The sequence below is a fragment of the Candidatus Komeilibacteria bacterium CG_4_10_14_0_2_um_filter_37_10 genome (genome assembly GCA_002793075.1).
Classification (GTDB): domain Bacteria; phylum Patescibacteriota; class Patescibacteriia; order UBA1558; family UBA1558; genus UM-FILTER-37-10.
Map to the genome: position 1 here is coordinate 1 of PFPO01000073.1, position 57,421 is coordinate 57,421.

60 protein-coding genes, 1 tRNA gene and 1 pseudogene are annotated in these 57,421 nt (G+C 33.7%); 49 read left to right on the top strand and 13 right to left on the bottom strand.

The window, feature by feature from the left end; translation table 11 throughout:
- Positions 1-82 precede the first annotated feature (82 nt).
- From COX77_03745 to COX77_03785, 9 genes are all read left to right on the top strand, one after another.
- Positions 83-1,060: a hypothetical protein gene (locus tag COX77_03745; protein PIZ98615.1), complete on the top strand. Its 978-nt coding sequence runs from the start codon at positions 83-85 to the stop codon at positions 1,058-1,060.
- 102 nt (positions 1,061-1,162) lie between these two features.
- Positions 1,163-2,377 carry a cysteine desulfurase NifS gene (locus COX77_03750; GenBank protein PIZ98616.1) on the top strand — a complete coding sequence of 405 codons (1,215 nt, stop codon included), beginning with the start codon at positions 1,163-1,165 and terminating at the stop codon, positions 2,375-2,377.
- Positions 2,355-2,705: a hypothetical protein gene (locus COX77_03755; protein PIZ98617.1), complete on the top strand. Its 351-nt coding sequence runs from the start codon at positions 2,355-2,357 to the stop codon at positions 2,703-2,705. Before COX77_03750 ends, COX77_03755 begins: the two co-directional genes overlap by 23 nt.
- Positions 2,706-2,709: 4 nt before the next feature.
- Positions 2,710-3,762 (top strand): phospho-N-acetylmuramoyl-pentapeptide-transferase, encoded by a 1,053-nt coding sequence (mraY, locus tag COX77_03760; protein PIZ98618.1) that lies wholly within the window; start codon positions 2,710-2,712, stop codon positions 3,760-3,762.
- Positions 3,763-3,766: 4 nt separating this feature from the next.
- On the top strand, positions 3,767-5,116 hold the full coding sequence (gene murD, locus COX77_03765; GenBank protein ID PIZ98619.1) for a UDP-N-acetylmuramoyl-L-alanine--D-glutamate ligase: 1,350 nt from the start codon (positions 3,767-3,769) through the stop codon (positions 5,114-5,116).
- Positions 5,113-6,255 carry a stage V sporulation protein E gene (locus tag COX77_03770; GenBank protein ID PIZ98620.1) on the top strand — a complete coding sequence of 381 codons (1,143 nt, stop codon included), beginning with the start codon at positions 5,113-5,115 and terminating at the stop codon, positions 6,253-6,255. Before murD ends, COX77_03770 begins: the two co-directional genes overlap by 4 nt.
- Positions 6,252-7,316 carry a hypothetical protein gene (locus tag COX77_03775; GenBank protein ID PIZ98621.1) on the top strand — a complete coding sequence of 355 codons (1,065 nt, stop codon included), beginning with the start codon at positions 6,252-6,254 and terminating at the stop codon, positions 7,314-7,316. The genes COX77_03770 and COX77_03775 overlap by 4 nt, the downstream gene beginning before the upstream one ends.
- Positions 7,309-8,700 (top strand): UDP-N-acetylmuramate--L-alanine ligase, encoded by a 1,392-nt coding sequence (gene murC, locus COX77_03780; protein ID PIZ98622.1) that lies wholly within the window; start codon positions 7,309-7,311, stop codon positions 8,698-8,700. The genes COX77_03775 and murC overlap by 8 nt, the downstream gene beginning before the upstream one ends.
- Entirely contained in the window at positions 8,697-9,668 is a 972-nt protein-coding gene (locus COX77_03785; GenBank protein PIZ98623.1) for a UDP-N-acetylenolpyruvoylglucosamine reductase, read from the top strand. The genes murC and COX77_03785 overlap by 4 nt, the downstream gene beginning before the upstream one ends.
- Positions 9,669-9,685: 17 nt before the next feature.
- Here the strand turns inward: COX77_03785 and COX77_03790 are convergent, their stop codons facing one another.
- The gene (locus COX77_03790) at positions 9,686-9,952 is read right to left on the bottom strand and encodes a hypothetical protein (protein ID PIZ98624.1); all 267 of its coding nucleotides are present in this window, start codon (positions 9,950-9,952) and stop codon (positions 9,686-9,688) included.
- A 101-nt stretch (positions 9,953-10,053) separates the two neighbouring features.
- Between COX77_03790 and COX77_03795 the strand changes: the two genes are divergently transcribed.
- The 30 genes and pseudogenes from COX77_03795 to COX77_03940 all read left to right on the top strand — a co-directional run bounded on the left by COX77_03795 (position 10,054) and on the right by COX77_03940 (position 35,511).
- Entirely contained in the window at positions 10,054-12,798 is a 2,745-nt protein-coding gene (locus COX77_03795) for a preprotein translocase subunit SecA (GenBank protein PIZ98625.1), read from the top strand.
- Between the two features lie 15 nt (positions 12,799-12,813).
- On the top strand, positions 12,814-13,224 hold the full coding sequence (locus tag COX77_03800) for a hypothetical protein (protein ID PIZ98626.1): 411 nt from the start codon (positions 12,814-12,816) through the stop codon (positions 13,222-13,224).
- Entirely contained in the window at positions 13,185-13,703 is a 519-nt protein-coding gene (locus COX77_03805) for a hypothetical protein (GenBank protein ID PIZ98627.1), read from the top strand. The genes COX77_03800 and COX77_03805 overlap by 40 nt, the downstream gene beginning before the upstream one ends.
- A 44-nt stretch (positions 13,704-13,747) precedes the next feature.
- A complete protein-coding gene (locus COX77_03810; protein PIZ98628.1) occupies positions 13,748-14,074 on the top strand; it encodes a hypothetical protein in 327 nt (108 codons plus the stop codon).
- Positions 14,075-14,109: 35 nt separating this feature from the next.
- Positions 14,110-14,478 carry an inorganic pyrophosphatase gene (locus tag COX77_03815; GenBank protein ID PIZ98629.1) on the top strand — a complete coding sequence of 123 codons (369 nt, stop codon included), beginning with the start codon at positions 14,110-14,112 and terminating at the stop codon, positions 14,476-14,478.
- A complete protein-coding gene (locus tag COX77_03820; protein ID PIZ98672.1) occupies positions 14,478-14,960 on the top strand; it encodes a DNA mismatch repair protein MutT in 483 nt (160 codons plus the stop codon). The genes COX77_03815 and COX77_03820 overlap by 1 nt, the downstream gene beginning before the upstream one ends.
- A gap of 11 nt (positions 14,961-14,971) precedes the next feature.
- A complete protein-coding gene (locus tag COX77_03825; GenBank protein ID PIZ98630.1) occupies positions 14,972-15,424 on the top strand; it encodes a hypothetical protein in 453 nt (150 codons plus the stop codon).
- A gap of 1 nt (position 15,425) precedes the next feature.
- Positions 15,426-15,632, top strand: a pseudogene (locus COX77_03830) (DUF1653 domain-containing protein).
- A gap of 436 nt (positions 15,633-16,068) precedes the next feature.
- Positions 16,069-17,178 carry a hypothetical protein gene (locus COX77_03835; GenBank protein ID PIZ98631.1) on the top strand — a complete coding sequence of 370 codons (1,110 nt, stop codon included), beginning with the start codon at positions 16,069-16,071 and terminating at the stop codon, positions 17,176-17,178.
- Positions 17,179-17,184: 6 nt separating this feature from the next.
- Positions 17,185-18,264: a tRNA 2-thiouridine(34) synthase MnmA gene (locus COX77_03840; protein PIZ98632.1), complete on the top strand. Its 1,080-nt coding sequence runs from the start codon at positions 17,185-17,187 to the stop codon at positions 18,262-18,264.
- Between the two features lie 34 nt (positions 18,265-18,298).
- Positions 18,299-20,053 (top strand): alanine--tRNA ligase, encoded by a 1,755-nt coding sequence (locus COX77_03845; protein PIZ98673.1) that lies wholly within the window; start codon positions 18,299-18,301, stop codon positions 20,051-20,053.
- 231 nt (positions 20,054-20,284) lie between these two features.
- Positions 20,285-20,521, top strand: coding sequence for a translation initiation factor IF-1 (locus COX77_03850; GenBank protein PIZ98633.1), 237 nt, complete (start codon positions 20,285-20,287; stop codon positions 20,519-20,521).
- Between the two features lie 6 nt (positions 20,522-20,527).
- Entirely contained in the window at positions 20,528-20,641 is a 114-nt protein-coding gene (locus COX77_03855) for a 50S ribosomal protein L36 (GenBank protein PIZ98634.1), read from the top strand.
- A 30-nt stretch (positions 20,642-20,671) separates the two neighbouring features.
- Positions 20,672-21,061 (top strand): 30S ribosomal protein S13, encoded by a 390-nt coding sequence (locus tag COX77_03860; GenBank protein PIZ98635.1) that lies wholly within the window; start codon positions 20,672-20,674, stop codon positions 21,059-21,061.
- Positions 21,062-21,079: 18 nt separating this feature from the next.
- Positions 21,080-21,532: a 30S ribosomal protein S11 gene (locus tag COX77_03865; protein ID PIZ98636.1), complete on the top strand. Its 453-nt coding sequence runs from the start codon at positions 21,080-21,082 to the stop codon at positions 21,530-21,532.
- Between the two features lie 40 nt (positions 21,533-21,572).
- Positions 21,573-22,187 (top strand): 30S ribosomal protein S4, encoded by a 615-nt coding sequence (locus COX77_03870; GenBank protein PIZ98637.1) that lies wholly within the window; start codon positions 21,573-21,575, stop codon positions 22,185-22,187.
- 15 nt (positions 22,188-22,202) lie between these two features.
- Complete coding sequence (locus COX77_03875; GenBank protein ID PIZ98638.1) at positions 22,203-23,039, top strand: DNA-directed RNA polymerase subunit alpha; 837 nt, start codon at positions 22,203-22,205, stop codon at positions 23,037-23,039.
- Between the two features lie 6 nt (positions 23,040-23,045).
- Entirely contained in the window at positions 23,046-23,396 is a 351-nt protein-coding gene (locus COX77_03880) for a 50S ribosomal protein L17 (protein ID PIZ98639.1), read from the top strand.
- Between the two features lie 4 nt (positions 23,397-23,400).
- Positions 23,401-23,763 (top strand): 50S ribosomal protein L13, encoded by a 363-nt coding sequence (locus tag COX77_03885; protein ID PIZ98640.1) that lies wholly within the window; start codon positions 23,401-23,403, stop codon positions 23,761-23,763.
- Between the two features lie 5 nt (positions 23,764-23,768).
- On the top strand, positions 23,769-24,188 hold the full coding sequence (locus COX77_03890; GenBank protein ID PIZ98641.1) for a 30S ribosomal protein S9: 420 nt from the start codon (positions 23,769-23,771) through the stop codon (positions 24,186-24,188).
- 10 nt (positions 24,189-24,198) lie between these two features.
- Entirely contained in the window at positions 24,199-25,635 is a 1,437-nt protein-coding gene (locus tag COX77_03895) for a hypothetical protein (protein ID PIZ98642.1), read from the top strand.
- Complete coding sequence (locus COX77_03900) at positions 25,632-26,666, top strand: hypothetical protein (GenBank protein ID PIZ98643.1); 1,035 nt, start codon at positions 25,632-25,634, stop codon at positions 26,664-26,666. The genes COX77_03895 and COX77_03900 overlap by 4 nt, the downstream gene beginning before the upstream one ends.
- Positions 26,653-27,840, top strand: coding sequence for a hypothetical protein (locus COX77_03905; GenBank protein ID PIZ98644.1), 1,188 nt, complete (start codon positions 26,653-26,655; stop codon positions 27,838-27,840). Before COX77_03900 ends, COX77_03905 begins: the two co-directional genes overlap by 14 nt.
- A complete protein-coding gene (locus COX77_03910; GenBank protein ID PIZ98645.1) occupies positions 27,824-28,714 on the top strand; it encodes a hypothetical protein in 891 nt (296 codons plus the stop codon). Before COX77_03905 ends, COX77_03910 begins: the two co-directional genes overlap by 17 nt.
- On the top strand, positions 28,683-30,113 hold the full coding sequence (locus COX77_03915) for a hypothetical protein (protein ID PIZ98646.1): 1,431 nt from the start codon (positions 28,683-28,685) through the stop codon (positions 30,111-30,113). The genes COX77_03910 and COX77_03915 overlap by 32 nt, the downstream gene beginning before the upstream one ends.
- A complete protein-coding gene (locus tag COX77_03920) occupies positions 30,106-31,134 on the top strand; it encodes a hypothetical protein (protein ID PIZ98647.1) in 1,029 nt (342 codons plus the stop codon). The genes COX77_03915 and COX77_03920 overlap by 8 nt, the downstream gene beginning before the upstream one ends.
- Complete coding sequence (locus tag COX77_03925; GenBank protein PIZ98648.1) at positions 31,127-31,927, top strand: hypothetical protein; 801 nt, start codon at positions 31,127-31,129, stop codon at positions 31,925-31,927. The genes COX77_03920 and COX77_03925 overlap by 8 nt, the downstream gene beginning before the upstream one ends.
- A gap of 44 nt (positions 31,928-31,971) precedes the next feature.
- Positions 31,972-33,471, top strand: coding sequence for a lysine--tRNA ligase (lysS, locus tag COX77_03930; GenBank protein ID PIZ98649.1), 1,500 nt, complete (start codon positions 31,972-31,974; stop codon positions 33,469-33,471).
- A gap of 1 nt (position 33,472) precedes the next feature.
- On the top strand, positions 33,473-34,711 hold the full coding sequence (locus tag COX77_03935) for a serine--tRNA ligase (protein PIZ98650.1): 1,239 nt from the start codon (positions 33,473-33,475) through the stop codon (positions 34,709-34,711).
- 95 nt (positions 34,712-34,806) lie between these two features.
- Positions 34,807-35,511 (top strand): hypothetical protein, encoded by a 705-nt coding sequence (locus tag COX77_03940; GenBank protein PIZ98651.1) that lies wholly within the window; start codon positions 34,807-34,809, stop codon positions 35,509-35,511.
- Between the two features lie 117 nt (positions 35,512-35,628).
- Here the strand turns inward: COX77_03940 and COX77_03945 are convergent, their stop codons facing one another.
- From COX77_03945 to COX77_03955, 3 genes are read right to left on the bottom strand one after another with little or no spacing between them, the layout of a single operon-like run.
- Positions 35,629-36,840 (bottom strand): hypothetical protein, encoded by a 1,212-nt coding sequence (locus COX77_03945; GenBank protein PIZ98652.1) that lies wholly within the window; start codon positions 36,838-36,840, stop codon positions 35,629-35,631.
- Entirely contained in the window at positions 36,821-38,347 is a 1,527-nt protein-coding gene (locus COX77_03950; protein ID PIZ98653.1) for a glutamate--tRNA ligase, read from the bottom strand. Before COX77_03950 ends, COX77_03945 begins: the two co-directional genes overlap by 20 nt.
- Entirely contained in the window at positions 38,325-39,074 is a 750-nt protein-coding gene (locus COX77_03955; GenBank protein ID PIZ98654.1) for a glycosyltransferase, read from the bottom strand. Before COX77_03955 ends, COX77_03950 begins: the two co-directional genes overlap by 23 nt.
- Before the next feature lie 143 nt (positions 39,075-39,217).
- Between COX77_03955 and COX77_03960 the strand changes: the two genes are divergently transcribed.
- From COX77_03960 to COX77_03990, 7 genes are read left to right on the top strand one after another with little or no spacing between them, the layout of a single operon-like run.
- Positions 39,218-39,712, top strand: a complete 495-nt coding sequence (locus tag COX77_03960) for a hypothetical protein (GenBank protein PIZ98655.1) — start codon at positions 39,218-39,220, stop codon at positions 39,710-39,712.
- A gap of 11 nt (positions 39,713-39,723) precedes the next feature.
- Entirely contained in the window at positions 39,724-40,224 is a 501-nt protein-coding gene (locus COX77_03965) for a hypothetical protein (protein PIZ98656.1), read from the top strand.
- Positions 40,208-41,617: a hypothetical protein gene (locus COX77_03970; protein PIZ98657.1), complete on the top strand. Its 1,410-nt coding sequence runs from the start codon at positions 40,208-40,210 to the stop codon at positions 41,615-41,617. Before COX77_03965 ends, COX77_03970 begins: the two co-directional genes overlap by 17 nt.
- A 3-nt stretch (positions 41,618-41,620) precedes the next feature.
- Positions 41,621-42,397, top strand: coding sequence for a hypothetical protein (locus COX77_03975; protein ID PIZ98658.1), 777 nt, complete (start codon positions 41,621-41,623; stop codon positions 42,395-42,397).
- Positions 42,398-42,400: 3 nt separating this feature from the next.
- On the top strand, positions 42,401-44,089 hold the full coding sequence (locus COX77_03980) for a hypothetical protein (GenBank protein ID PIZ98659.1): 1,689 nt from the start codon (positions 42,401-42,403) through the stop codon (positions 44,087-44,089).
- Positions 44,090-44,092: 3 nt separating this feature from the next.
- Positions 44,093-44,560 carry a peptide deformylase gene (gene def, locus COX77_03985; protein ID PIZ98660.1) on the top strand — a complete coding sequence of 156 codons (468 nt, stop codon included), beginning with the start codon at positions 44,093-44,095 and terminating at the stop codon, positions 44,558-44,560.
- Positions 44,541-45,506 carry a hypothetical protein gene (locus COX77_03990; GenBank protein PIZ98661.1) on the top strand — a complete coding sequence of 322 codons (966 nt, stop codon included), beginning with the start codon at positions 44,541-44,543 and terminating at the stop codon, positions 45,504-45,506. Before def ends, COX77_03990 begins: the two co-directional genes overlap by 20 nt.
- Here the strand turns inward: COX77_03990 and COX77_03995 are convergent.
- From COX77_03995 to COX77_04005, 3 genes are read right to left on the bottom strand one after another with little or no spacing between them, the layout of a single operon-like run.
- Positions 45,487-46,980 carry a hypothetical protein gene (locus COX77_03995; GenBank protein ID PIZ98662.1) on the bottom strand — a complete coding sequence of 498 codons (1,494 nt, stop codon included), beginning with the start codon at positions 46,978-46,980 and terminating at the stop codon, positions 45,487-45,489. The two genes, COX77_03990 and COX77_03995, sit on opposite strands and share 20 nt — an antisense overlap.
- Positions 46,970-47,491, bottom strand: a complete 522-nt coding sequence (locus tag COX77_04000) for a hypothetical protein (protein ID PIZ98663.1) — start codon at positions 47,489-47,491, stop codon at positions 46,970-46,972. The genes COX77_03995 and COX77_04000 overlap by 11 nt, the downstream gene beginning before the upstream one ends.
- Complete coding sequence (locus tag COX77_04005) at positions 47,488-47,952, bottom strand: peptidylprolyl isomerase (protein ID PIZ98674.1); 465 nt, start codon at positions 47,950-47,952, stop codon at positions 47,488-47,490. The genes COX77_04000 and COX77_04005 overlap by 4 nt, the downstream gene beginning before the upstream one ends.
- A 264-nt stretch (positions 47,953-48,216) precedes the next feature.
- Here COX77_04005 and COX77_04010 point away from each other — a divergent pair.
- Positions 48,217-48,290, top strand: a tRNA-Gln gene (locus COX77_04010).
- A 231-nt stretch (positions 48,291-48,521) separates the two neighbouring features.
- On the opposite strand, the gene rplI is transcribed toward COX77_04010, so the two are convergent.
- The 3 genes from rplI to murA are packed head-to-tail and all read right to left on the bottom strand — an operon-like array spanning position 48,522 to position 51,481.
- Positions 48,522-48,959 (bottom strand): 50S ribosomal protein L9, encoded by a 438-nt coding sequence (gene rplI / locus COX77_04015; GenBank protein PIZ98664.1) that lies wholly within the window; start codon positions 48,957-48,959, stop codon positions 48,522-48,524.
- A gap of 6 nt (positions 48,960-48,965) precedes the next feature.
- The gene (locus tag COX77_04020; GenBank protein ID PIZ98665.1) at positions 48,966-50,222 is read right to left on the bottom strand and encodes a S41 family peptidase; all 1,257 of its coding nucleotides are present in this window, start codon (positions 50,220-50,222) and stop codon (positions 48,966-48,968) included.
- Positions 50,222-51,481, bottom strand: a complete 1,260-nt coding sequence (gene murA, locus COX77_04025) for a UDP-N-acetylglucosamine 1-carboxyvinyltransferase (GenBank protein ID PIZ98666.1) — start codon at positions 51,479-51,481, stop codon at positions 50,222-50,224. Before murA ends, COX77_04020 begins: the two co-directional genes overlap by 1 nt.
- A 62-nt stretch (positions 51,482-51,543) precedes the next feature.
- Here murA and COX77_04030 point away from each other — a divergent pair, with 62 nt between their 5' ends.
- Positions 51,544-52,875 carry a hypothetical protein gene (locus COX77_04030; protein ID PIZ98667.1) on the top strand — a complete coding sequence of 444 codons (1,332 nt, stop codon included), beginning with the start codon at positions 51,544-51,546 and terminating at the stop codon, positions 52,873-52,875.
- On the opposite strand, the gene COX77_04035 is transcribed toward COX77_04030, so the two are convergent.
- From COX77_04035 to COX77_04045, 3 genes are read right to left on the bottom strand one after another with little or no spacing between them, the layout of a single operon-like run.
- Entirely contained in the window at positions 52,869-53,192 is a 324-nt protein-coding gene (locus tag COX77_04035) for a hypothetical protein (GenBank protein PIZ98668.1), read from the bottom strand. The genes COX77_04030 and COX77_04035 overlap by 7 nt on opposite strands.
- The gene (locus COX77_04040) at positions 53,185-54,639 is read right to left on the bottom strand and encodes a hypothetical protein (protein ID PIZ98669.1); all 1,455 of its coding nucleotides are present in this window, start codon (positions 54,637-54,639) and stop codon (positions 53,185-53,187) included. Before COX77_04040 ends, COX77_04035 begins: the two co-directional genes overlap by 8 nt.
- Positions 54,623-56,260, bottom strand: coding sequence for a hypothetical protein (locus COX77_04045; protein PIZ98670.1), 1,638 nt, complete (start codon positions 56,258-56,260; stop codon positions 54,623-54,625). The genes COX77_04040 and COX77_04045 overlap by 17 nt, the downstream gene beginning before the upstream one ends.
- Positions 56,261-56,305: 45 nt before the next feature.
- Here COX77_04045 and COX77_04050 point away from each other — a divergent pair.
- Positions 56,306-57,421 (top strand): hypothetical protein (locus tag COX77_04050; GenBank protein PIZ98671.1); only part of this gene is annotated, 1,116 nt, incomplete at its 3' end.

The following is a 57,421-nucleotide window of genomic DNA, read 5'->3' on the forward strand; positions in this document are numbered from 1 at the left end:
CTAGTCCCAAGCTTAATTAAACTAAAAAGACACCTAAGTTAAGGTAAAATAATTAAATCCACTAATTATTAACCTAACAAAGATGTTTTACGGCCATTTTAAATCATTTCAAAGAAATGAACTATCGGCCCTACTCCGAGCCGGCTTAACACAGAAAGAAGCGGCTGAGCTATTAAACAAAACAGCTTCAGCTGTTTGTCAGGAATTAAAAAGAAACCCTGCGAACACTAAAACTGGTTATGATGCAGGGATAGCTAAAAAGAAAACTAAGGAGCGAAGAATAATAGCCAATCAAAGATTTAGAAAAATAGAAAATAATATTTGGTTAAGAAACTACATAATCAAAAAAATAAAGTCGTATTGGTCGCCGGAACAAATCAGTGGTCGCTTAAAAAGAAAATGGTCAGCTAATAAAAATAGGCATATTAACAAAGATAGTATCTATAAATTCATTTATGAGCATAGAAAAGACTTAGTTAAATATTTAAGGTGTCAGAAAGGTAAATACAGACGTCGTTATGGCACTATAATACGCGAAAAACAACGAGAAAAGTTAAAAAAGAGAAGAATAGATCAAAGACCTGTAATAGTTGAGAAAAGAAAAAGAATTGGTGATTGGGAAGGCGACACAATTGTCGGTCAAGAACGCGTTAAACAAATCTTAACGCATGTTGAAAGAAAAAGCGGAATAATCTTTGGCGACAAACTGGAATACTCAACCGCTGAGGAAACCAAAAATAAAACAATAAAGCGCTTCAATAAAATACCTGAAAACAAAAAATATACCCTTACCTATGATAATGACACAACCTTTTCAGAATATGAACTGATCGAAAGGAAAACAGGGGTAGAGATATTTTTCGCTCATCCTTATCATTCTTGGGAACGAGGAACAAATGAGAGTGCTAATGGATTATTGAGGCAGTTCTTTCCAAAGAAATCAGCTTTTGCTATGATAACGCAAGAACAAATTGATAAGGTTTGTTATCTGATCAACAATCGTCCAAGAAAAAGATTGAATTATCTTACTCCTAACGAAGTGTTTAACCGCCAACGATAATTAAGATTTGAAATAGAATTTAAGCTTCGACATTAGCCGACGAATTTATGGATATTTTTTACTTTTCTAATTTGAAAAAAAATGTTATAGTACTAGAGAAAAATGAATTTATCTATGAAGAAACACTATTACTTTGATTATGCTGCTACCACGCCAGTTGATGTGCGTGTAGTTAAGGCGATGGCCAAATATTGGTCCGATGATTTTGGTAATGCTTCATCAATTCATTGGTTTGGTCAGAGAGCTCGGGCTGCCGTTGAACAGGCTCGACAAACTATTGCTGATTATTTATATGTCCAGCCACACGAAATACTGTTTACTTCCGGTGCGACCGAGGGCGATAATTTAGCTATTAAGGGAGTAGTAGATTTTTATCGTCAATTATGGCTAGCGCAGAAGATTAATCAGCAACCCCATATTATTACCAGTTATATCGAGCACCCAGCAGTTATTGAATCGGGACTCAATTTGGAAAAAAAGGGATGTCAATTATCTTTAGTAAAACCAGGACTTAACGGCATTGTAAATGTTGTTGATATTATTAAGCAGATCAAAGACAATACAGTGTTAATTTCTTTGATGTATGTCAATAATGAAGTCGGTACTATTCAACCAGTAAAGGAATTAGGAAAACAATTATTAGCTATTAATAAAGAAAGAATTGATCGTCATTTTCCAAAAATATATTTTCACGTAGACGCTGTCCAAGCCTTAAATTATTGTAATTGTCGTCCCAAACACATTGAAGCTGATTTAATGACCTTTTCTGGTCATAAAATTTCTGGTCCCAAGGGAATTGGTTTTAATTTTATTAAAGAAAAAACACCACTCATTCGTCAACAAGACGGTGGATCGCAGGAAAGGGGAATAAGAGCTGGTACTTTTAACAGTAGCGGTATAGTAGGTTTAGCCACAGCCATTAAATTGCTCGGTAGTGAGCAAGAAAAGCGTATAAAAACTGTAAGTCAATATAAAAATCAGTTAATAACTACGATGCGTCAATACAAAAAGATTGGTTTCAACGGATCATTAACGGAAGCTATTCCCAGTACTTGTAATATAAGTTTTCCTAATTTTAGTTCTGAGGATTTGGTTATTAAGTTAGATTTAATGGGTCTAGCAGTATCTGCTGGCTCTGCCTGTGCAGCGGGTGCCATCAAAGTATCACCAGTATTACGAGCTATGGGTGTCCGAGAAGAACAGGCAAAAAAATCAATTCGTTTAAGTTGGGGTAAAGATACTACCAGTGAGGAATTTAAATACCTATTAAACTGTTTAAAAAAGATAGTTGCCGATGATAAAAATACTAAAAAATAAACACCATTTGCTTTCCGCCCTTTTTTTTATTCTGGCTGTTATTTGTAATTTCGCTGGTTTAGCTTATCTTTTATTTATTATTCATCCCAATAGTAATCAAGTACCCTTGCATTATAATATTTATTTTGGCATTGATCGGTACGGATCAGGTTGGCAGCTATACACACCTTTTTTATTTGGTTTATTATTGACATTAATTAATTTTTATTTGTGTTATCGTTGGTTAACAAAAAATGAAAAAATACGTTTATACGTAGCTATCATATCCTTGGTTATTAATATTATTATTATAGCCACTTGTTTTTCGTTAATTTACTATTATTACTAATAATATGGATCTTAATCTTTGGCCGATAATTAAAATTTTTGTGATAACGACAATAACTTTTACAACAGCAATGTTAGCAACGCCATTGTTAACACATTTTTTGTACAAATATCGTTTAGGTAAGGAGATTAGACCAGCGTCCAATGCTCCTATTTTTTATGAACATCATCAGCAAAAAAGTGGCACACCAACCATGGGTGGTATTATCATTTGGCTAGTCGTATTATTTTGGGCTTTACTTTTTTTCTTTTTAGCTAAATTTTTTTCTTTCAGTCTTTTTTATGATTTAAATTTTTTATCGCGCGCGCAAACATGGTTACCCCTCGGTGCTTTAATTGCTGCGGCCTTGATTGGGTTAGTTGATGATTTTTTCAATGTAAAAAAAATTGGACCCAATGGCGGAGGATTGCGCATGAAACATCGTTTGTTACTTTATACGATTATTGCTTTGGTTGCTGCTTACTGGTTTTATTTTAAATTAGATTGGGATTTATTACACTTGGCATTTCTCGGTACCTGGTCAGTTGGTTGGTGGTATATACCAATTATTACTCTCGTGATTGTCGCAACATCATTTTCTGTCAATGAGACAGACGGTTTGGATGGTCTGGCCGGAGGTGTTCTGGTCACTAATTTTGTGACCTTTGGCGCCATTGCCTTTATGCAAGGCAAGATTGAATTAGCTGTTTTGTGCGGCGCTATTGTCGGAGCTTTATTAGCTTTTTTGTGGTTTAATATTTCTCCCGCTAGATTTTTTATGGGTGATACTGGCGCGATGGCCCTGGGCGTTACTTTAGGAATTATTGCCATACTAACTAATTCTTTGTTTATTTTACCAATTACGGGAATTATTCTCGTATTAGAATCCTTATCCGTTATTATTCAAGTTTTATCCAAAAAAATAAGGGGAAAAAAAGTATTTCAATCGGCGCCGTGGCATCATCATTTAGAAGCAATTGGCTGGCCAGAATATAAGATAGTTATGCGTTTTTGGGTAGTTTCAGGCGTAGCTTCTGTCGTTGGTTTTGTGTTGTTTTTAATCGATTACTATATCTAAATTAATGATTGAAAAAAAGTATCTAGTAATGGGACTTGGTTTGCACGGTGGTGGCTTGGGTGTAGCTAAATGGCTAGCTGAACAAGGACACCCTGTTTTAATAACCGATTTAAAAAATCAACGGGAATTAGCTGCATCTTTAGCACCATTAAAAAAGTTTAAAAATATTACTTATCGATTAGGCCAACATCAGTTAAGCGATTTTCAAAACGCCGCAGTTGTGATTGCCAATCCCAGCGTCAGGCAAGATAATAAATATTTATTAGCAGCTAAAAAAGTAAAAGCTAAAATATACAACGATTTATCATTTTTTTTGACCCTATGCCCTTGTCCAGTTATTGGCATTACGGGTACCAAAGGTAAGAGTACGACAGCGACATTGATTTATCAGCTTCTAAAAACGGGACAAAAAAAGAAGGTTTATTTAGGAGGCAATATTCGTATTAGTCCTTTTTCTTTTTTGTCTAAATTAACAACCCAAGATCTAGTAGTGCTAGAGTTTTCCAGTTGGCAATGTGAGGGACTAAAAAGTATCAAGTATAGTCCCAGCGTAGCAATATTGACTAATGTTGGGCAGGATCATTTGAATACCTATAAAAATTTTACTGCTTATCGCAATGCCAAATTGTTACTTTTTAAATATCAGACAAAAAAAGATTGGGCAATTATTAACCGCGATGATCGAGCTAGTCAACAAGCTACAGGATTTATTGTGGGGAAAATAAAGAAATTTTCTTTATCTCATGGTGATAATTATGTTAAGAATAATTATTTGTATTATCAGCAAAGAAAATTAATGTCAATTGATCAGTTAAAACTGACTGGTCAGTATAATATCGCCAATATGATTGCGGCTTTATATGTTGCTCAAATATATCATCTATCTTTAGCACGCGTCAGAATTATTTTAAAAAATTTTTCTGGTTTACCTGGTCGGCGGCAATTGATTAGAGTGTGGCAAGGACGTAAATTTGTTAATGATACTACAGCAACATCACCGCTAGCGACAATAACATCTCTCCAGTCTAGTCAGCAACCAATAATTTTGATTGCTGGCGGTATGGATAAGTCTCTGTCATATAATCAATTAGCGAAAACAATCCAGCAAAAAGTTGATTTTTTATTGTTATTACCAGGATCAGCGACTGACAAAATAAAACCATTATTAAAACGATTATCTTATAAAAAGTATCAAGAAGTAAGTTCTTTAGCTGCAGCAGTCAAGATAGCAAAACAAAAATCTAAACCTACTTACACTATTTTATTATCACCAGCAGCAGCTAGTTTCAATCTTTTTATCAATGAATTTGATCGTGGTGATCAGTTTAATAAATTAGTTAATCAGAAGCCATGAGAGGGAAAGATAATCTTTTATTAAAATTTAAAAGTATTTTTGTATTTGATCACCGGGGCACAGATTATGTCTTATTGTTTAGTATTGGTTTGATTATTATCTTTGGTTTATTAATGCTCTCATCGGCATCAGCAGTTGTTGCTTTTGAGAAATATCACAATAGTTATTATTTTGTATTAGGTCAATTATTTAAGGGAATATTACCGGGTATTATATTATTATTTATTGGCTGGCGCCTTCCCTATACATTTTGGAAAAAATATTCTTTTTTACTATTTGTCGCATCAATTTTATTTCTCGTTGCCGTTTTTATTCCTGGTCTCGGCGTAACAATAAATAATTCGCGTAGCTGGATTGGCTTCTTTGGTTTAACTTTTCAACCAGCAGAAATTGTGAAGATAACTTTTCTAATATACTTAGCCAGCTGGTTAGAAAAGAGGGGTGAAATTGGATTACGCGATTTGGATAGTAGTACAATTCCTTTTTTGATTATGATTAGTCTGATTGCTTTTTTGTTTATTCAGCAACCAGATTTAGGATCACTAATAGTCTTGTTGGCAATTTCCTATATTATTTACTTTATTGCTGGCGCCCCGATGAAGCATTTATTAATCATGGCCCTAGTTGGTATCATTTTAATGATGGGTATATTGGTCATTAAACATCCTGATCGCTTACAAGTATTTTTTTCTGATAGTGGCAGTTCTGACGAATCCTATCAAACAGATCAAATTCAGATTGCTATTGGCGCTGGTGGTTTTTGGGGACAAGGTTTGGGTCACTCGAAACAAAAATTTCGTTATCTGCCAGAAGTACAAAACGATTCTATCTTTGCGGTGATTGCCGAGGAGTTAGGATTTATCGTCAGCTCTTTATTAATTTTAACTTATTTTTTAATTTTGAGTAGAGGATTGAAGATCGCTCGCGCTAGTCCTGATGCTTATGGTCGTTTATTGGCTACGGGTATTACTATTTGGTTTCTGGTTCAAGCAATGATAAACTTCGGTGGTATGTTATCAGTAATACCATTGACTGGATTGCCCTTACCCTTTATTTCCTATGGTGGAACATCAATGGCGATGACAATGTTTGCTTTTGGTATACTATTAAACATCTCTCAACAAAGAAGAAAAATATGAAAATAGCTTTTATTGGTGGTGGTACTATGGGATCTGTTTCACCCTTGATAGCCACTGCTCAATATTTAATTAAAGAAAAAAAAATTACCAATGCCGACTTTATTTGGATTGGCTCTTATGGTGGACCCGAAAGGAAAGTAATCACTGAATTGCATTGGTCCTATCAACCACTACACTCTGGTAAGTGGCGCCGCTATTTTAGCTGGCAGAATTTCACTGATCTGATTAAAGTTTTAATTGGTTTTTTTCAATCGTTAATAATTATAATACGAGAACATCCTACGGTCATGGTTACCGCGGGTTCATTTTTGGCTATACCCTTTTACTTAGCTGCTAAATTAACGGGAGTTAAAGTAATTATTCATCAGTTAGATTTACCGGTAGGATTGGCCAATAGAATTATGGCTCATGGTGCCTGCGCCATAACTGTTTCTTGGCCAGAATTAGTCAGTGCCTTTAGTAGGGCCATAGAATATATCGGTACACCGATTAGAGATAGTATTTTAAGAGTAAAATCATCACCCTTGCAGCAACAACTAGTTACGGAAATTAATAATCGACCAGTAATTTTAATTACGGGCGGCGGTACTGGCGCTGATCAATTAAATAACTTTATTGACCAAATTATTGATCAGTTAACTAACCAGTACTTTGTTATTCATTTAACTGGCGTTAATAAGATAGGTAGTCGTATCAATAAGAAAGGTTGCTATTATGTGAATGAATTTTTTGATGAAGAACAGATGGGATTTGTTCTGCAAAGAGCCGATCTGATCGTTTCCCGAGCAGGAATTGGTGCGTTATCAGAGATGTTGGCACTGGGAAAGAAAGTATTAATTATCCCAATAGCTGATTCTCATCAGGAGAAAAATGCTCAATATTTTAGAGAACGTCAACTAGTCGACGTGATTTATAGTAGTGAATTGACAAAAGAATTGTTTTTATCTACGGTGAGTAGCAGTTTGTTACAACATGATTTAGTGCAGCAACAGGGTAGAGAACTGGTCCGGCCTGATACGGCGGCGGCTAAGTTAGGCAATAAAATTATTAAATATGGTTAAAAAGAATTGGTTAAAAATTAAAAAAGTTTATTTATCTGGCATTGGTGGTATTGGCGTTTCTGCTTTAGCGCGTTTTTTTCATTATCACGGTATTAGTATCATCGGTACTGAGATTTGTTCTTCCTCGATCACCGATAATCTGGAGTTAATCGGTATTAAAATTAATCGTAAACATTTAGCCACTAATATTACTACGGATATTGATTTATTTATTCATACACCAGCGATCAGTACAGATAATCCTGAATTATTAGCCGCCCAAAAATTAAATATTCCAGTTTATAGTTATCCAGCATTTCTTGGTGAATTGTCTAAACAGTATAAAACTATTGCTGTTTCCGGAACTCATGGTAAATCCACGACCACATCTTTAGTTGGTCTTTTTTTAACTGCTGGTAAAATAGATCCAACAATTATAGTAGGTAGTCAAGTAAATCATTTTGATCATAATTTTCGGTACGGTCAAAGCCCGTGGTTGGTAGTTGAAGCCTGTGAGTATCGTGGCCACATGCTTTATTTACAACCTGAGATTATCACGATTACCAATTTAGAAGCTGATCATTTAGATTATTACCGCGATCTTAATGATATTGTTAAACATTTTGAAAAATTCATTCGTAAATTAAAAAGTCATCACCTCTGTTTGAATGTTGACGATCCAACGCTTCGCCACTTAGCTACTAAGAATGAATGTTTAACTTACGGTATTGAACAGCAGGCAAAGTTACAGGCGAGAAATATCAAGATTAAAGATCAAAAACAATGCTTTGATTTGTATTATGCCAATAAAAAGATTATTTCGTTATCTTTGTCTATTCCTGGACGTTTTAATATTTACAATACTTTAGCCGCTATCGCTTCCACCTGGTCATTTAAATTAGACCCCCGAGTTTATCAGCATGTCTTACAGACATTTGCTGGCTGTTGGCGTCGTTTTGAAATTTTGGGATCCTGGCAGCAGCAACCAAATACTTTGGTAATCTCGGACTACGCTCATCATCCGACAGCCGTAGCTGTTACTATCAAAGCAGCAAAAGAATTTTATCCGCATAAACGATTGGTAGTAGTTTTTCAGCCCCATCAGGTGCATCGTACGCTAAAGTTATTTAAAGAGTTTTCCCAATCTTTTACTTTAGCTGATGAATTAATACTCTGTAGTATTTATGGTGTTGTTGGGCGCGAGAATGACAAGGAAAGTAAGGAAATATTAATTGATCAGCTAGCCACAGCTTGCCGTCAGGAATCCAAAGTTAGCGTTCGTGTCGAAAAAAATATTAGTCAATTAACCAATACCATTGAATCAATAATTAAGGCTAATGATTTAATATTAATCATCGGCGCCGGATCTATTGATCAGACAGTACGTCAATATTTAAAAATATGACCAAAGCTGAATTGTGTTTACAAAAGCTTAGGGAACTAACAGAGATTAAAGAAAATTATCCCTTGGCTAATTTAACATCTTATCACATCGGTGGTCCCGCAAAATATTATTGCCAATTAACCGAATTAAGATTAATTCCTCTTATTTGGCAACTAATCAAACAATGGCAAATGCCCCATTGTTTATTGGGTAGTGGATCTAATGTTTTGATTAATGATTTAGGCTATGAGGGACTCGTAATAAGAGTTGGTTTAAATAAAATTGATGTAAACGAGCAAACGATCGTTGCTAGTTCTGATATTTCTCTAGTTTCTTTAGTAAGTACTGCTTTAGAAAATAATCTCAGTGGCTTAGAATTTGCTGTTGGTATTCCGGGATCAACTGGTGGTGCTGTGGTGGGTAATGCCGGAGCTTATGGCGGACAGATAGCAGATTTAGTTACTAATTGTCTAATATTGAATGAGGAATACAGATTAGTTACCTTAACGAAAGAACAACTACAATTCAGTTACCGTGATAGTATTTTTAAACATCGAGATTTATTACTAATACAAACCACTTTTAATTTAGCTCCGGGTTTAAGCTCAGAAATTCAACGAAAAATGTTAGAGTATAATACTGATCGTTGGTCAAAACAACCAGCTTATCCTTCAGCTGGTAGTGTTTTTAAAAATATTGTTTTAACTGAGCAAGTTTTAGCAGTATTGAAAAAAACAATATCTCAAGAAATCCCAGATCAATATCGGCAATATGGTAAAATTCCTGCTGCTTGGTTGATAGATTTAGCTGGTTTAAAAGGAAAGTGTTTTGGCGGCGCCATGATTTCCGAAAAGCATGCTAATTTTATTATCAATTACAATCAAGCAACATCAGCTGATGTTATCCAAGCAATTAATTTTATAAAAAATAAAGTTAATGATTTATTTCAAATTAAATTAGAAGAGGAAATCAGATATATTGGTTTTTGAAAAAGCAGTGCTAATTATTAGCGCTGCTTTTTAAACCATTCATTGATTTGGGCATCTTTACCGTGTTGACAATAGATAGTAAAGCGTAGACTTTTATTTTTTTGTGCACTAGCTTCTAGGATGCGTAAATTCTTACGGCTAATACGCCAAGCTAATATTCTTTTCTCGGCTACCAGCAGATTATCGCATTGGGCGTCACTAGCTGAGCAGTCGGCAATAAGTAAATTAGCTATCGCGGCATTAGTGTAATCATCAATCGGTTGTATGTACCACTGAGTAGTCATCGGACCTCCTTTTCTATCTTTGTACTACTATCTCTAATTATTGTCAATAATTATATTATCTGTTATATTAAGTCCAGTTTACTATTAATTTCTGCAAATAAATGAGCTTACTTAATTTTATTTTCGGTGACGCAAATGAGAAATATATCAAATCACTGCAACCACTAGTAGAACAGATAAACAAATTAGAAACAGACATTGGATTATTATCCAGCGAAGAGTTACGAAATAAAACCATTGAATTTAAGAAACGTTTAGTTGACGGTGAATCTCTCGATAATATTTTACCGGAGGCTTTTGCTGTGGTGCGCGAGGCCGCCAAAAGAACATTAAAGCAACGACACTTTGATGTCCAATTGATCGGTGGCATAGTTTTACATCGTGGGCAGATAGCGGAGATGAGAACTGGTGAAGGAAAAACAATAACTGCTACTTTGCCAGTTTATCTAAATGCCTTAACCGGTAAGGGTGTCCATGTTGTCACGGTAAATGACTATCTAGCTAAACGTGATGCTACTTGGATGGGGCAAATTTATAATTATTTAGGTTTATCAGTTGGTGTCATTCAGCACGAAACAGCGTATTTGTACGATGCCCAGTTTGTTGATGAAAATTCTACCATTGATAAAATTCGTGATCAGGGCGTGGCAGTAGAACCAGAGTTACTTAAACCATGTTATCGTCAGGAGGCATATGCGGCTGATATTATTTATGGCACCAACAACGAATTTGGTTTTGATTATTTGAAAGATAATATGGTACCGAGTACGCAGCAAATGTCGCAGCGTGAACTATATTATGCCATTGTTGATGAAGTTGATTCGATTCTAATCGACGAAGCGCGAACGCCATTAATTATTTCCGCGCCAGCTGAGGAGTCTACTGACGAATACTATCATTTTGCGAAGATCGTTCGTAATTTACAAGTGAATTCTGATTATAATATTGATGAAAAGCTCCGAGCTGTGACTTTGACTGAAGACGGTATGACGAAAGTGGAAAAGATTTTAGGTGTCGATAATATTTATCAAAGTAAGGGCTTACGAACTGTTCATCATTTGGAACAAGCGCTGAAAGCTGAGGTTTTGTTTAAAAAGGATAAAGACTACGTAGTCAAAGACGATGAAGTAATTATTGTTGATGAATTTACCGGTCGCATGATGTTTGGTCGTCGTTATTCTGAAGGACTACACCAAGCTATTGAAGCTAAGGAAGATGTCAAAATTCAAAAAGAAAGTTTAACCCTAGCTACTATTACTTTTCAAAATTATTTTCGCATCTATCAGAAACTAGCTGGCATGACCGGTACCGCAGCAACTGAAGCTGAAGAATTCGCGAAAATTTACAAGCTGGACGTTACCGTCATCCCGACGAATAAAGAGATTATTAGAATTGACCATAATGATTTAATCTATCAAGACGAGGCTAGTAAATTCAGAGCTATTGTTCAAGAAATAAAGAAACGTTATGAAAAGAAACAACCAGTCTTGGTTGGCACTATCTCAATCGCTAAAAATGAATTACTATCGGAGCTTTTGAAGCGCGAGGGCGTCCCTCATCAACTATTAAATGCTAAACAACACGAAAAAGAAGCTTCGACTATTGCCCAAGCCGGTAAATTACAGGCCGTAACTATTGCTACTAATATGGCAGGTCGCGGTGTGGATATTATTTTAGGTGGCAACCCAGTTGATCAACAGGAAGCTGAACAAGTAAAATCATTGGGTGGACTGCTAGTCATCGGTACTGAAAGACATGAATCCCGACGCATAGATAATCAATTGCGTGGTCGCGCTGGGCGTCAAGGTGATCCCGGATCCACACTATTTTATGTTTCACTCGACGATGATCTGATGCGTATCTTCGGCTCGGAAAGGATGAAATCTTTGATGAAGACTTTGAAGGTGCCTGAAGATATGCCGATTGAGAATGGCATGATTAGCAAGTCGATTGAGTCAGCGCAACGAAAAGTTGAGGGGCATAATTTTGATATTAGAAAGCATCTGGTTGAGTATGATGATGTGATTAATAAACATCGAGAGGTTATTTATCAACGACGAAAAAATATTTTACTGATGGCTGAAGGTCGCACTGATAATTTAAATTGGCTTAATATCGATGGCCAACCAATCAAAAGCTTATCCGATTACATTGCCGATTTAATCAATCAAGAATTGGATCAGGTGATAAATTTTCATACTACGGCGGAAGGTCAACAGGACTATCAAGAGATATTGGAAACTTTGAAATCAATATGTCAATTGGCAGATTCCGAGATTGCGGAGTACCACAAAATCATCAATGATCATGAGTTAGAATCGCATCAAATCAGACATCAATTGATTGAACACTCGCGTCAGTTATTGCAAGCGAAATATACTGATTTGCAAGCCAAGTTCGCGGCGACTGTGGGCGATGCTACTGCTTGGTCGCGAGTGGAATTGTCACTAATATTGCGGACGATTGATAATTTATGGATTGATCACTTAGAAGCTATTGATTATTTAAAGCAAGGTATTGGCTTGCGTGGTTACGGACAACGTGATCCGCTAGTAGAATACAAAAAGGAATCGTTTTTACTTTTTGATCAGTTGTTAGATTCCATTCAAAATGAAATTGTTTATAATATTTTTAAATTAGGCGAAACAATAAATATCGGTGGCAAAGATTTAGCCAATCGTCCACTTAATTTAATCAAAAATAATCCCACTTCCCAATTTGCCCAGCAAGAGACTGAGCGTCAATCAGCGGTTACGAAAACTTTTAATAATGAACCCAAGGTAGGACGTAACGAGCCATGTCCGTGTGGTAGCGGGAAGAAATATAAAAAGTGTCATGGGGTGTAGGAGTATAATAAAACTATGGAAAAAATAACTTACACATTTATAGTAGCGGGAGTAGTTATTAAGCAAGACGATAAATATTTACTTGTGCAGGAAAATCGTCCAGGCACTGAAGTTAATGGTTTGTGGAATTTTCCGGCGGGAAAGGTTGAAGAAGGTGATTCAATTGAACAAACGGCAATAAAGGAAGCAAAGGAAGAAGTTGGATACGATGTAGATCTGATTCGTAAAATTGATATCTTCCAAGCACACTCAAATACACCACCTAAACACGCCTTTGAGGCGAAAATTGTTGGCGGAAAACTTGATTGGCCGAAGAACGAAATTATGGATGCAAGATGGTTTACTTGGCAAGAAATTCAAGAAATGAAAGAGAGTCTGCGATCTGAATGGATTATCGGAGCAGTGAGTATACTAGAAAGTATATGATTAGATTAAGAAAAATCAATGCTTCTGATGAAGAATATTTTGTTAAATGGTGGCGAGATAAATTATTATTGAGAGTGACCAGTGGAGAGTTGAGAAGGATTTCAAATCAAGAAGTTAATGAATATTTTAGTAGAATATTAGAAGATAAAAAAGATAAGCAGTATATGATAACGGTAAATGGGAAAGTAATTGGTCACTTAGCATTGAAACAGAGAAGGGGTGGTTGGTATGAAACACAGATTGTTATTGGTGAGAAAAATCAACAAAACAGAGGACATGGCACAAAGGCGATAAAACAACTTTTAAATAAAGCACGGAAATTTTGTATTAAAAAAATTTATTTAGAAGTTCGGCCAAATAACCTAAGAGCAATTAAGGTTTACGAGAAATGCGGTTTTCAAAAAGTCGAGATAAAAAAGTATCCAAGAAATAGGTATTTAATGCAAACTTTAAGAATGATTATCCGAACGCAGGAATAATATCAAGAGATACCACGAAGTTTAGAAATTTATTAAATAAAAATATGGACCAACCAAAAAATGTTAAAATTGTAGTATTTGTGCCAGAGTCACATGCGGATATAGTTCGCAGTGTGATAGAGGAAACTGGTTCAGGAAAAATCGGAAACTATACACAATGTAGTTTTTCTGTAAAAGGTGTGGGTAGATTTAAACCTGAAGACGGTGCCCATCCAGCAATCGGTGAAGTTGGAAAATTAGAATCAGTTCAGGAAGAAAGAATAGAATTTGTCTGCGATCGTGCCCAAGCAAAAGATGTTGTCGTAGCCATCAAGAAAGTACATCCCTATGAAGAAGTGGTGATAGATATATATTCGTTAGAGGAAATTTAATTTTTGATGTATTTGAAAAGTAATATCAAAATATTATGGAACGTAATTCATCAAAATCATTGATCTTAGCAAAGCAGTTCCTTGGTCAAGAAGTGAATATTATTATTGATCGACCTTTGGGCAGTCGTCATCCTAAGCACGACACGATCTATGAAGTGAACTATGGTTACCTTCCTGGTGTTTTGGCACCCGACGGTGAAGAATTAGATGTCTATTATTTGGGATCAAAAATAATATTAGGTGAAGCAACGGGCATTGTGCGAGCAATTATTCATCGATTAGAAGACGACGATGATAAATTAGTAGTGATGCCTCATAATACTGATATGACTGATGAAGAAATTGAAAAAGCAGTACTATTTCAAGAAAGATATTTTAAACACGAAATTATTAGAAGTATATGATAAAAATATTAACTCTATGCTTCGTTATAAAAAATAACCAGATTTTACTAGGTATGAAGAAGCGTGGTTTTGGTGTTGGTCACTGGAATGGTTTTGGTGGTAAAGTTGAAGCGGGGGAAACAATTGAACAAGCAGCACAACGAGAACTGAAAGAAGAGGCTGGGATAAGATCTGTTGATTTAATAAAGAAAGGTATTATTGACTTTACTTTTCTTGAGCAATCACCTAATTTGCAAGTACATATTTTTAGCTGCTCAGAGTACCAAGAGGAGATTCGGGAAACTGAAGAGATGAAACCCGAGTGGTTTGAACTGGATAAGTTACCACTGGCACAAATGTGGGAAGCGGATAGAGTTTGGTTACCATTTTTATTAGCTAATAAAAAATTTCAAGGATCATTTTTATATGATCACGCTTCCACAGCTAATGATCCCGGTATAATAATAAAGCAAGATATTAAAGAAATTTTTGGAATTAATTAATTAATATTTTTATGGCCAACGATTATTACCAAAATTTACCTACTAAACGTATGTCTGCTTTAGCACTGTATTATAATGAGCAAAAGGATATTTTAATCGTTAAACCGAATTATGCAGATTATTGGCTGCTACCCGGGGGTGTTATTGAGAAAGACGAATCACCATTACAGGCTATTCAAAGAGAAATCCAAGAAGAAATAGGCTTAGAGCAACAAGATTTTAAATTAGTAGTAGTCGACTACGTAGCAACTGATGAGCACTCAGAGAGTATCAAATTTTTGTTCATAGGCGGTGATTTAGCAGTTGATAAAATAAAATTGGATAATAAAGAGTTATCAGAATTTAAATATGTTAAATTAGATAAAGCTCTTATGTTGCTGCATAAAAACATTGCCCAAAGAATAGAAACATATTTTCAGGAGCAAAAGGAATTTCTCTACATAGAAAATGGCCAATTAATTTAGTATGAAGATAATACCAAATCAAATTTATCAACATTACAAAACAAAAGACTTTTATCAAGTTGTGAGCATTGTTAAAGATTCAGAAACACTAGAACCAATGGTTGTCTATCAAAATATTAAAACGAAAGAAACTTGGGTGCGATCATTATCAATGTTTAGTGGTCAAATTATAATCAGGCAAAGGAAAGTAAAGAGATTTAAATTAATTTCAGCTTCCCCCAAGGTTAATAAGATTATCATTGCTTCTGGCCCAGTCATTGTGGAAAATAATTGTGTCTTACTAGTAAAACATGGTAAAGATAACTTTTGGAAATTTTGTGGTGGTCGGATAGAGAATCAGGCAGAAAATTTAATTACCACTGCCCAAAGAGAATCACAGGAAGAGTTGGGTATCAACTTGCAAATAATGAAACAAGACCCATATTTTTATTATACTCAGAAAAAAGATCAGCAGACTGTGATTGATATAATTTTAGTTCATTACTTAGCTAAAAGAAGAGGAGTTATTAAGCCAGGAGCGGATATTAAAAATTGGCAATGGTTAAAGTTATCAGAGATTAATAGAAAGCACGATCTAGCACCCAATATCACTCCCACATTAAAACATTTTTTGTTAATTAAATAGGGAATAGTTATCTACTTGTATGCAAAATGAATCTAATCTAAAATTTGAACAGAAAGAAAAAACTAATCCAGAAATAGAAATTGGAAATCCTCATGACATTGAAGGTCTTCTTTTATTTTCAATATTGCAAAATAAAATAGATATCAGTACCTGTGACACCAAGGAAGGTAAGGAAATACTAGCCGAATATCAAGTTGAAGATTTGCGTAAGTTTAGAATTCAATATCAAGAATTGGTAGAATTGACTGATAGTAATAAAGAATTAATAGATTGGTTATCTTTCTCATTTAACAAAAATCAAGATATTAAAGATTGTGTTCTTGAGCAAATAAAAATGCATAAATCTCCTTATTTGCATATTAAACTTAATTATCTTATGTTGAAATTTCATAATCTAATAGCTGAATTTCAGCAAACTATTACCGTGAACGAAAAGACAAGTGATTATATTAACAATGATATTGATCGAAGGCAGAACGATTTATCGGAATTAAAAAATAAAATTAATGAAGCTATAAGTTTTTTTCTGCCAAAGAATTTTGGTAATATTAAGGAATATGTATATTTGCCTCACAATCCGTTAATGAAATCACAATCTGGTTTCGGAATGCACTTAGGTGAAACATATTATATTATGTCAGATCATAATAACCGAGTTAATGAAGTTCATGAATTTCTCCATTCTATTATTAATCCAATAACGGAGAAAATAAAACTAACAGAGGTAGAAAAACGGAGTATATTAGAATTTTCTACTGAAAAAACCAAAGAACATTATGAATTTGCTGCCAGTATTTTAAATGAAACTTTAATTAGGTCTTATCGAACGGGATTTAATGTCGAAAATCAACCTACTTTTGAGTCTTTTAAAAAAATATTGTTATCAACGCCGCGTAATATTATTATTGAGATCTTAGCGCGTGAGCATGGATCTCCTATTACCGATAATATAGACGAACTATTAAATGATGAGAGTATTACGCGTCAATATTATGATAAATATGTCAGAGATAAATTTAAAGATAAAGTTTGGGAATTCTACAAAAGTTATCAAGCAGAAATAAATCAAAATAATACTCAGTCTTTTGAAGATTATTTCTTACAAAATTATAAAAGTATATTTGAATAATTATAAATGGTTAAATTAAAAAAAAGAACAAAAGTAGCTATTGCTATGTCCGGCGGTGTGGATTCATCAGTCGCTGCTTATTTATTATCCCAACAAGAAAAATATGATGTTACCGGCATTTATATGCGTAATTGGAGCGAAGAGTTACCAGAGATCAAAGGCTGCCCATGGGAAACAGATCAACGGGACGCGCAGTTAGTCGCCGATCAATTAAAAATACCTTTTTATGTAGTGAACTTTGAAAAGGAATATTATGAGCTAGTGGTGCAATATATGATTGATAATTACCAACGAGGTTTGACTCCTAATCCGGACGTGATGTGTAATCAGGAAATCAAGTTTGGTGTTTTTTTAGATAAAGTTTTAAATTTAGGATTTGATCTAATGGCAACTGGACACTACGCTAGTGTTAGCAAAATAAATAATCAATATTATATTGGGCAGGCAAAGGATTTAAATAAGGATCAATCATATTTTTTAGCCAGACTGAAAGATGAACAGATTCGACATACAATTTTTCCTTTAAGTAATTTAACAAAACCGAAAATCAGAAAGATCGCCAAACAAATAAAGTTGCCAGTGGCCGATAAAAAAGATTCCCAGGGTATTTGCTTTATTGGCAATATAAAAGTTCGTGATTTTTTAAAACGCAAATTTAAAGGAACGCCAGGAAAAATTATTGATATTCATAATAAAAAAATACTCGGTCAACATCAAGGTGTGGAGTTTTTTACTATTGGTCAACGGGAAGGTATCGAAGTCGGTGGTACTGGTCCGTACTATGTCGTTAATAAGAGTTTAAAGAGTGGTAATTTATTCGTTACTAATAATATCGATGATCCATTACTCATCAGCAAACAACTGATTTTGCATTCTGTTCGTTGGTTAGCAGCGAGTCCGAAACAACCATTAAAATGCGGTGTACGCATCCGTTATCGCGACAAAATAATTCCCTGCCAAGTATTAATCAAGCATAAATTGATAACCGTTAAATTAGCAGCTGGACAACGCGCAGTCACTCCTGGTCAAGTTGCTGCTTTTTACGATCAACAGGGAATAATAATTGGTAGCGGCATTATTGCTTGATTTTATCCTTATTTTTGTTAAAATTGAAGTCATGATTACAGCCCAACAATTAAGAGAAAAATATACTACTTTTTTTGCCAGTAAAGGCCATCAAATCATTGATGGTGCTTCTTTGATTCCCGAAAATGATCCGTCGGTTTTGTTTACCACTGCCGGTATGCACCCACTTGTGCCTTTTTTATTAGGAAGCAAACATCCAAGTGGTAATAAACTAACAAGTTGTCAGCGTTGTATTAGAACTGGTGATATTGAAGAAGTAGGTGATGATACTCATCTGACGTTTTTTGAAATGCTGGGTAATTGGAGTTTAGGAGATTATTTTAAGGATGATGCTATTGAATATAGTTGGGAATTTTTAACATCACCAAAGTGGCTAAATATTAATCCCCAAAAAATAGGTATAACTGTATTTGCCGGTGATCAGGATGCTTCAGTTGATGAAGAGTCAGTAAATAAATGGTTAAGTCTTGGTGTTCCTCAACATAAGATAGCTTATTTACCAAAGGAAAATAATTGGTGGGGCCCAGCTGGTCAGACAGGACCTTGTGGACCTGATACGGAAATGTTTTATTATGTTGGTGATGGATTACCTTCGGAAAATTCCAATCCCGGCAATGACGAGAGTAATTGGGTAGAAATATGGAATGACGTATTTATGCAATACAGTAAAGAAGCTGATGGTAGTTATTTTGCTTTGGCACAAAAAAATGTTGACACGGGCATGGGACTAGAACGAACATTAGCTGTAATCAATGGCTATCAGACTATTTATGAAACAGATGTTGTTAAACCAATTTATGATCTAGTGTATTCTTTAGCGCAAGATAAAAGCAATTTGAAAGCCATAAGAATTATTACTGATCATCTGCGAGCAGCCACATTTATCATTGGTGATGAGAGGGGAGTGATACCATCAAATACTGATCAAGGTTATGTTGTTCGCCGTTTAATTCGTTCCGCTATTCGTCGCGGACGAGAAGTAGGTATTGTTAATTCCTTTATTCCAGCAATTGCCGCAGAAACTATAAAATTATATGCGCCGACGTACAATTGTTTAAAGCAAAATCAACAAAAAATACTGTCAGAGTTTTCGATCGAAGAAGAAAAATTTAAAAAAGTATTAGATCGGGGCGAAGAAATTATTCAGGAGTATGCCAGGCAAGGCTCTATTGATGGCGTGACAGCCTTTAAATTATATTCAACTTATGGATTTCCCTTAGAAGAAATACAAAGATCTAATATTCAGGTGGATGCTGAGCAATTTTTTGCTGAATTAAAAAAACACCAAGAGTTATCACGACAAGGGGCAGAGCAAAAATTTAAGGGTGGCTTAGCTGATAATTCGGAAATGGTAACTAAATTACATACCGCTACTCATTTATTGCACGCAGCTTTACGAAAAGTATTAGGCGAACATATTGCTCAAAAAGGGTCAAATATAACCTCAGAAAGACTGCGCTTTGATTTTTCTCATCCCATTAAGTTAACTACTGACGAGCTGACAAAGGTGGAAAAATTAGTTAATGAGGCAATTCAGCAAAAATTAGCTGTTTCCTGGCAAGAATTATCTGTGGAAAAGGCCAAGGAGCAAGGTGCTTTGGGTTTATTCAATCAAAAATATGGTGAGCTAGTCAAAGTTTATACAGTAGGCAAAGATGATAGAATATTCTCCCGGGAAATTTGTGGTGGTCCACATGTGGCAAATACTGGTGAATTAGGTCATTTTAGTATCTTAAAGGAAGAAGCATCATCAGCCGGTGTACGCAGAATAAAATCTATCCTGAAATAGCTCTTGACTATTTCCGTGAATTCTAATAACATATTATAGCCCTTAAATTACTTGACTAGTTTGCAAAAAATATATTATACTATGCCAAGTAATAAGATTATCGAAAAAAAACCATAAAAATCGCCCACAAAAAAATTAATACAGTGAGACAACATGCATCGTTTACTAAGGAAGAGATCTGGTTAAAACCAAGCATTTTGAGTAAATGGTCTGTTTTTTTTAGTTATTTTAATGAGTAATCTTGATTTTCAAACAAATAAAAAAGGTTTTATTGAAGTAGTTGGTGTTGTGACCGAATTACTACCCGCCGCAACATTCCAGGTAAAACTGGAAAATGAGCATGAGTTACTGGCTCATTTATCTGGAAAAATGAGGATTAATCGCATTAAAATACTACCCGGTGATAAGGTCAAGCTAGAAATTAGTCCTTATGACCTCACCAAAGGTAGAATAACCTATCGATATTAAAACATTATGAAAGTTAGATCTTCAGTTAAAAAAATTTGTAAAGATTGTAAAATTATTCGACGTTCTGGACGGGTTGTTTGTATTTGTAAAAATCCTAAACACAAGCAAAGACAAGGCTAAATAAAATTACGTAATATAATAAAATTACTTATGGCAAGAATCGCAAACATCAATATACCCAATGAAAAAAGAGTTGTTATTAGCTTAACTTACCTTTTTGGTATCGGCCGAACATTATCCCAGAAAATTTTAACTGATCTGAAAATTGATATCAGTAAACGAGTTAAAGATTTAACAGAGGAAGAGTTAAAATTGATTCGTGATCATTTAGCCAAAAATTATAAAGTTGAAGGTGATTTACGACGAGAAATCTTGATGAATATCAAAAGATTAAAAGAAATCAGTTCCTATCGTGGCACTCGTCACGCCCGTGGTCTACCGGCTCGCGGTCAAAGAACCAAAACCAATTCTCGTACTGTCCGCGGCAATGTTCGTCGCACAATGGGTAGTGGTCGTGCTAAATCAGCGGAAAAAACTTAATTATAATTCATATTTTATATGTCGAGAAAAAAAAGACTATTAGATAAGCAGAAAAAAAGAGCCGGTGCGAAGAAATACATTATCAATCCGGAAAAACAGTCCAAGAAGAAAAAGGTTAAAAAAATGATTAAGCGGGGACAGGCTCATGTTCAAGCTACATATAATAATACAATTGTAACGATAACCGATTTAAATGGTGCCGCTATTGGTCAAAGCTCAGCAGGTAGCTGTGGCTTTAAAGGACCAAAAAAGGCCACACCCTACGCTTCTAGTATCATTGTAAAGACGTTAGTTGATAAAGTGAAAAATTATGGTTTGCAAGAAGTTGATGTTTATGTCCGCGGTGTCGGTGCTGGACGCGAAGCAGCGGTACGTGCTTTACACGCCAATGGTTTGAATGTTTTAAGTATCAAAGATATGACACCAATACCGCACAATGGTTGTCGTTCGAAAAAACCGCGAAGAGTTTAATTAACCCAACAATATTTTATTTTTAATAAATCATTAATTTATGGGAAGATATACAGGACCAAAATGGAAATTATCTAGGCGTGAAGGTATTGAATTACGTGATGAAGGAAAAAGAGCCTTAGCTAAAAGAAATTATGTGCCAGGTGCCCATGGACCAACTAACAAAAGTGGTCGCTTATCGGGTTATGGTAAACATTTACGAGAGAAACAGAAAGCTAAGAGAATTTATGGCTTATACGAAAAACAATTTCGTAATACTTATAATTTAGCAGTTAAGAATACCGGCGATACATCGGTAAATTTATGCCAGTTACTGGAATCGCGTTTAGATAATATTGTTTATCGCATTGGTTGGGCAACTTCCCGTTCGCAAGCGCGACAATTAGTTAGTCATGGACATATCACTATTGATGGCCAGAAAGTAAATATTCCATCATATCAAACTAAAGTTGGTAGCCAGATTTCCGTCAAACCATCTTATCAGAAAAAGACATATTGGCAGGGCGTTCTTGGTAAAATGGAAAAGAAGAATTTTTTATCCAATTTGAACTATGATCATAGCAAGCATATAGCTACTATTACTAGCAAGCCAGATATGCAAGAATTAGCTGTGCCGTTTGATCCAACTTTAATTATTGAATTTTATTCTAAATAAAATTAGCACAAAATTATGTTCAACATTACGCCACCTGATAAAATTAATTTTAAAAAGATTTCGGACAATAAGGCCGAGGTGATTATCGAACCTTGTTACCCAGGCTTTGGTGTTACTATTGGTAATTCTTTACGTCGTGTTTTATTATCCTCATTAGATGGTGCCGCAGTTGTTGGCTTTAAAATCGTTGGTGTTGACCATGAATTTAACAGCATTCCTTTTGTTAAAGAGGACGTCGTTGATATTATCTTAAACTTGAAGAAAGTGCGAGTAAAAATATATGCCGATGTTGATGAAGAAATAAAATTAAATCTTGTTGCTACTGGTGAAAAGGTAGTCACCGCTGCTGATATTTCTAAAAATTCTGATGTGGAAATTGTTAGTGGTGATCAACCAATCGCTACCTTGACAGACAAAAATGTCAAGTTAGATATGGAGATTATTGTTAAAAAGGGAAGAGGTTATGTGATGGTTGAACGGCGTGATAAAGAGAAGCTAGAGATCGGAACGATTGCTATTGACGCTCTTTACTCACCTGTAGTTAACGTTGCGTTTAAAATTGAAAATACTCGTGTTGGTGAAATGACCAACTATGAAAAGCTCATTCTAGAAATACAAACTGATGGTTCCATCACTCCTAAGAGCGCAATTCAATCAGCGGTCAATATTTTAGTCAATGAATTTGAGTATTTATTAAATTTAGATGATGCAATCAGTAAAAAAAGCGTTAGTAAGGATAGCAAACAAGAAGAGGTTAACGAACAACCAGATGAAGAAATTGCCGAAAAAGTTGAAGAGTTAGCCGATAAAAAGGAAAAAAAGCGTGGCCGACCTAAAAAGAATGATAAGTAATATTATATGAGACATAATAAAAAGAGAGATAAATTGAGTAGAAAATCTAGTGTCGTGAAGCCTATGATGTATAATTTGGCTACTCAAATTATTATGTATGAGGCGATCGAAACTACTGAAGCTAGAGCAAAGTTAGTTAAAAAATACCTTGAGCCGCTAATTACCCGTGCTAAGGTGGACAATTTAGCCAATCATCGCCATATGATTGCTCGATTAAGATTAAAAAAAGCTATTGCCAAGTTATTCAAAGTGTTAGGACCACGATATGTAAAGCGCAATGGTGGCTATACCCGCATTATCAAAATTGGCCAACGAGCCGGTGATAATGCCTTAAAATGTAGAATAGAATTAGTATAATAATATGACGCAAAAAATAAACCGTAAACATCATCAATTAAATGCCGAGGGACAAGCTGCCGGACGTTTAGCTAGTGCTGTAGCTAGTTTGCTAATGGGTAAGGGAAAAGTAGATTACGCAGCTAATGTTGATCAGGGTGACTTTGTGATCGTTAGTAATATTAATGCCTTAAAGTTTACCGGAAAAAAATTAGTTAATAAAATTTATTATCGACATTCTGGTTATCCTGGTGGTCTGACAGAAACTAAATTAGGTGAAAGAATGAAGAAGCAGCCAGAAATATTATTTAAATCAATAGTGAAGACTATGCTGCCAAAAAATAAATTACAAAACTTGATGATTAAACGATTAACCGTTCTAAAATAATTTGTATGGAGAAAAGTATTAAACAGTCAAAAGGAAAATTTATTACTGCCGTTGGTAAAAGAAAAACGGCTATTGCTAGCATTCGTTTAGTGGAGCAGAAAGAAAACAAGGAAGTTATTATTAACGAAAAGACGCTTAGCGAATATTTTAATAATTACACTTGGCAGAAAACAGTATTGGCACCACTTAATCTTTGTGGTTTACTAAATCATTATCACATAACAATAAAAGTTTCTGGTGGCGGACCAAATAGTCAGGCGGAAGCAATTAGACATGGCATTAGTAAAGCCATTTTAATAATTGATCCAAATTATCGAAAAGCTTTGAAGGCAGTGGGCTATTTACGTCGTGACCCACGTAAAAAAGAACGCAAGAAACCAGGATTAAAAAGAGCACGTCGTGCCCCACAATTCTCCAAAAGATAATTTCTCATCTATGCTTGCTAATCAGACAGTTTTTAAGAATACTAGTCTGTTATTGCTTTCGTTAGTTATTCAAAAAATACTTTCTTTTATTTATTTTTCTTATTTAGCAACCCGGTTGGGAGTTCAGCAAACCGGGTTGTATTTTTATATTCTGGCAATCACAGCAGTGACTTCAGTTCTGCTGGATTTTGGCTTAAACAATCTATTAATTAGAGAAATTGCCAGTGATCGGAATAATCAAAATAAATACCTAACCAATGCGGTATTGTTAAAAATAATTTATTTAATATTAGTTAATAGTTTATTTTTTATCATTTATTTTTTCGGTTTTTTTGGGACTATTAATAATCTAGCCTTAGGGCTCGCTGTTTTAATAATGAATGTGGAAACGATAACTATTTTTTTATATTCTCTGCAAAGAAGTATTCATATTACAATTTATGAATCAATGGGTAATATTATTTTTCAGACATCTTTGCTATTGTTAGGCTACTTAGCGTTACGACAATTTCCGCAAGTTACCGTAGCTTTATCCTGTTTATTAGTTGCGGCTTTTGTTAATTTTTCTTTTGCTGCTTGGCAGACAAAAAAAAGCTCATTCAATTTTGTTGTTAAATTCATTGATTATATATTTCTAAAAGATTTTTTTATTCTTAGTTGGCCTTTTGCTCTCATGGCGATAGCTAATCGTATTTATGGTTATCAAGATGTATTTTTATTAAGAGCCTTAGCTGGTGAGCAAGCCGTTGGTTTCTACAGCCTGCCTTATAAAATAACTTTTGTATTTCAGTTCATACCCCTGGCTTTGATTGCCGCTCTGTATCCGGCGTTTAGTTATTGGTGGCAGCAGAATCACGAGCAACTAATGAATTTGTTTGAGCGTTCTGTCACGATTTTATTATTGATAGTCTGTCCGATAGTAATATCAATCTATTACTATAGTACCGACATCATGTTATTGATTTATGGTTGGCCATACTATCCAGCAGCTAATATTTTACAACTATTAATTTTGTCATTACCTTTTATTTTTATTAATTTCCCCGTTGGTTATTTACTAAATGCAGCCAATCGTCAAAAAGTTAATTTACTAAATATTAGCTTGACACTATTATTAGGAATTATTGGTAATTTACTACTAATTCCTTATTATGGTTTCATCGGTGCCGCTATGGTTAGCTTGTTTTGTGCAATGGTACTTAGTATTTTAAATATAATTCAATTACGAACGATTATTTCCTGGTCACGAGATTGGTTGCAGTTGATCTTAAAAATTCTAACCATTGTTATTATTCACGTAATGCTATTAAAAATATTGGCTTTCTTACCTTTTGTTTTATCGGCTATTATTGGTATAATCGTATATATAATACTAATTTTTATTTTTCGATTGATAAATAGGAATGACGTCTTAGCATTAATCAAAGTATTGAAAATTAATCAATGAGGATAGTGCTGCTAACAATGGAATATCCACCGCAAAAAGGAGGAGTCGCCAATTATTATTGGGGGCTAGTTCAAGCTTTGCAAAAAGATTGGAATTTAACCATGGATGTTCAAATAGTCAAAGAAGGATATCGCTGGTATCAAATACTCAAAAATATCTGGCGGCAACACTGTGACTATTTATGGGTTGGTCAAATATTGCCTATTGGCACCGCTGCTTTGATATTAAACTATTATCAACAACAAAAGTATATAGTTTCTTTACACGGCATGGATATTAATTTAGCTCTTAAACATAAAAGTTGGTTAACGAAAAAGATTTTACAACGAGCTAGATTTATTATTGTTAATAGCCATTATACGGCACAGTTGATACCCAAGTATATTGATCAAAAAAAAATTATTATAGCTTATCCTTGTCCGCATATAACTTATCAAGTTGACCAATCAGAGCTGTTACTCTTAAAAGATAAATATCATTTGCCAGACAATTACATTCTGTCTGTTGGACGTTTAGTAGAACGTAAGGGATTTCAATTAGTATTACAAGCAATAGCTGATCTATCCGATCGCTATCCTGACATATTTTATGTCATTGTTGGTTCTGGCCCCTACCATGAATATTTACAACAAATAGTAATAAAATTAGGATTGCAAAAAAAAGTATTGTTTTTATCAATAGCAGATGATAGAGAATTGGCTGGTATCTATCAGTTAGCTAAATTTTTATGTAATCCTACTTTAGTTAAGGGAGCTGATGTCGAGGGTTTTGGCATTGTCTATCTAGAGGCTAATTACTTTCAAAAAGCGGTCATTGCTTTTGCTAGTGGTGGAGTTACCGAAGCCGTTTCTGATTTAGTTACTGGCTTAATATCAACACCACAAAAACTGATTAATGATATTGAAAGGTTATGGCTGGATCAAAGTCTTGCTACCGAGCTAGGCAATAAAGGATCAAAAATAGTACAAACAAAATTCTCGTATCAACGACAAGCCCAACAAATTATTTCTAAATTATATGCAAAAGATTAACATAGTCATGTTTAATATGTCTGCCTATAGTGATTGGCAGGGCGGTGTTAGTAATAGAAACTACCACCTCCTCAAGTCTTTACTAGCCGACGAAAGAGTCAATAAAATACTAGCTATTGATTATCTACCATGGTCATTCAAGCAATTTTGTAAACACATTTTTTTTGGTTATTGGTTGATGCCTTTTTTTCAGCATGACAAAATATTAAAACGAATGTTTTTAGCTAATCTATTTCAGATTAATCAAAACCTCTATGTTTTCAATGCCCCTTTGTACTATTTGAGTCGACCGAAATTTTATCAGAAGTTGCGAGAGATGATTAAGGAAATATGGTCAGCGGAGAAATATATTTGTTGGTCGTGTAATCCCATGGAAACAGAGTATTACGCACAACTGTCGGCAAATTTATACATTTTTGATGCTATTGATAATTGGAGTCTGCATCCATCATATAGCAAAAAAATTCAGCTATTGAAAAATAATTATAAAGTTATTGAACTAAAATCAGATGTCATTTTTGCTGTTGCTAATGAATTACAAAATATTTTTGCTACCAATAATAATGTTTATTGGGTACCCAATGGTATTGATTTACATCATTATCAAAATATTAGAAAAATAACTGACCGACGCATAGCTGATTTGCCCCGACCTATTATTGGTTATATTGGTGTTATTTTAAATCGATTAGATTGGCCAATTATTGAATATCTAGCTCAGCATAATCCAAAAAAATCTATTGTATTAGTTGGCTCATATAAAGGTCGTTTGCAGTATTGGGATAGAGAGTTAATCAAAAAAATTAAACAGTATCACAATATTCATCTTTTAGGTTTTGTCACCTATCAAGAAGCACCAAGTTATATTTGTCAATTTGATGTCGGTATTATTCCCCATCGAATAAATACTTATGTAGCCAGTACTAATCCCATGAAAATGTATGAATATTTTGCTTGTGGTAAACCAATAGTAGCCACACCAGCGCCAGGATTAAATATGTTTCCCGATATTGCCCTTGCGGATAATCCAATTGATTTCAATGATCTGGTTATTCGTGAGCTCTTGCAAGATAATTCGGCAGCACAAGAGCAACGTAAAAAAACGATAACCAATCATTCTTGGACCGAAAGAGTTAATAAAATGTTGAATATCATTTATGAACGACTCAATTAAATTGTCAGTAATTATCGTCAGCTGGAATGTGGCCGAGCAGATTGAGCGCTGTTTGTTGTCGATTGATAAATATTTATCGAAGATAAATAAAGAGGTAATAGTAATTGATAATAACTCCACTGATCAAACTAAAGATTTAATTAAACAAAGATTTCCTGGGGTTAAATTAATTATCAATTCAATCAATAAGGGTTTTGCTGCAGCCAATAATCAAGGCGCCCAGATAGCTCAAGGCGAATATTTTCTTATTTTAAATCCGGATACTGAATTTATTGATGAGTCTTTAGGATCAGCGCTGGCGTTTATGGATCAGCAGCAGAATATTGGAATTTGTGGGATTAATATTATTAATCGCGATCAATCTGATCAGTTATCGATTCGCCCGTTTCCTGATTTATATTCACAAATAATTACGTTAGGGAAATTAAACAACATCTGGCCACAATTGAATAAGCATTATTTATCCATCAATTTTGACTATCATCAAAGTCAATCAGTTGCTAGTATTAGCGGTGCTTGTTTTTTAATTAAGAGTAAAGTCTGGTCTCAATTGAACGGTTTCGATGAACATTTTTTTATTTGGTTTGAAGAAGTTGATTTATGCTATCGTTGTCAGCAAAGCGGTTTAACTGTTTACTACTATGCACCAGCGTGTATTATTCATGATGGCGCACAAAGTTTTTCGCAATTACTGCCGTGGGCAAAACAAAAGCTATTCAATCGTTCCTTATTATACTATTTTCGTCAGCATCAACCGGGGTGGCAATTAATTATACTGCGGTTACTGTTGCCATTTAATTATTTATTAACTATTTTACAAACGTTAGTAAGCACAACAAAAAATGTCTATACAATTGTTCGATCGAAAAATTAATATCTATATTTGCGTTGCTCTGACTTTATTTTTTTTATCTTTATTTACCTATTTATATTTACCAGCTCAGGCCGTTATTTGGTGGCTGATCTTTGTATTAACTTTAGTAATTGCTTGTCGCAACGTTACCAATGGTTTGCTCATAATGTTTGCGGAATTATTTATTGGCGCTCAAGGACATCTTTTTAATTGGCATTTATACGGCTATGACATCTCCCTGCGCATTGGCATATTTATTGCTGTATTTATCGGATTTATGGTAGCGATAGTAAAATTTAAAGGGCAGAAATGGCAGCAGCCCTATATTTATTATCTTTTTTTAGGCAGTTTATTAATAGCTATAGTCAAAGGATTATATTTTAATTCTTCAGCTGTAACTTTTTTTGATTTTAATAACTATTTATTTCTGTTAATTTTACCAGTAGTAAATTATATTTACGATCGAAGTTTTTTACAAAATGTCGCTAAATTAATGATTGCCGCTGTCCATGTATTAGCTCTCGAAGCGCTATTATTATTTTATGCTTTTGCCCATCAACTAAGTTGGCTGGACCTAGGTTTATTATATAAATGGGTGCGTGATTTACGTTTGTATGAAATAACACATGTAGTGGAAAATTATTACCGAATTTTTTCACCCAGTCAAATATATTCCGTTGTAGTTTTAATACTATTAACCATAATGCTGATCTATTGGCAGCGACGGGAATTAGTAATCAAGAATAATATTTATTTTTGGTTATCATTTTTTTCCGCATTTGTCTTATTAGTCATAAGCTTTTCTCGTAGTAATTGGCTAGCGGCAATAATAGTTTTACCGTTTATGCTTTTTGTATTTTATTATCAAAAACTACTTAGTTGGCAGCAATCAATAAAAGTTATATTAATAATTGGTAGTTCTTTGGCACTAGCTATCTTGTTTATATTTATTTGCAGTGGTTCCTGGCAAGGAAATGTTTTACAAAACCGCATTGATAATTTAACGGAAGAAGCTGCATCTTCTCGTTTAGCTCAACTTCAACCACTACTAGTGGCTATTAATAACCAGCCGTTTACTGGCTATGGTTTTGGTAAAATGCTAACATACCAGTCAGCTGATCCGAGAATTCAAAACAGTCAAAATCCTCAAGGTAATTACACGACTTCGGCCTTTGAATTAGGATACTTGGATATTTGGCTCAAAATTGGTTTAATTGGTTTAATATTCTATCTGGGCTATTTATACTCAATTTTGAAAAAAAACCTTTACCTGCCCGATATTTTGCAAAAAAAAGCTATCTATTCTTTAGCATTTAACTACGGTTTAATAGCTTTAATGATAATATCAATTTTTAGTCCCTACTTAAATCACCCTTTAGGCTTCGGCCTAATATTATTAGCCATCGTACCACATGATTAAAAACAGCAAAAAACTATCGATAATTGTAGTTACCCGCAATGCCGATAACTATTTATATGATTGTCTAAATTCAGTATTTGCTCAGGATTTAGAAAACACTGAATTTGATTTACTAATTATTGATAATTGTTCAAACGATGATACGATTAGAATTATTCAAGAAAATTATCCTCAAATAAAATTCATTCAGTTAAAAAACAATGTTGGTTTTAGTAAGGCTTATAATTTGGGTATTGCTTGGACAAAGGGTGAATATATTTTGTGTTTAAACCAAGACGTTGTTTTAGATAAAGAATATTGTTCCACTTTAATTGAATATTTGAATCAAAATGTCACAACAGCTGCAGTCACCGGTAAAATTTTGCGTTATGATTTTTTGCAGCATCAAACTGTAAATACTATTGATACTCTCGGCATCCAAGTAAAACATAATCATCAGTTTATCGATTTTGCTCAAGGACAAAATAATATTAGTGATTATAATCAAGTAGTAGAAATCTTTGGCGTTTCAGCTGCCGTGGCTATTTATCGACGCGTTGCCCTAGATCAGGTTAAAATAAATTATACTGGATATCAGGCCGAATATTTTGACGAAGACTTCTTTGCGTACAAAGAAGACATTGACTTAGCATATCGTTTACGATTGAATAATTGGCAATCATTCATGATACCAAACGCCATTGCTTACCACGCGCGAGCTAATAGGGGAGTAGTGGGTTTAACTGATCATCAAATAGGTCGTTTAGCATACAAAAAAAATCATTATTTAAACTATCTTTCTTATCGTAACCATTTGGCAGTGCTACTAAAAAATGAATTTTTGGTAAACTTAATTATTGATAGCCCCCAAATAATATGGTATGAGCTGAAAAAAATATTATTTATGAGCCTGACTAATAAATATTTTTGGCTAAAGCTTTTGCTAGCAATAAAATTTTATCGCCGCATCTGGAAAAAAAGAAAATTAGTAAAAAAAATGATCAAGGTTAACTATACTAATATTCGCCAATGGTATGTCTGAGTACAATATTAAACTATCTATCATCATCCTAAATTATAATACCCCTAAATTGGTAAAATATTTATTAACTAATTTTTTTGATCTGAAAAAAAATTTTAGCTATGAGGTGATAGTCATTAATAATGGGGAAAAGACCAAATTCTTGGAAGAAATACGTGCCTTTAGAAACAGTATAAAAGTTAGGGAGATACCCAATCATGGCTATGCAGCTGGTAATAATACTGGTATGCGCGCAGCTAGTGGCGAGTATGTTATGATTATGAATCCTGATTTATATTGGCATGATGGTGAAATTGAAAAAATGATTGATTATCTTGATCAACATACCGAGGTTGGCATTTTGGGTCCTAAATTAATATATCCTAGTCAAGAAGTGCAGTATTCTTGCTTACGCTATCCTGATTGGCACCTACCTTTTTATCGTCGCTCAAAATTAAGTCAAACAACAAGAGCACAAAAATGGTTGGATCATTATTTACTAAAAGATTATAATCACCAAACCGCGCGAGCAGTTGATTGGTTGTTCGGAGCTTGTTTATTAGTTCGTCAGCGGGCTATTGCGCAGGTTGGTTTATTAGATGAACAGTATTTTATGTATTTTGAAGATTTAGATTGGTGTCGACGCTTCAATAACGCCAGTTGGCAGGTGCACTATTTACCAACAGCGCAAGTCATTCATTTTCATCATCGTGATTCAGCAGATAAAATTGGTTTTTTTGGCTTCTTTACCAAATTAGGAAGAATTCATTTTTATAGTTGGCTTAAATATTTAAGAAAGTGGAACTTTTCTTGATTTTTTTGGGCAAAATGGTATGATAAATAAATAACAACAAGACCATGACTGATGAACAAAAAAATATTAATCCTTTTGAAGAATATACAATTCGTTGTCAGAAATTAGAAAAAATTAAGGAATTAAATATTGATCCTTACCCTAGTGAACGAATTGAGTATTTAAGCAACAATCAACTGGTTGCTAATTTTAATGAATATTTAGAACAGAAAAAAAGCGTCACCATAGTTGGTCGGCTTCGTAGTAAAAGATGGCATGGCGGTTCCTGTTTTGCTAATTTGGAAAATAATTGGCAACAAATCCAAATTTATTTTAAGAAAGACGAGGTTGGTAAAGCAGATTATGAAATTTTTGTCGATTTGCTAGACGTTGGTGATATTATTCAAATTTCCGGTGAACCTTTTTTGACGAAACGTGGTGAAAAAACTATTTTAGTAAAAAAATATCATTTACTTAATAAATCTTTATTACCGCTACCGGAAAAATGGCATGGTCTTAGTGATATTGAGACGAGATTTCGCCAACGTTATTTAGATTTAATAGCTAACAATGAAGTTAAAGATATCTTCTTAAAAAGACAAGCGATTATTAATTATTTAAGAAATTATTTAGATAACCAAAGTTTTATGGAAGTTGATACGCCAATTTTGCAATCGCTTGCTGGTGGTGCTATTGCTGAACCGTTTGTTACTCATCATCGAGCATTAGACATCGATTTGTTTTTACGGATTGCACCAGAAATATTTCTGAAGAAACTGATTATCGGCGGATTTACGAAAATTTATGAAGTAGCACGATGTTTTCGCAATGAAGGCATTGATCATGCTCACAATCCAGAGTTCACCCAAATTGAGTTATATTGGGCTTATCAGGATTATCTCGGTCTGATGGATTTTACTGAACAAATGATTAGTCAGCTAGTTTGGGAAATCAATGGTAGCTTTTTAGTTAACTACGACGGTCATGATTATAACTTCCAGCCACCTTGGCCACGTATTGATTATCGCGAAGAGTTGATTAAACGCTGCAAAGTTGATATTAATAATTACCCGACAGCCTATGAATTAAAACCCTTAGCAATAAAACTGGGTATTGCAGTAGCTGATGAATGGGGTAAAGGTAAAATTATAGACGAATTATATAAGAAGTATGTCCGTAATGAGATACCAGGACCGTTCTACATAGTTAATCACCCGATTGAATTATCACCGCTGGCTAAGAAAAATAAAAAGGAACCAAATTTTGTTGATCGTTTTCAGCTGGTAGTAGCGGGATTTGAGTTAGTTAATGCCTTTAGTGAATTAAATGATTCTTTTGATCAAGCTGAGAGATTTGTTGAACAACAACGACTGAAAGATGAAGGTGATCAAGAGGCAGTGCCGTATGACGCTGAATACGTTGAGGCGCTCAAATATGGATTACCACCAACTGCGGGTTTGGGTTTGGGAATTGATCGTTTAGTGCAAATTCTAACTAACCAACATAACATAAAAAATGTTATATTTTTTCCTACTTTAAAACCAAAATTGGAAGATAAAAAATAATATGTTAGATATCAATTTAATTCGGCAAAACATTCAAAATATTCAGAATAATTTAGCTCGACGTGATAGCTCTCGAGATTTTCATTTAGTTGATATTTGCAGCTTAGATGATCAGCGTCGATCATTAATTCAGCAGGTTGATGATTTTAAAAAACAACAAAATATTTTAGCTAAAGGCGGTAAGCCAACAGCTGAACAGGTAACCGAGGGAAAAGAATTACGTGATCAAGTTACACGAATAGCAGTGACATTAAAGGATACAGAACAAAAATTAGATTTGCTGATGAGTGAATTGCCCAATCTTATTGCTGATGATGTGGTAGCGGGTGGTAAAGAAAATAATATCATTGTTAAAACTAACTTAAAATTAACCAAATTTTCTTTTACACCCAAAGATCATGTAGCTTTAGCCACAGAATTAGGTCTTATTGATTATGCCCGAGCGGTGAAAATAGCTGGTAGTGGATTTTGGGCTTATGTTGGTCAGGGTGCAGTATTAGAATGGGCATTATTAAATTATTTTATTGATTTTCACCGACAAAATAATTATTGTTTCGTAATTCCACCTTTTCTATTGACGGAAAAATCCGCTTATACTTCCGGTCATTTACCTAAATTCAGAGATGATTTATTTTGGACTGAAGACAAGCTATGTCTCAATGCAACTAGCGAGATGATGCTGGGAAATTTTCACCGTGATGAGATTTTAGATGAACAAAAATTACCACTAAAATATTTTGCCTATTCTCCTTGTTTTCGTCGTGAAGCCGGTAGTTACCGAGCAGAGGAGAGAGGAATGATTCGCGGTCATCAGTTTAATAAAATTGAAATGTTTCAGTTGACAAAGCCAGAAGATTCTTGGTCAGCCTTTGATGAATTAGTTACTAATGCAGAAAAATTATTAATTGGTTTAGGATTGCATTTTAATACTGTTAAATTAGCCGCTGGTGATTGTAGCTCAGCCATGGCAAAAACTTATGATTTAGAAGTTTATCTACCAAGTATGCAGGGTTATAAAGAAGTTAGTAGTATATCTAATGCCCTGGACTATCAAGCTCGCCGTGGACATATTCGATTTAAACGTCATGGTAAGAGTGAGTATGTTCACACCTTAAATGCATCTGGTTTAGCTACCAGTCGCTTACTACCGGCGATTTTGGAACAATACCAGCAAGCTAATGGTTCAGTCATAGTTCCCGAGGTATTACAAAAGTATTGTGGCTTTAGTATCATTGAATAACAATCATGCGTCGTAAAATATCGATAGGATTTGCTTGGTTAAAACAATCGAGGATTAATTGTCAGCAGTATAAGTATTACTTAATACTGCTTTTAATGATATTAATTTATTTTGTATTTTATAGTAATTTATGGAACATTAGATATTTAAAGATTACTGATAGTTCAATTACTGATACCATACCTATTGAAAATACAATATGGTATAAATTACAGGGTCATTACTATTTATTGGTTAGTAAGAGTAATTATTGGTTTATCCAAACTAGTTTACTTAATCAACAATTGCTGGAGCAATATCCTTACCTCAATATAGTAATTGAAAAAAAGTTTCCGCGGACTATGATAGTAAATATTTCACCAAAAAATTCTAAGATAATTTGGCAGAAGGGTGACATTTATTACTTAGTTGATAACGAGGGTCAACTAATACATGAGTTACGTACCAATACTATCAAAAGGGACAACTTTGTCATTATTGAAGATAGAATTAATAATTCTGTGCAATTGGGTGCTAGATTACTCAAAATTGAAGATTTGAACGGCATTATGAGTGTCGTAGCAGAATTTAAAGAAATGAATTTTACCAATCTGCAATTCAATCGAGTTATTTACGACGACATTAGTTTAAGTACTATTAAAATTCTAACTAATAATAATATTGAAATACATTTAAGTTACCGAAAAAACATAACTGATCAGCTAAATAAGTTAAAATTAGCGATAGCACAGAATAAGCTGGATTTTACTACCATTCACTATATTAACCTAAAAATCGATCAGCAAGTTATCTATCAATAAGATATGGCGTCGTATAAGATATATTGTGCGACGCCACAGTAATTACTAAATAAACAAAAAAGGATTGGTTACTATCCTCTTTTTATTGTAATTCAATCACGCAATGATTTACCGATATTAAGGCAAATAATCAAGTGGGTTAACTGGTATTCCATTACTTCTTACTTCCAGATGTAAGTGTGCACCAGTTGTTAGATTGCCAGCACCAGCAGTACCCGGCATACCACCGGAATAACCAATAATTTCTCCTTGCACAATAAAAGTGTCCTCGGCTACAATCATTCTGTTTAAATGTCCATAAACTGAAGAGATGCCATCACTATGTACTAGCATAATATAATTATAATTTCCACTATTACCAGTATTTTTAACTTTAGCTACATAGCCGGACTTAATCGCCCGCACAGCACTCCCCTGAGACATAGCTATATCTATCGCTGGATGCTCAAAAACATGTCGATAGGGATAATCAGGATCATGAAAATAAGCAGTAACTAAGCGAGAGGTACTAGGCCAAATAAAGCCCTTTTCTGAGGCAAGAAACTGCTTACTGTTTGATTCTAACAATTTTTTGCGAGCTTTTATTTCTAAGTTGTATATTTCACTGTTGATTTGTTGCTGCTCTTTCTTTAATTGATTTAACAAAATAGTATATTTACTCTCTTCACCCTTAGTCTGCTTTAATATGCTATTTTTAATAGTAATATCACTATTTAATTTTTCTTCGTTAGAGCTAAGCTGATTCTGTAAACCAATTAGCTCATCATGTTTTTGTGTTAATAAATTATTTTGTCTGGTTAATTCCACTTTTTGACTATCCAAGTCATCAACTTTTTGTTTTAAACTATTATTAATCTTATTTATTTGATTAACATGATTAAAAAATGCACCCAGAGAGTCATTTGTCAATAAGGCCGTTAAATTATTTTGATAATAGGAGCGTCTGTTTATTAAACGAAGTAAATCAGCAATTATTTGTTGATGATCCTCTATTATTTTTTCCGCTGCGGCTATTTCTTCCTGAAGCTGTTGAGTCTGTAAATTAGTCTCCTCTATTTCTAGACTTACAGTTTTAATTTCGAGATTCACTTTATCGATTGTTTGATCCAGATTAGTTATTTGACCGGCAAGAGTATTAATTTGTTGGCGTGTCTTGCTTAATGATTTTTCATAGAGCTCTTTCTTACGTTTCAACTCTTCAATTTGTTTCTGTTTTGCGATAATTTCATCATTAATACTATCGGCAGCTAGTAGCTGATTAGTTAAAACTGACGTTAAAAATATAATCAATATTAAATATTTTATATACTTATTTGTTTTCATATTCATGTAAAAGTTTTATCGCTGATTTAATACGCGTTATGGACTCTTGCTGTCCAAGTTCTAATAGTAATTCTAATGGTGCTTCACTATGCTCTTTACCCGATAAAGCGACTCGTAGTGGCCAATAAACATCGCCATTGTTAAAACCACAATTTTTAATAAGATCAGTAAAGAATAGTTGCAGAGTCTCTTGCTGCCATTGTGTCGTGGTTAAAGTAGTTAAGAATTGATTAATCTTTTCTAATGCTGACAAACTTATTGACTGAGTGCTTTTTTTGAATATTAATAACGAAGTTGGGTAAGTTGCTAGTTTTATTAAATGAGAAAAATAATCAGGATAATCAGCAAATTTTTTAATACGTGTTTGTGCTACTTGTGCTTGAGATTCATTGAAGTTAACTAAGAATTCAGGATGATTTTGAGAAAGCCAAGTTCTTAATGATTGAGAAAAATTAGATAAACTTAATTGTTGCAAATAGTACTGATTAAACCAATCTAACTTTTCGACATCAAAAATGGCAGCAGCTTTATTGATTTGCTTGATACTAAACAACTGAATAATTTGATCCAGAGTCATTTTTTCTAAGTCCTGACCAGGATGCCAGCCCAAGAGGGCAATAAAATTAATAATGGCTTCTGGCAAATAGCCCTTAGCTAAATAATCACAAACCGCTACATCACCACTGCGTTTACTTAGTTTAGAGCGATCCCTATTAATTAGTAGAGGTAAATGGATATATTTAGGTAGTGGCCAATCTAAGTATTTATACAAAAGGACATGCTTAGGTGTTGATGGTAGCCACTCTTCGCCGCGAATAATATGATTAACTCCCATTAAATGATCATCAACTATTACTGCTAAATGATAAGTTGGATAACCATCAGATTTTATTAATATTTGATCATCGATTAGATTGCTATCAAAAATAAGCTGCCCTCTTATTTCATCCAGTACTTCAATTTTCTGATCAGCTGGTACTGCTAAACGGATAACATAACTCTTCTTCTTATTGAGATTATCAGCCACTGTGGCTGGCGTTAAATGACGACAAAATCCATCATATTTGGTTGGCTTTTTTTCTTTTGTTTGTTGCTCGTGCAATTGACTCAAGCGATCACTATCACAAAAACAATAATAGGCATTTCCCTGAGCTATTAATTTTTGCCCATACTTTTGATAAATCGTTAAACGTGCTGATTGTAAATAAGGACCATTGTTGCCAATTTCCGATAATGTGTGGTCATCTTTTGTTATTGGTCCTTGATCATAATGTAGATGAAAACTATTTAAAGTATTAATAATATCAATGATTGAATCTGCTACGAGCCGTTGACGATCAGTATCTTCAATTCGCAGGATAAATTGGCCATTTGTTTTCTTTGCTAAGGCATAATTATAAAGTGCCGTACGTAAACCACCAATGTGCATATAGCCAGTTGGTGAGGGTGCAAACCGCGTAATAATCGGTTGACTTTTCATAAATAATGATCTAATTTTTTGCCCAATAGTCATATTTAATAAATAAATAAGAAAATTTAATTAGCGCTGAATAAATTCTTTGATACCTGCGTGGCTGTCGTACTAAACGGTAAAACCACTCTAGACCACAGAAACGAATTAAATATGGCGCGCGTAATTTAGGATTAGCCAAAAAATCGAACGAACCGCCAACACCAATTGCAACTTTGACCGATGATAATTTATCCAAATAATTAGCAATGAACTTTTGCGCTTGGGGAGCATTGTAACCAACTAATAACAAGTCAGGTTGCAGCTGATTTATTCGTCCTATGATTTCATTAAGCTCAAGAATATTCATTTGTTCAATATTGGTAAAACCATGATCGCAGCCCACTATGTTAGCTTGGGAATTAATTGCCAGTATTTTTCTCTTAGCTTCATAAGCAATACCCTCACGAGCGCCGAGCAAATAAACTCGATAGTTATTAATGCGCGAGTCTTTGATTAAATAACTAATTAAATCAATACCAGTGATACGACAAATTTTTGCACCCTTGAGCCGCGCTGCTAATACAACACCCGTCCCATCAGCGGTATTATAAGTACAATTATTTAATATTTGTTTAAAAATAGAATCTTGCCAGGCAGTAACAAGAAATTCCGGATTAACTGTGGCAATTTGATGTTGTTTGGTGCTTACTAGAAGTTCAAAAAAATTATTCATCAATTGATTAAATTTTAAATCATCTATTCTAACACCTAGTATTTTAATACTCATGATTAATAAATTAGTAATGAATGTTTCTACATTTTGCCACAATCATCAGCTGAACAGCCAAAATATTTCGAAATTAAAGGCTCACTGTTTAGATTTTAGCAGTTTTTCTTAGATTTAGCAATATTTTGTGCTATAATAGAATAATGATTGAAGCCATTCTTAAGCAAATTAAAAATGGTGGTTATCAATGCACTTTGTGTCATCACAATTGTTTTTTAAAAAATGGACAAACTGGTCTTTGTCGTACCAGAAAAATGATTAATAATCAACTAATGGTTTTGAATTATAATCAAATAGTTGCTTTACAAGTTGATCCGATAGAAAAAAAGCCATTGTATCATTTTTTACCTGGTTCCCAGACTCTATCTTTAGCTTGTTGGGGTTGTAATTTTAAGTGTTTGAACTGCCAAAATTTCAATTTGTCGCAGGAAGAAGAGTCAGTCACCGATCAAGCTATTGATGTTAATGAAGTAATTAACAGGGCAAAACAACTAGGGTGTTTATCAATTGCTTATACTTATACCGAACCAACAATTTTTCTCGAAACTGCTTTACCAATTATGCAAGCGGCTAAGAAAAATGGTTTATTTAACATTTGGGTGAGCAATGGTTTTTTTCTGAACAATGTTGGCAATTAATTAAACCATATTTGGATGCTATCAATATTGATCTAAAGTTTGGTACTGATTATCAATATCAAAAAATTTGCCACGGTCGCTATCAACCAGTATGGAACAATATTGTCCAAGTAAATAACTCACCGGTTCATTCAGAAATTACCAATTTAATTATCCCGGGAATTAACGATGATCAAAAATCTTTTTTGACGTTGGTTAAAAAAATTTATCAGCTTAATAAATTTATCCCCGTACATTTGAGTAAATATTTTCCCGTGGAACCAAATCTCCTATCAGTAGTAACTTCTGATAAGCAATTAATAAATTTTTATCAGCAAGCCAGAAAGATTGGATTGCCGTATATCTACCTTGGTAATGTAAACAATGAAAAATATAACTCCACTTACTGTCCTCATTGTTTAACGACTATTATCACGCGCATTGGTTATCGCACTATTAATTATCTAATCAATAATCGTTGTCCTCGTTGTCTTTATTCAATTAACATTTATTGTAATGAGCAAACTATTTAAAAGTATTATTATTAGCATTATCTTGTTACTCACTACTAACATCTTATTAGTGCACGCACAAATAGAGTATGAATCAAATCCCCTTTTTAATGCTAATTTGATTATTTCTGATCAAGATTTTACCAACTATCAGTCAATGACTTTGGAAGAAATACAAAGCTTTTTAGAAACTAAGGGTACTTTGGGTAGTTATATTGATCCCATGGCAAATCTGCGAGCCTCTTTTATTATTTTCACTGCTGCTAACGATTATCAAATAAATCCGCAAGTATTGTTAACTTTAATTCAGAAGGAGCAAAGTTTAGTAGATGATCCGTCCCCTAGCAAAAGACAATTGGACTGGGCCGCCGGCTATAGTTGTTACAACGGATCGTGTGATGAAAATTATCGCGGTTTTACTATGCAAATTAGAGGTGCAGCAAGAAAATTTATGGTTGGTTATTGGCCTGATTTGGTAAGTTCTAATTGTACTTTTACTAATTGGTGTGTCAATAAACCCAAAAGGACGCAAGATAATATTTTGGTTACCCCCGGAAGCAAAGCAACTTGTGCTCTGTATACTTACAATCCCTATCGCGGTAATACCATAGTCAATGGCTTAAAAATTGGCGCTAATTATAATTTCTGGAAAATCTGGAATCGTTGGTTTGGCATCAGTAAATATCCGGATGGTACTTTGCTCAAAGCTAAGGGACAGGCTAAGGTTTTTGTCATTAAAGATGGCCAAAAAAGATGGATAACTTCCTTCGCCGCCCTGACTACGAGATTTAATCCCAATAATATTATTGAAGTAACTGAGGAAATGCTTAGTAGCTATCCTGAAGGACCTGCTATCCGTTATCCGCTTTTTACGCTACTAAAAACACCGAACGGTTCAATTTATTTAATTGATCGTGATAGTAAACGAATAATTGTCTCTTGGGAAGTTTTTCGCCTTATTGGTTTCAATCCTGAGGAAATTGAAGAGGTTGATTTTACTGATGTTAACGATATTCCTGACGGTATTCCTATTACCCTCACAGACTCGTATCCTACAGGCGCAGTTCTCAAGGTGCAAGGTAATAATGATCTATATTATGTAGAAAATGGTTATCGTTACCCAATTATTGATGAGATTATTCGTCTTAATCAATATTCTTATCTAAAACCAATAACGGTTACTACGCTAGAGATTGAAAAGTACCAACTGCGGGAGCAAATAAAATTTAGTGATGGGACGTTATTAAAGGCTAGCAATGATAATAAAGTCTATGTTATCTCCCAGGGAACAAGACGATTGATACCAACGGCTGATATCTTTGTGAATTATGGATATAGTTGGTCCAATATAATCGAAGTCAGTCAACAAGTATTAGAATTACATCCCTTAGGTGAATCATTAAGTAATTTGTAATTTATGTCCTTAGTTTATTCGTCAATATTGCCTCATCCACCACTACTAGTACCCTTCTTTTTAACGAAAAACAAATTGTTGTTAAAAAATCTTTTGGTTAGTATTAATCAAGTAAAGGAATCAATTTATCATAAAAATCTGGATACCATCATTATTATTGCTCCTCACACTCAACTAGTCAGTGGTACCATTGAAATAAATATTGCTAATCAGTTTACATTAGACTTCAGCTCCTTTGGTGATTTGTCTACTTATAAAAATTATCCATCAGATTTGGACTTAATTGGTTTACTTCATGATAGCGATGTTAAAAATCTATCTTTCCAATATCAAGATCGGGTTAACTATGATTACGCGATACCCCTAGCTCTTTTAGACAACAATTTAGCGGTAAAGTACGTTTTAATTGGTGTCAATAACTGTTCTGACGAACAAATAACAAGTTTTGCTACAAGTTTAACGAATATTTTGCATGTAGAAAAGAAAAGAGTTGGAATGATTATTTCCGGTGATTTATCACATCAAATTGAAAAAAGTAATAGCAAACTTAAACTATTGGCTGCGGATAATTTAATTTTGGATTGGTTAAAGAATAAAGAAAGTTTTATTAATAGTAATCAATTATTAACAAGTCATGAATTTAGCCAAGCTGGTATTTGTCTCTATCAACCACTATTACTCGGTTTAACGATTCTGAGTAATATTAATTATCAATGTAATATCTTACGAACGGATAGTTTAGCCGGAATAAACTATTTAATTGCGGAATTCATTATTTAGGATATGTACTATCATATCATTCCTATAGCGAAGATAAATCCTCAAAAATCAACATTTATTTATCACAGTGCACAGGAGCTTAGCATTGGTGATATTGTGAATATTAATTTAGGGGCGACAAAATATTTAGGATTAATATATCGCCAGGCTTATCAACAAGAAATAAAATTTAAAATTAAAGATATCACCACCCCGATCAAGGGTTTATTTTTAGACCAGCAACAAATTAATTTAATGGAAAATGTTGCGGAAAAACTGCATTTGTCTTTAGCGACGACTTTATTTATTCTCATGCCAAAACTGACAATCAAAAAATTATTGATCAGTACCCTATACAAAACAAAGAAGCTTGATTTAATCAAAAGAAATTATCGCCAGTTTTATATAAACTATCATTTTTATGAAGACAAATTAAAATATTATCAAAAAATAATTGGTAATTGTTCAGGACAGAGTTTAATTATTGTGCCTGATATTATATCGCAGGATAATATTTACCAGTATCTAAAAAAGGGTAATGCCAAATTAGAGATTATTAAATTATCCGCACAAACAAAATCCAGCCAACAAACAGAGTATTGGCGGGATATTCATAATGGCCAAATTAAAGTAGTTATTGGTACCAGAAAATCCGTTTTTTTTCCTTTTAATAACTTGCAAAATATTATTTTCGACCAAGCAGCAAATAATAATCATCGACAGTGGGATCAAAACCCTCGTTTTGATAGTAGTATTTTAGTTGATAGTTTAGCAGCCACCCATGGATCAAATTTATATTTTGTGGATTGTTTTTTTAATTTGTCTTGCTATCAACAAATATTGCAACAAAAAAAATATTACCAATTGCAAAGCGCTAACCAACGGGGTAATATTGAAGTTCATAGTGGCGATGAGCTCAATAAAATTTCTGATTTATTACAACGGTTAAACAAAAAGGATAAAATAATAGTTCTTTTTAATCAGTTAAATAAACGGCAACTATTTTGCACAAAATGCCAAATCTCTCTCGATAACGAAACTTGTCATTATTGTAATTCAACTAGTTTACAAAGGGTTAATAGTATATATGAATTATGGCAACAAGCAGTTAAAGACAAATATGACGGTTTAGATGCCTACTTATTTTCCGCCAATAATAAATCAATTAATACCAATAAAAGTATCATCTTTGCTACTGTTGCTATTTTGCCATATTTACCCCAGATGCAATGGACTCGTTTGATTATTGCTGATTTTACCAGTTGGCAAAATCATTTAGATTTAGATCGACAGTTTTATCTACGTTACATACTAAATTATTTACTGGCTTTTAAAAAACCCTTAGATATATTTACTAGCGAGAAGGGCAATCCCCTCTTACTCGTTAATGATCAACAGAAATTTATTAAACAACAATTACTGCTAGCAAAAAATAATAATTTATTTCCTTATCACAATATAATTAAAATAATTATTAAAGCAAAAACCAAAATTACTTTGCTAAAAAAGACAGATTTACTAATTAAATTTTTGTCTTCATACATCCTAGTTGATGAGCTGTACAAAACTACTATTTCTCATGATCACAATCAACTGTATCATTCACTTATCTTGACCGATTACCATAATCATGATATTAATAAATTTATCCAATGCAAAATTAGCGGTGTTTATTGGGAATTAAATCCTTATCAAGTAATTAGTAATAAATAATTTATGATTCTAAATATTTTAACTTACCCTAATAATTTTTTACGCGGTAAAAATCGGATATTACGTGATATTTTATCGACCGAGACCCAAACTTTTATTGAAAATTTAAAAGAAACTATGTTGGTTAAAGATGGTGTTGGTTTAGCAGCTCGGCAAGTTGGCAATGAAGACCAAATTTTTGTGGTACAAATCGATAAAAATATTGAAGTTTTTATTAATGCCAAAATAGTTTACTCCTCTTTTATTAAAAGTGAATTAGAAGAGGGATGTTTATCAGTTCCCGATGTTTATGGTTTAGTTAGTCGACCGAAAACAATACTAGTTAAATATTACAATCAAATAGGTCAATTAAAGATCAAAAGATTCAGCAATTTGATTGCTCATGTAGTCCAACACGAATATGATCATAATCAAGGTGTCCTATTTATCGATAAAGTAAAGGAATTAACACATGGCATTATCCCCCAATAAAACAAAAATCATTTTTTTTTCCTCGGATCACCATACCTGGCCAGTGCTGAGATATTTAGCACAAAATGTTAATTATGATGTTTTACTGATTACTAAGAATGAAAAACCTATTGGTCGTAATCAGGTGATGTCAGCCAACAATTTAGCCCTGGAAGCTGATAAAAATAATATTTCAACAGTTGCCGTTTCTTCAATAGATCAGGAATTAAATAATAAAATTGCTGATTTCCAGCCAGCGATAATATTTGTTTACTCCTTTGGTTTGATTTTCCCAACTTGGTTTATTACTACTTACGGAGACAAAACTATTAACATTCATCCGTCAGATTTACCGAAATATCGTGGCAGTTCTCCGCTCCAGGCAGCTCTGCTTAAGGGAGACAAGAAAACAGCAGTTTCGTTTATCAAATTAGCTAATGATGTAGACGCTGGTGATGTATTATGTAAGTATCCGCTCATTATTCAATCAACGGATCAATACCTGACTCTAAGTCAATCAGTCAATCAGTCAATAATACAACAAATTGATAACTTTATTAATCAATATCTAAATCACAAGTTAACAGCTTCTACTCAAGGACTGGTAGGACTGTCCAAAACCAGAAAAATCAATAAACAAAATGGTCTTATTGATTGGCAATTAGCTGCTGTTGCTATTTTTAATAAGTGGCGAGCTTATTATTATTGGCCGGAAATCTATACTTACTGGCAAAATAGTAAGTTGATTTTAAAAGAAATTGCACTTGCTACAGATCAAAATCAAATTGCTCACATCGGGCAAATTTATCAGTCAGCTAATAAACAAATTTGTGTTCAATGCGGTGTCGGTTCGATAATTATATTACAAATACAGTTAGCCGGAAAAAAACAAATGCCCATCGAGTTATTTATTAATGGTCAGCGAACATTTATTGATTCCTCTTTAGCTAATCCTTTTTCTCAGTAACCCAAAAACCCAATTTAAAGCGGCCACCGAGCATCATCCGCGTTTGCGCGTCAGTAGCTGGTAGGGAACCAAATATGATCATCGTGATCGGAAAAATTAGCCACTGAAAAAACATTATTAAATATTTAGCCCAGTGATATTTTTGCGGTTTTGGTGGCAATATTTTCGTGGCTAAAAAACCAGTTAAAAATAATCCCACCATTGAAATAGACATTAAAAATTTTAGGATATAGGGTGCTTGCTGAGCAATATACAACTCTTGAATATTTTTACTAGCTACCCATAGGGGTAATTTACCCATAATAAAAATGAGTAAGGGTGCCGTGGCCCACGAATATACACCCTCTGTTTGATTCCATAAATACCGTATTTTTTTTACTAACGGTATTTTTTTGTTACGCGCAAAATTCCAAGCCATATAAGGAAAGTGTTCAACGCCCCAAGCCCAACGACGCATTTGTTTATATTGATTGATCAGGCTTCGCCAAAATTTACCCATATAAACAGTATTCATGGAAACTGGTATGTACATGGGCTTGACCTGATAATCACCATTATAATAGATAAAACACTGCAAAAAGATACGTGAATCCTCGGTAACAATATCATTTTGCCAAAAACCAACCTTAACTAAAGTATCAAAACTCATACTATGCGAAGAAAAAGTAAATAATCTTTCTGGTCTGGCCAAATCAGTTAATAACCAAAAAGTGGTTGAGTTGGCCACCACTCGTGTAATAAAATTCGATTCCCACATGTTATTATGATAAAAAGCTAGAGGCTGATAACTATAATGCGTGGGCCGATCAACGGTAGCATATTGCATAGTTAAATAGGCAAAATATTGCGGATGGACATGGGTATCAATATCAAAACAAGAAACAATAACTCGCTCATGGGGCCAGCCTTGTTGATCAACGTATAGTTTGGCTTGTTGACCAGCATAATGCATGTTTGATCCTTTACCCGGCAATTCGCCAGCAACATTCTGGGGATGAACAGTAATGATTAATTTCTTAAAATATTGTCCATACCGTTCATTGATAATGGCACTAATGTTCAAAAAATTTTCTTTATCTCTCTCCTCACCACCCAAAATAATAGTCATTTTCTTTAAAGAATATTTTACTGCTATTAAATTATCAAATGTTTTGGCAATAACTTCTAACGGTTCCTTATAAGTTGGTAAAAAAATTAGATGCTCATATTGCTGATAATTAATATGGCGATAATCTAATTCTTTTTGCCAATCAATTTTGATTTCTGATTGATATTTCCGCCAAGAAATAATCAAATATATTAACGAGTAGCTAATCCGCAAAAACCAATAAAGATCAAAAAGAATAATAAAATAGATGGCGATAATAGGTTGCCAAAAAGATAAGATAACAGCGCCAATTAGGGTGGTCCAAACTAAAAAACCTGGTAGTATTTCTAATAGTCGATAGTAGTAATAATTTTTATTAATTATCATAGAATTGATCTGATGTTATCGACTTGATAGCTGAATATTCAAAGGTGATTTTAGTCTCTAATTGGTTATTCAACGTTGATACTGTAAGCTCCTGTGGCCAATTATCGGAGTTCATCACTAATTTTATAATCTGCCGATCACTAATTAATTGGTATTCATTAACAGAAACACCCTGTAGACGATTGCTGTTTTGCGCGAAGTAATTTATCAAAATATAGGGATCAAATAATAACCAATTAGCCGCGGCCAGATCACTAATATTACTACTAATAGGTGCATCTAAGATGGTAATAGTACCATCTTTTTCCACTTTCAGATTATTATCTAATCTGGTCAAAGAATAACTTGTATCTTGATAAATCAATTTTACTTGATAATTTGGTACAACGGCAGGAGAAAAATTAGTATTATTTTGCTGGGCTATATTCCAAGCGACGACCAATAAAACTATCAATATGATGATAATAAAATATACTAATCCTTTGATATTTGTTCCTTCCCGAAAGATCATTGTAAAATAATTTTTTCAATTATAATATCCTCTACCGGGTAGTCATTAGCACCGATGGTACTATTCTCAATGGCGTCGAGAGTTTCCCAGCCACTAATAACATAACCAAAATTTGTATGGACGCCATCTAACCATGGCGTTTGTTCAGCGGTCACGATGAAAAACTGACTGCCATTAGTATTGGGTCTCGCAGTATTAGCCATCGCTAGCGACCCTCGCACTAATTTATGTTGGTTAAATTCGTCGACAAAAGCATAACCAGGTCCTCCGGTGCCATCATTACTACGATCATTGTCTTTGGAGTTGGGATCACCACCTTGAATCATAAAATCTTTAATAACTCGATGAAATTTACTATTGTTATAAAAATTTTGTTCCGCTAAGTAGAGAAAATTATTTACAGTTATTGGTGATTCATCATTATACAATTGGACTTTTATTTCCCCTTTATTCGTGACAATTGTGGCTACAGAATATTTGGTTAATAGTTGAGGTTGTTGGCTAACTGGTAAGATTTCGTCATTTTTCACAGTTTTTTCGGTAGTTTGTTGTTGTACGTTATTGTTATTTTCCATATTTTTTAAATTATTATTAGTATTTACTGCCTTTTGCTGATTTTGACAACCGCTAAGTAACAAAATAAAAGCGGCAATTAAAAATATTTGTTTTTTCATTATTGACATTTTAATAGTTAATTAATATAATATTTTCGCAAGTTATTATGATCGGGGGTCGTCTAACGGCAGGACAGCGGGTTTTGGTCCCGCTAATCGGGGTTCGAATCCCTGCCCCCGAACCACGTCATAATTCATCTCATAACTGCGTGTTTCAAATCAAGTTTGAACCACTCCGTCATTCGATAAATTATTCCTTTAAAATCTTCACTTTTCTTCTCCCGCCAGAAGCGGGGTCAGACCAAGTGAAGATTTTGTTAATATCGTATCGGGCGGTAGAATGATCAGATGTTATTTTTCAACAGAATTGATATTTCTGTTTTTTTTATTTAATCAAAAACAACCTACTAACTATTTTATTTTTTACTAATGTTTATTTTTAGTTTTACTGCTTGTTTATTGAGAATAATTTCTATTTCCTGTGAACCAAGTTTTTTTACGTTCTGATTAATTTGCAAACTTTTATTAGGTAAATCAATTTTGAATTGCTCTTTAATAGAATCAACTATTTGCTGTTCATTGATGGCGGCGTACAGATGATTTTGATCATTGACCCGTACTTTGATCTGTAAAGTTGCATTAGTTAAAATATGGATGATTTTCTCTTGCTTAGGTAAATCAACTAACTGCTTATTATCTTTTTGTTTATTTTGTTGCACTAAACGGATATTCGTTGGTGTCGGTAGGAAAGCAAGTTTTTGGGGTATTAAAAAATTTAATGCTAATCCATCTTTCACTTCTTTAATTTCACCGACCCTACCATGAATACAATTCTTGATAAAAAGTATTTGCATATAATATTATTGATTAATAATTTTTAAGGCTTCCTTTAGTTGATTATCGTCTGGGTCTTCATAATTTCTTTCTACTTTGATATCAGGTTCAACACCTTTTTCATTAATAACCCTATTATTTGGCGTTCGCCATTCAGCCACGGTTATTTTGATCGCTGAACCATCAGATAAGTTTTCTAACTCTTGAACTGATCCCTTACCAAAAGTCGTTTCTCCGATAACTGTTGCTAATTTATAATCTTGCAGCGCTCCAGCCAATATTTCACTAGCTGACGCTGATCCGCCATTAACTAAGACAACAGTAGGCAAACTTTTCAAAATAGGATTACCTACTGTTTTGTAATCTTTATTTTTTGTGGCATCATAAAACATTTCCTTGACCATAACTTGATCATCCAACCAATAGCCACCGAGTTCAATAGCAACGTCCAAGAAGCCACCAGGATTATTACGTAAATCAACTATTAATTTCTGAGCGCCTTGATTAATAATTTGATTTACTGCCTCTTTGAACCTTTCTCCAGTATCTTGATTGAAGTGGGTTATCTTGAGATAAGCTATTTTATTTTCCTTCATCTGCCAAGAAACACTAACTATTTTAATAACATCACGGGCTATTTCTAGTTTAATCGGCTGATTATCGCTAGCATGGACAATAATTAAGCTAACTTTAGTACCCTTTTCTCCGCGAATCAAACTAACAGCTTTATCAACGGATATATTGGTTGTATCCAATTGATTAATAGCAATGATTTTATCTCCTGACTGAATGCCAGCTTTTTCCGCCGGTGTACCCGGCAAAGGAGCTATAATGGTTAAATGATTATCTTTGATACCTATTTCTGCACCAATGCCTTGAAATTGTCCACTTAACTCTTCAGTGAATTCCAGGGCTACCTTAGGATCAAAAAACACTGTGTACGGATCGCGCAAAGCTGCTACTGATCCAGCTAAAGCTCCATAAAATAATTCTACTTCATTTAATTTATCCTGATGTAAATATTTACTTTTCAACAAATTCCAAGTTTGCCAGAGAAGATTAAAATCTATATTTTTGGTTAAATATGCCGGTCGTGAATCAATATTTACTACCTGACCGTAATCATTGGTTGTGTTAACGGTAGTATTTCCCAGTTGTCCGGTGTAAACACCAATAAAAAAGATTACTGGTACAATAATAATAACTAATAAGAATTTCTTTAAAGAAAAAGTTCTTTTGCTATATAATTCTGCTATTTGTTGTTTGTTTTGTTCTGTTAACATTAGTCAATTTTATTAATTTTTAATCCTAATTTTTGTAAACGCGGTACAAGATTTTGATATCCTCGTTCTATTTGATAAATATTATCTATTTCTGATGTACCCACAGCTATAGAAGCCGCGATTAACATGGCTATCCCTGCTCTTAAATCAGGACTTTCAACTTTTTTTCCTTGTAATTTAGTTGGACCCTGAATAATAATTCGATGCGGATCGCATAATATTATATTGGCGCCCATTCTATTAAGCATATCTGTATAATACAACCTACTTTCATAAATAGTCTCGTGCACCATACTCAAACCTTGGCTCTGAGTTAATAAGACAGTCATTGGGGCCTGTAAATCAGTGGGGAAGCCAGGATATTCGTGAGTAATAATGTTTATAGCTTGCAGTGGTTTTGGGCTACCATAAACAATAATATCATTTTTTTTAATTGTCATCTTAACACCAATTTTTTGCCACAGAGAAATAGGAATGGTTAACAAATTGGGCTGACAGTTTTTTAAGGTTATTTGTCCTTTATTTAAAGCAGCGAGAATAATAAAACTGCCCATTTCTAAACGATCTGGTATGACTTGATATCTAACACCTTGCAATTCATTAACACCCCCAATAGTTATTTCTGGTGTACCTGAGCCAATAATTTTAGCACCCATTTTGACCAACATATCACATAAAGCGACAACTTCTGGTTCACAGGCGGCATTAATAATCTTGGTCTCACCACGAGCCAATACCGCCGCCATAATCATGCTCTCGGTGCCAGTATGACTGACTTGGGGAAAGATAATTTGCGCTCCCACCATTTTCTTTGCTTGTAGTGAGTAATGATCGTGATGGAATTTGATTCGGACACCAAAATTGGCAAAACCATCAATGAACAAATTTATTGGGCGTTTACCAATTACACAACCACCGGGATGAGGTAAAATAGCTTTTTGTAAACGAGCTAACAGTGGGGCGATAAAAAGTATGGAAGTTCGCAAGCGACGAGCTAGCAAATCATCTATTTCCCAATTTTTTATCTGAGCATTATTTATCTCGTAAGAATTAGTACCTAACTTTTTAATCTTCGATCCTAGCTTGGTCATGATGGCCAACATAATTTTAACATCCTCAATGTCTGGAACATTATCAATAATACAGATTTGCTTGGTCAGCATTGTTGCTGGTAATATCTTTAAGGCATGATTCTTAGCGCCGGCTATTTCTACTTCACCCGACAGCTTATTATTTCCTTGGATTACATATTTAGACATACTGTATTTTAAACACAAATTATGGTAGTATTATATAATAATTTCCCGGTATTTTCAATTTTATGAAAATGTGGCACAAAAGAGTGACTTGGATTGGTGTAGTTATAATTTTTTTTATTCTGACACCTATTTTGATACTTTATGGACAAGGTTATAATTTTAATTTAGCCAAGCAAAGAATTGAACAAACAGGTATTATTTATTTAAAAACTTACCCGCGTTCCACGCAAATTTACTTGAATAATAAGTTAATTGCCAATTCTACCCCCTATCATATAAAAAGATTACCTGTTGGTGATTATGAAATCACTATCAAAAAAGATGGCTATCATTCTTGGCAAAAAAAAATAACAGTTGTTGCCGGGATGACTACTTTTATTGAAGACATAGTTCTTTATACCGATAATGCGCCACGGGAATTTAGTAATTTTCAGTTACAATCTTATTTTGTCAGTAGCGCCAATAATTTATTAATGTTAACGATCAAGGATAATAGTTATCAACTATTATATTTTGATTTAAATTTTAATCAACTAAAAAAGATTAAAAGTTGGGATTTGGCAAACAAAATTGAACTTTTAGCTTGGTCACCAAATGAAAGAAAGTATATCTATCGAGAAAATAATAAATTTTACTGGACTTCGATTGATGGTTTAACTACCAGTAAAGATATTAGTAACAATAAGAGCTATTTGGTCAATTTTACTTGGCATGAATTTGCGGATAACAAAATATATTCAACTATTAATAATCAAGTAAAACTATTAGATCTCAATCTTAATCGCCTAGAAAGTATCAGTTCCCAAGCCAGTCAAGTTATTACCGATCACAATAAATCCTATATTCTCACAGCAGCTGATAATAAATTTAAGAGTGTTTTAACAGAGCTAGGAATAGACGTTGAACACGATCGGATAATATTACCTTTTACTAGCGAAGTTACCGTAATAAAAAATGGACCCGTTCTTAGCTTTATCGACCAGGCTAACAATTTTTTGTATTTAATTGACACACCAATAAAAAAAACATTGGCTAATTATAAATTAATACCTTACGTCAAAGCAGCGCAATGGTACGCCCCACAACAAGATAAAATTTTATATTGGAATGACAATGAAATTCAAATATACTATTGGCATAAGAAACAATACCAAAATGTTTTTCGTTCCTCCGCCGTCATCAAAAATGCCAACTGGCACCCCAATGGTTCTTATATCTTTTTTTATGAAAATAATACTATTCGTTTGACGGAACTAGATGAACGAGACTTTAAAAATACTATTGATCTGGTTCAGGATAATAATATTGATCGTTTTTTTGTCAATAATAAAGGTGATGTTATTTATTATTATCAGCCAGAAAAACAAAAATTTTACGCTCTCCAAATTCAATAACTGAATAACAAGTAAAATAGTATACCAGTAACGAGAAATGGTACTAAAAGTAACGGCCAAGAGAAATTAAAATAAATTAATGCTAGCGTGGCTAAAAGTAGTAAATAAATAATACTACTTTTTTTCTTCGTAATTTTTGGCTGCTCCGAATAAAAGTAATAAATAACTAACACCATGGTAACTACTAGGTGGTAGTGTATATTATAATAATTACTAATAACGCCGGGCTTAATATTATCCATGATTAAAAATATTAAGAGAAAATATACGGCTATTAATACTAGATGATGTTTGATTTGTAACCAGGTATTATTCATGATAATTATACTTTAAATAACGATAAATCCGATCAAACCAAGTTCCCGAATCCTGATAGTCTAAACTAATACTCTTAATTATTAGAGGGTTTTCTTGGCTACTACCAGGACAAGCAATAATAAATCTTAATTTATTTTGTTCAATGGCGGCACGATCTAAAGAAAAATTTACTGATCCTGAAGCAATGTTATTGATTATAATTGGCGGTATATAAGCGGCAATAAAATAAGAAAAGTTGGAGTTATTATTAATAATTTCTAAATTATTGATATTTGGCTCAAAAAACATTGACCAATCAAAAGCAAAAAGACCATTACCGCTGATCATCATATCACTTTTGGGAATTATTAATTTACTCAGTCCCGATAATTTTTTGAGCGAATACTTTCTTTGTAACTCCTTAATTGTCAAGCTAGTATTATTAACCGTGACTGTTTGTAATCCGGCAGGGTGACTGGTGGAAAATTCTAGGGTTGTACTGTTGGTAATTAATTTATTTTCCTTAATTGGTATAATTGGGTTACCATCACGATATTCAGTGGAGTTAGCCAAATAAAGAATTTTATTAAAAGTTAAGTAGCGATGTTTGGTTTCAATACTGGTAGTAAAAATATCATAACCAGCTAAAAACTCTACTTGGTAAACGCCCTCTGTTAATTGATCATTGTGAATATTAATATATCTCTTGGGTATCGGTGCCACGCCTGTGGTTGAGTAGCCATCATCATTAACGCGAATGGTGTCAACTAGCTCACCGAATTCATTTTTAATATTAATAACAATATTATCTTCATTGTTAGCTCGATTATAATCCAGAATTTCTAAACGATAATCAAGACCTTTTTTGATGTAAGTATAAAAACTATAATCACCACGTAGGACATAATCAAATCTTCTTTGCTCCGACCAATCACTGTAATTATTAATCTGAAATTTATGATGCAGCGACATATTGTAGGAAGCAATATTATTAGTTAATTGCTCTGACTGATTTTCTAGAAATGACTCAATGGAACTAAATTCGCTTTGCTTTTGCCATAATGTATAACCGCGCTGTGTTATTTGGGACCAATTTAGTTGAGCAAATGAATCATTATAAACTGTCTGTAATTGATATGACCAGTCATTACTACTATTCTGTTTTAAACCAATCTTTAAGGTGTCACAGCTACGACTATCAAAATTTAAACCAATGCTTACTATTGATGCTGGATAAGGTAAACGAGCGGTAAAATAAACTGGCTCCTGGGTAATCTGCCAATTAGTATCTACTATTTCTATCCGATTAGCCGGAAATAAATCACCAATGATTGCTGATTGTTGATAAGGTTGACGCCAAGCCGTCAAATTGTTTATTAAACCACTATCATAAGCAACAAAAAAAATAGGAACTAAAATAGCCATTAATAAAAATATTGAATCAACTAATCTATTTGTTTTTGACATTTTGAATTTGGTAAAGACTCATTTGACCATACCCGATCGTTGTTTTTTCCAAATACCACTGATAACGACGGTATTTACTATTTAAATAGGCTAAATCCTTTTCCGCGTAATTATAATCCCACCAGTAAACGGGATATTCTTGAAGTAAGGGAGTTATGCGTTGATAATCAACATCGTAAAATAAATTAAAAATTGTTTGGCGTGCCGGAAAAAATATTTTGTCATTACGACCAGCAATAATAATAGCGCGCTGATCTACTCGTTCTAACACGCTACTGGCAATATTCTGATAGTTTAAAATATTATTTTTGATAGCGATAATCCCCTCTTGTTTTTCTAAATAGACAGCGGGAAAACTATACGCTGACCAAACTAACAAAATACTAATAAAAAATAAATACGTAGCTACTTTTACACGCTTCGTTAATAATCTAATACCCAGCGCTATGGTGATTGACATCAGAATATAGATGGGTAACCAATAGCGCACATAAGAAGTGCCGATAGTTATCGCTCGCGGATTGGGATTATCACTAAATTTCCAACTACCATAATAAACTAGAACGATAACGCTAACAACCATAAAAATTATCAAGATTAATAAGTTCTTGCGATAAACTTTATTTTGCTTATTTAATAGGGATAATAATATTGGCCATAAGGCTAAAATAAATAAAGTGGTTTGCCAAGAAAATATCAATTTCAAATAATTCTGCGCATTAAATATAATAGTTGATAAATCAAAACCAAAAGGTAATAAATATTTTCCAATAAACCATTGTTCGGACAATATGGAGTTACTTACTATTTGATAACCGATATTTAGGGGGGAACCAAAGTTAATAATATTGAAATAAAAAAACGGTAGGAGTGCTAAACAAAAAGTTGGCAAAGCAAACAATATTTGTGACCAGCAATATTTTTTTTTGTTGAAAATTAGCAGTATTAATAAAAGTGGACCCAGCCAAATAAATTCTGATGGTCGAATGAGTACTGCTAAGCCCACAAACAAACCAGAGAGCATCATTATTAAATTACTTTTTTTCTCAATAGCCAGATAGCCAAAGTAAATTGCCATAAATATTAAGGAACAAACAGGTACATTCGGCACCATGGGGCGGCTAGCATAATACCAATACGCTGGTGTAATCATAATTAATATAACTGACATCAAACCAACTCGTGGACCATAAATCTTCTTGAGTAATAAGTATAGTAAGATTAAAGAAGTTGTCGTCAATAACGAGGAAAATAATAAAATTAAACTATCATTATGAAAAATTTTCGCAAAGGATGCCGCTAAATACGATAAACCGATAAATCCAGTTGGTACTAAATTATGATTGACAATTTTTAAACTGCGCGGAGAAACTAAATCACCTGCTAATAATGAGGGATTACTAAATTGCAAAAAAGTATCTTGATGATAATAATTCTGCGCTGCCCAATAATAGGCTGTTTCGTCGGGAGAATTAAAAATTAAACGGTTAGTAGCGCTATCGTTGCTCGTAAATGGCAAAAAATTAAAGTAATTAATAATCAAAAAAAAGATGATGGCTGTTAGCAAAACAACCACAAAATGCCAGTCAATGTTTAAATCTTTAATCTTTCTTTCTAGCATCTTTTCATTATATCAAAATATTAGTGATTATGATAAAATAATAAGATGAAATTGAATAAATGGCTCCTGAGTTTACTGTTGCTAATTATTACTACCCTATCATTGTTTGCGCCTTGGGGATGGTTAAAATTATCTTTGGCAATTTTAAATTTGCTAACACTGTCCATTATTTATGGCTATTGGCAAGAAGGTAAAAAGCAAATTTTAGTTAATTTATTATCAGGATATTTATTACTATTCTCTCTCATTGTCATTATTAATGCTCTGCTGTTATTTTATTGGGAAATTAGTTATTTAAGTAACCTCATACTTTATTTAATATTTGTTGCTGGTGCTCTGATTATTATTAAACAAAAGGAGATCGTTGGCGAGATAAATTTTTCTTGGCCCGTTAATTTTTTACATCCTACTAAAAAAATTGTGATTTATCTATTGTATTGGTTAATTATCTGTTCCCTAATTATTCTCTTTACGCAAATTTTTTTTCATCGTAGTGAGCAAATAATTTTTTCGATTTGGCAAATATTACCGTCGAATTTTTTACTTTTCTATCTATTGCTCATCATCAGTCTATTTGTTTATTTAACAGTTGCTACTACTGGTAAAAATATTGCCCTAATGTCTATTCTTTTTTTAAGTTCTGGTTTGGGAGTAATGATCTACCGATTAAATTACGGATTTGATCCTTTTATTCATCAAGCTACAGAAAGTATTATCTGGGGGCAAGGATTTGTGACACCGCGTCCGATCTATTACCTTGGTTATTATGGAATTATTAATTTCTTTCAGCATTTTTTATCCCTCAGCAATGTTCTTATCGATCGTTATATTACCATCATCAATTATGCTATTATTTTGCCTCTGACTATCAATCAGTGGTCAACCATTAAAAGGTATCATTACTGGCCAGCCGCACCATTATTTTTACTACTTTTACCCTTAACGACCATCGCTTTAAATACGCCGCAAGCTCTAGCTAATGTTTTGTTACTTATTACTATTTTTTTGTTACTAGCTGATGATCTCAGAAATAAAAATTACTTATTACTATTACTGGGACTGACAACGATATTGATTCATCCGTTAAGCGGCATACCATTAATTTTCTGTTTGCTCTTTTATTTCTATCATTTCTATGTTAGCGACAAAACTAAAAAAAAT

Bases quoted from the DNA above. Each gene is read 5' to 3' on its own strand.
- COX77_03745 (PIZ98615.1), top strand. From the start codon at position 83: ATGTTTTACGGCCATTTTAAATCATTTCAAAGAAATGAACTATCGGCC.
- COX77_03750 (PIZ98616.1), top strand. From the start codon at position 1,163: ATGAATTTATCTATGAAGAAACACTATTACTTTGATTATGCTGCTACC.
- COX77_03755 (PIZ98617.1), top strand. From the start codon at position 2,355: ATGATAAAAATACTAAAAAATAAACACCATTTGCTTTCCGCCCTTTTT.
- mraY (PIZ98618.1), top strand. From the start codon at position 2,710: ATGGATCTTAATCTTTGGCCGATAATTAAAATTTTTGTGATAACGACA.
- murD (PIZ98619.1), top strand. From the start codon at position 3,767: ATGATTGAAAAAAAGTATCTAGTAATGGGACTTGGTTTGCACGGTGGT.
- COX77_03770 (PIZ98620.1), top strand. From the start codon at position 5,113: ATGAGAGGGAAAGATAATCTTTTATTAAAATTTAAAAGTATTTTTGTA.
- COX77_03775 (PIZ98621.1), top strand. From the start codon at position 6,252: ATGAAAATAGCTTTTATTGGTGGTGGTACTATGGGATCTGTTTCACCC.
- murC (PIZ98622.1), top strand. From the start codon at position 7,309: ATGGTTAAAAAGAATTGGTTAAAAATTAAAAAAGTTTATTTATCTGGC.
- COX77_03785 (PIZ98623.1), top strand. From the start codon at position 8,697: ATGACCAAAGCTGAATTGTGTTTACAAAAGCTTAGGGAACTAACAGAG.
- COX77_03790 (PIZ98624.1), bottom strand. From the start codon at position 9,952: ATGACTACTCAGTGGTACATACAACCGATTGATGATTACACTAATGCC.
- COX77_03795 (PIZ98625.1), top strand. From the start codon at position 10,054: ATGAGCTTACTTAATTTTATTTTCGGTGACGCAAATGAGAAATATATC.
- COX77_03800 (PIZ98626.1), top strand. From the start codon at position 12,814: ATGGAAAAAATAACTTACACATTTATAGTAGCGGGAGTAGTTATTAAG.
- COX77_03805 (PIZ98627.1), top strand. From the start codon at position 13,185: ATGGATTATCGGAGCAGTGAGTATACTAGAAAGTATATGATTAGATTA.
- COX77_03810 (PIZ98628.1), top strand. From the start codon at position 13,748: ATGGACCAACCAAAAAATGTTAAAATTGTAGTATTTGTGCCAGAGTCA.
- COX77_03815 (PIZ98629.1), top strand. From the start codon at position 14,110: ATGGAACGTAATTCATCAAAATCATTGATCTTAGCAAAGCAGTTCCTT.
- COX77_03825 (PIZ98630.1), top strand. From the start codon at position 14,972: ATGGCCAACGATTATTACCAAAATTTACCTACTAAACGTATGTCTGCT.
- COX77_03835 (PIZ98631.1), top strand. From the start codon at position 16,069: ATGCAAAATGAATCTAATCTAAAATTTGAACAGAAAGAAAAAACTAAT.
- COX77_03840 (PIZ98632.1), top strand. From the start codon at position 17,185: ATGGTTAAATTAAAAAAAAGAACAAAAGTAGCTATTGCTATGTCCGGC.
- COX77_03850 (PIZ98633.1), top strand. From the start codon at position 20,285: ATGAGTAATCTTGATTTTCAAACAAATAAAAAAGGTTTTATTGAAGTA.
- COX77_03855 (PIZ98634.1), top strand. From the start codon at position 20,528: ATGAAAGTTAGATCTTCAGTTAAAAAAATTTGTAAAGATTGTAAAATT.
- COX77_03860 (PIZ98635.1), top strand. From the start codon at position 20,672: ATGGCAAGAATCGCAAACATCAATATACCCAATGAAAAAAGAGTTGTT.
- COX77_03865 (PIZ98636.1), top strand. From the start codon at position 21,080: ATGTCGAGAAAAAAAAGACTATTAGATAAGCAGAAAAAAAGAGCCGGT.
- COX77_03870 (PIZ98637.1), top strand. From the start codon at position 21,573: ATGGGAAGATATACAGGACCAAAATGGAAATTATCTAGGCGTGAAGGT.
- COX77_03875 (PIZ98638.1), top strand. From the start codon at position 22,203: ATGTTCAACATTACGCCACCTGATAAAATTAATTTTAAAAAGATTTCG.
- COX77_03880 (PIZ98639.1), top strand. From the start codon at position 23,046: ATGAGACATAATAAAAAGAGAGATAAATTGAGTAGAAAATCTAGTGTC.
- COX77_03885 (PIZ98640.1), top strand. From the start codon at position 23,401: ATGACGCAAAAAATAAACCGTAAACATCATCAATTAAATGCCGAGGGA.
- COX77_03890 (PIZ98641.1), top strand. From the start codon at position 23,769: ATGGAGAAAAGTATTAAACAGTCAAAAGGAAAATTTATTACTGCCGTT.
- COX77_03895 (PIZ98642.1), top strand. From the start codon at position 24,199: ATGCTTGCTAATCAGACAGTTTTTAAGAATACTAGTCTGTTATTGCTT.
- COX77_03900 (PIZ98643.1), top strand. From the start codon at position 25,632: ATGAGGATAGTGCTGCTAACAATGGAATATCCACCGCAAAAAGGAGGA.
- COX77_03905 (PIZ98644.1), top strand. From the start codon at position 26,653: ATGCAAAAGATTAACATAGTCATGTTTAATATGTCTGCCTATAGTGAT.
- COX77_03910 (PIZ98645.1), top strand. From the start codon at position 27,824: ATGAACGACTCAATTAAATTGTCAGTAATTATCGTCAGCTGGAATGTG.
- COX77_03915 (PIZ98646.1), top strand. From the start codon at position 28,683: ATGTCTATACAATTGTTCGATCGAAAAATTAATATCTATATTTGCGTT.
- COX77_03920 (PIZ98647.1), top strand. From the start codon at position 30,106: ATGATTAAAAACAGCAAAAAACTATCGATAATTGTAGTTACCCGCAAT.
- COX77_03925 (PIZ98648.1), top strand. From the start codon at position 31,127: ATGTCTGAGTACAATATTAAACTATCTATCATCATCCTAAATTATAAT.
- lysS (PIZ98649.1), top strand. From the start codon at position 31,972: ATGACTGATGAACAAAAAAATATTAATCCTTTTGAAGAATATACAATT.
- COX77_03935 (PIZ98650.1), top strand. From the start codon at position 33,473: ATGTTAGATATCAATTTAATTCGGCAAAACATTCAAAATATTCAGAAT.
- COX77_03940 (PIZ98651.1), top strand. From the start codon at position 34,807: ATGATATTAATTTATTTTGTATTTTATAGTAATTTATGGAACATTAGA.
- COX77_03945 (PIZ98652.1), bottom strand. From the start codon at position 36,840: ATGAATATGAAAACAAATAAGTATATAAAATATTTAATATTGATTATA.
- COX77_03950 (PIZ98653.1), bottom strand. From the start codon at position 38,347: ATGACTATTGGGCAAAAAATTAGATCATTATTTATGAAAAGTCAACCG.
- COX77_03955 (PIZ98654.1), bottom strand. From the start codon at position 39,074: ATGAGTATTAAAATACTAGGTGTTAGAATAGATGATTTAAAATTTAAT.
- COX77_03960 (PIZ98655.1), top strand. From the start codon at position 39,218: ATGATTGAAGCCATTCTTAAGCAAATTAAAAATGGTGGTTATCAATGC.
- COX77_03970 (PIZ98657.1), top strand. From the start codon at position 40,208: ATGAGCAAACTATTTAAAAGTATTATTATTAGCATTATCTTGTTACTC.
- COX77_03975 (PIZ98658.1), top strand. From the start codon at position 41,621: ATGTCCTTAGTTTATTCGTCAATATTGCCTCATCCACCACTACTAGTA.
- COX77_03980 (PIZ98659.1), top strand. From the start codon at position 42,401: ATGTACTATCATATCATTCCTATAGCGAAGATAAATCCTCAAAAATCA.
- def (PIZ98660.1), top strand. From the start codon at position 44,093: ATGATTCTAAATATTTTAACTTACCCTAATAATTTTTTACGCGGTAAA.
- COX77_03990 (PIZ98661.1), top strand. From the start codon at position 44,541: ATGGCATTATCCCCCAATAAAACAAAAATCATTTTTTTTTCCTCGGAT.
- COX77_03995 (PIZ98662.1), bottom strand. From the start codon at position 46,980: ATGATAATTAATAAAAATTATTACTACTATCGACTATTAGAAATACTA.
- COX77_04000 (PIZ98663.1), bottom strand. From the start codon at position 47,491: ATGATCTTTCGGGAAGGAACAAATATCAAAGGATTAGTATATTTTATT.
- rplI (PIZ98664.1), bottom strand. From the start codon at position 48,959: ATGCAAATACTTTTTATCAAGAATTGTATTCATGGTAGGGTCGGTGAA.
- COX77_04020 (PIZ98665.1), bottom strand. From the start codon at position 50,222: ATGTTAACAGAACAAAACAAACAACAAATAGCAGAATTATATAGCAAA.
- murA (PIZ98666.1), bottom strand. From the start codon at position 51,481: ATGTCTAAATATGTAATCCAAGGAAATAATAAGCTGTCGGGTGAAGTA.
- COX77_04030 (PIZ98667.1), top strand. From the start codon at position 51,544: ATGAAAATGTGGCACAAAAGAGTGACTTGGATTGGTGTAGTTATAATT.
- COX77_04035 (PIZ98668.1), bottom strand. From the start codon at position 53,192: ATGAATAATACCTGGTTACAAATCAAACATCATCTAGTATTAATAGCC.
- COX77_04040 (PIZ98669.1), bottom strand. From the start codon at position 54,639: ATGTCAAAAACAAATAGATTAGTTGATTCAATATTTTTATTAATGGCT.
- COX77_04045 (PIZ98670.1), bottom strand. From the start codon at position 56,260: ATGCTAGAAAGAAAGATTAAAGATTTAAACATTGACTGGCATTTTGTG.